This window comes from Providencia sp. PROV201 (assembly GCF_028479545.1).
GTDB lineage: Bacteria > Pseudomonadota > Gammaproteobacteria > Enterobacterales > Enterobacteriaceae > Providencia > Providencia huaxiensis.
In genome coordinates this window covers 1-57,671 of sequence record NZ_JAMPNW010000018.1, presented here as the reverse complement: position 1 = coordinate 57,671, position 57,671 = coordinate 1, and the positions used below count along the sequence as shown (strand labels likewise).

Below are 57,671 nucleotides of genomic sequence, written 5' to 3'. Positions count from 1 at the left end.
GTAAAATTGCAGAATCAGCATGGCAAGTGAATGAGTCAACCGAAAATATTGGTGCTCGTCGCTTGCACACGGTGCTTGAACGCTTAATGGAAGATATTTCTTTCGATGCCAGTGACCGTAACGGGCAAACTATCCAAATCGATGCAGACTATGTCAAACAGCACTTAGATGAGCTGGTGGCAGATGAAGACTTAAGTAGATTTATTTTATAATCTTATTAATTATCTGGTTTTCATGTATCCTTAATATACATCGACTAAAGTGCAGCTTTTATCGCTGCACTTTTTTCTATGAAATATTCTGCCCATTGCATTGAAAATACTAAGGTATTCATCTATATGATGGGTTATTAAACTATCAAGAACACGTCTCTAAAGAGTTTGAATTATAGGTAACTGCATGCAGTCGACATCCACAACAATAAGTCGTAAACAAGCTTGGATTGAAAGTCTCCGCCCTAAAACCCTACCATTAGGGGTGATTGCGATTGTGACAGGCTCTGCACTCGCTTATTTAACGAATAATTTTAAATGGCCCGTCGCTTTATTAGCACTTATCACCGCGGGGTTATTACAGATTTTATCAAACCTTGCGAATGACTATGGTGATGCGGTCAAAGGCTCTGATACGGCTGAACGTATTGGTCCATTACGCGGCATGCAAAAAGGCGTTATCACGCAAGCAGATATGAAAAAGGCGCTCAAGCTAAATATTACAGCAGCCTGCCTTTCTGGCTTACTCTTAATTATTGTCGCCTGTGAAAAACCAGAGGATGCCATTGGTTTCGTCGCATTAGGGCTTATTGCTATCTTAGCTGCCATTACCTATACCGTTGGCAAGAAACCATATGGATACCTAGGGCTAGGGGATATTTCTGTCTTGATCTTCTTTGGCTGGCTAAGTGTTATTGGGACTTATTATTTACAGGCTAATAGTTTTAATATCATCACTGTCCTGCCCGCAACGGCCTGTGGGTTGCTCTCTGTCGCGGTATTGAATATCAATAATATGCGTGATATCGAAAATGATATTAAAGCAGGCAAAAACACCTTAGCGGTGCGCTTAGGCCCCCAAGGCGCTCGCATTTACCACACTATTATTATAGTTACGGCTATTTTATGTTTGGCCTTTTTTAATCTAATTTATTTGCACGGATGGAGCGGTTGGTTATTTTTACTTGCTGTACCGATGTTAATGAATCATTTACGCCGTGTTCTGAGTGACCCTACGCCAGAAGGTATGCGTCCTTTACTGGAAAATATGGTAAAAGCCGCGCTCGTGACTAACGTTTTATTCTCTATCGGCGTTGTGATGAGCAAATAATAATCACTATTTGTCGTTTTTTTGACTTTTTCCGCCTATTTTTAGGTGGGTAGCTTTGCCAAGTACGGTTCAAAAGGGATATACTGGTTACCTCTTGCAGCAAAAAAGACCTAACTCCTATGAAATATGATACTTCCGAACTCTGCGATATATACCAAGAAAGCGTTAACGTGGTAGAACCCCTTTTCTCCAACTTTGGTGGACGTACTTCATTTGGCGGTCAAATCATTACGGTTAAGTGTTTTGAAGATAACGGCCTAGTGTATGATTTGCTGGAAGAGGATGGTTCTGGCCGTATTCTACTGATTGATGGCGGCGGCTCTGTCCGTAAGGCACTCATTGATGCTGAAATTGCAAGGCTAGCCGTTGAGAACCACTGGGAAGGTATTGTGGTTTATGGTGCAGTCCGTCAAGTTGATGCACTGATGGAGCTTGATCTCGGTATTCAAGCCATTGCTGCGATGCCTGCTGGTTGCCCTGATGAAGGTATTGGGGAAAGTGATATCCGAGTCAACTTTGGTGGAGTCACCTTCTTCTCTGGTGATTACCTCTATGCCGATAACACCGGTATTATCCTTTCTGAAGAGCCATTAACACCTTATGAGAACGACGGTTTCGTTGAAGATGACAATATCGACGCATAATCCGTTAAAAATTCTATAAATAAGGGCTGCAATGATTTGCGGCCCTTATTTTTATCTCAATCGGGCGAAAAGACGAAGCCAACCCTGTGACAACGTGAGGTATGACGAAAGTTTCTCTAAAGCCTACAGCGTAAGGTATAACAAAAATTTCTCTAAATAATTCGTGTTGTAGATAGGCGGCAAAGTCGATAAGACCCTAGGGGCATACATAAGTATGTGACTAGGGCGAAGAGACGAAGCCAACCCCCTACAATGTGAGGCATAACAAACATTTCTCTAAATAATTCGTGTTGTAGGTAGGCGGCAAAGTCGATAAGACCCTAGAGGCATATAACGTCTGTGACTAGGGCGAAGAGACGGAGCCAACACCCTACAATGTGAGGCATAACAAATATTTCTCTAAATAATTCGTGTTGTAGGTAGGCGGCAAAGTCGATAAGACCCTAGAGGCATATAACGTCTGTGACTAGGGCGAAAAGACGAAGCCAACACCCTACAATGTGAGGCATAACAAATATTTCTCTAAATAATTCGTGTTGTAGGTAGGCGGCAAAGTCGATAAGACCCTAGGAGCATACATAAGTATGTGACTAGGGCGAAGAGACGAAGCCAACACCCCTACAACGCGAAGTATGACGAGAAATTACACTTCTTCCATCTTACCGAGCAAAGTGCGCAGACGCTCTTGCCAAGCTTGCTGCTCTTGCTTTAACTGTTCATTTTCACGCACCAGTGAATCTGTGCCTGATTTTGCTGTTTCCAGTTCTTGGCTTAACGCACCATTTTTATCTTTTAATTCATCGATTTCCATTTGTAACAGTGTGATTGTATCAATCGCTTGTTGAACTTTGGATTCGAGTTTCTCAAATACTTCAAATGACATAATTCTGGTCTCCCTTATCAGCTTTTACACGATTGTAAGTAGCATGATCCTCTGTGTCCAGTTCCTTCCTTCTGAATCGTCATAACTTTCATTAAGAAACACTGGTCAGATCACATCACAAAGGTCGAATCCATCACTATTTTTGATTGTTTTGTTTCGCTTTAGTGATGTAACACACACTTTTCAATTTCGATATTTCTCGTTTATGTTCTTTAACGATAAATTTACAGTTAATGATTTTCGATTAGAAAATCTTAACTTAAAAAAACATTACAATATTTTTCATTTTCGTAGGATAGAAACATATGAGCCAAATGACGACTACATCACTCACGGGTCAGTGCATCTCAGAGTTTTTAGGGACTGCGTTACTGGTCTTTTTTGGTCTAGGTTGCGTTGCTGCCGTTAGGATAGCGGGCGCACAACTAGGCTTGTGGGAAATAAGTATTATATGGGGCTTTGGCGTTGCTTTAGCCGTTTACCTAACCGCTGGCACCTCAGGTGCCCACCTAAACCCAGCTGTCACCCTGGCACTATGGCTGTTTGCGTGTTTTGATAGACGCAAAGTCGTGCCTTATATCATCGCACAGATGCTAGGTGGCTTCTTTGCTGCCGCATTAGTCTACTCAATGTATTCCCCTGTATTTTTCGATTACGACCAAGTCCATCACATCATTAGAGGCTCACAAGAAAGCTTATTTACTGCGGGTGTTTTCTCTACCTACCCAGCCCCACAAATTAGTGTTCCTCATGCATTCTTTATTGAGGTCATTATTGCGGCCATTCTTGTTTGTTTAATACTCGCGTTAACTGATGATGGCAACGGTGTTCCTCGTGGCCCACTCGCGCCATTGTTAATCGGTATTTTAATTGCCGTCATCGGTGGGTCATTTGGCGCGCTCACAGGGTTCGCACTTAACCCTGCTCGTGACTTTGGTCCAAAGGTTGTGGCTTACCTCGCAGGTTGGGGTGATATTGCCCTGACTGGTGGCCGCGATATTCCGTATTTCCTTGTCCCATTGACAGCACCTATTGTTGGTGGTCTGCTAGGCGCATTCGCCTATCGCAAACTGATTGGTCGCCACTTACCTTGCATGGTATGTGAAGAAGAGGCCAAAACAGAAACATTATCCGTTAAAAACACCAAATCCTCGGAACAGGCTTAAATTATGACAACTGAAACCACTATTGCGAAAAAGTATATTGTTGCACTCGACCAAGGCACAACCAGCTCACGCGCTGTTGTACTCGACCATGATGCAAATATTGTCAGCATTTCACAACGTGAATTCACCCAAGTTTATCCTAAACCAGGTTGGGTGGAACATGACCCAATGGAAATTTGGGCATCACAAAGCTCAACACTTGTAGAAGTACTCGCTAAAGCGGATATTCGTACTGATGAAGTCGCTGGCATTGGGATCACTAACCAACGTGAAACCACCATCGTATGGGAAAAAGCCACAGGTAAGCCTGTTTATAATGCGATTGTATGGCAATGTCGCCGTACTGCTGATTTTTGTACGCATCTAAAACAAAATGACCGCGATTTAGAAGAGTATATTCGCCAAAATACGGGGCTGGTTGTTGACCCCTATTTCTCCGGTACAAAAGTAAAATGGATTTTAGATAATGTTGAAGGCGCACGTGAACGCGCAGAGAAAGGCGAATTACTGTTTGGGACAGTGGATACTTGGCTCGTTTGGAAAATGACACAAGGCCGTGTTCATGTCACCGACTACACCAATGCCTCTCGAACTATGTTATTCAATATCCGTAACCTTGAGTGGGATGACAAAATTCTCAAAGCGCTCAATATTCCACGTGCAATGCTCCCTGAAGTACGCCCCTCTTCCGAAGTCTACGGGCAAACCAATATTGGGGGGAAAGGTGGGACTCGTATCCCAATTTCAGGGATGGCGGGAGACCAACAAGCCGCTCTATACGGCCAACTGTGTGTAAAACCGGGTATGGCTAAAAACACTTATGGAACCGGCTGTTTTTTACTGCTAAATACAGGGGAAACCGCAGTACGTTCAAATCATGGCCTACTGACAACTATCGCGTGCGGTCCAAAAGGCGAAGTCAATTATGCCCTTGAAGGTGCCGTTTTCGTAGGCGGTGCATCTATTCAATGGCTACGCGATGAATTGAAATTGATTGATGAATCGACTGACTCTGAGTACTTTGCCACTAAAGTGAAGGACAGTAATGGCGTGTATGTTGTTCCCGCCTTTACAGGCTTAGGCGCACCATATTGGGACCCGTATGCGCGTGGCGCTATTTTTGGCCTAACGCGTGGCGCAAATCGCAACCATATCATTCGTGCAACCTTAGAGTCCATCGCTTATCAAACCCGTGATGTACTTGATGCAATGCAAGCAGACTCTGGTGAACGCTTAAAAGCACTGCGGGTTGATGGGGGCGCTGTCGCCAATAACTTTTTAATGCAATTCCAGTCAGATATTTTAGGTACTCCTGTTGAGCGTCCTGAAGTGCGGGAAAGCACCGCGTTGGGCGCCGCTTACCTTGCAGGCTTAGCAGTTGGTTTCTGGAGTAATCTTGATGAGTTACAGAGCAAAGCGACCATTGAGCGTGTATTCAAACCGGGTATCGAAACAACAGAACGTAATTTCAAATACGAAGGGTGGAAAAAAGCCGTAGCACGCGCCCAAGAGTGGGAAGACCGCGGCTAGTCTATTTTTAACCACATTTATTTTTAACCCCCCAAGGCCATATAATTTATATGGCCTTTCCTCTTTCCCCTGTCCACTTCCCCTATAAATATCACTTTTTCCTAATAACTAATTAGTTAATCAATGAAAGTGTAGTTATTAAAACAATAATAAATTAGACCGTTTTTTTGAGTTTATCTAGAATAACATTCCAATAAAATTCAAAATTAACCCTCAAAAAATGGATTATGGTAATGGATAACCTTAAAATATTTGCTGATGAGATACAGCAAGGTAACTTACAACTAGGATGGTATAAAAAAGGGAGAGTGGTAGTTATTCAGCAAGATACCACCTTGATAAATGCATTAAAGGATAACCCTGAACAATCAGCTGACGGCGAAAAAGCATTTAAGTTATTCAGTTGGTTAAGTGATAAGCCCCGTTTAGCGGGTGAAAATAAAAAAACCTATGTATTGAGTGCGCTCGGCACTAAATATTTCTCCGGCTTTAGTTTCCATACGAAGCAAAATCTGTTTGTTGAAAGTTTTAATTCACCCCATGAATGGATTGATGGAGAAACCAGAGCACAAGCTCAGCTCGCTGATTTATTACTACCAAGCGGGCAATGGCATCGTCATTATAGCATCGTAGTCTTACCCGAAAATGCCAATGACAAGCAAATCAATCTCGTTCGCCACTGGTTGGAACTCACAGGTGGGAGTTTATTGATAGTCAAAGATAAACACAAAAAACCCTCAGCTTCTACTCAACAACTCATTGATGAACTTCGCCCAGTAGAACACATTGCATTAACCAATAACACCTTAGAAAATCACAATTTCCAGCAAGCCATCCACCTACCACCCTACACAATAAACTCATTGAAGCTAACCGATGAGTTACGGGAGAACAGCCAGTTTTTTTCAATAACTATAAAAAATACAAATAATAACAGTGTATTATCTTTACATGACATCCCAATTACAGAAACGTCGTCTTGGCAACAGATTGCCCATTCCATCGAAACTGATGTTAATAAAATGATGGCAGTAAATCAGCTTCCTGCAGTTAAAATCAGCTATGAAAAGAATACCTTAAAACTTGTCGGTGAAAATATCATTTTTCGCCAGTTCCAATTGAAACAAACAAAACAGGCAATTTCTCGATATAATACGCAAGAAAGTGTTCCTCAAATTCTACCTATTTTAGTCGCAGAAAACCCAGATGAGCTTCCTAATCATTTAGTTGTGGGTGCCATAACAGGAAAACTGCCAAATAATCCTCACATTAAGGGTTACAAAATCCTTGAACAGCCTAAATTTGGCCGACTAACACTAAATAGCACCACCAATGAGTGGCAATATATTGCCAATAACGCAAAATTTGAAACCCACTCAGATCAATTTGATTTTATCGCCATGCTACCTAATGGCCAGCAATCACAGCCACTTTCCATTCAGTTACAAACTGAAAATGCACCGCAACTCCGCATTCCAGGGAAGCGTACGTTTTCTGTTCCAGACCCGATCTACCATGAACCTCAACGACGTTACAACCCCACACCAAGCGATATGAAAGTCCATAATATTCAACTTGCGCAGACTCACTTGCAGAATATGACGGATAAACATATGAGCTTAACGGCTAATCGCTGGGCACTATTGAATGTGGAGATCACCAGCGAAACGGCGGCAAACTCCCCCGATATTGAAGCTATTGTCAGTAGCAAAGAAAGAAAAATATTAGGTCGAGTGAGACTCACTGGCCCAAACCATCTGCCAAAAACATTAACCGCGTTTCCCCAACAAATGAATGTCTCTGCGCAAAATTGGCATCAGCAACGTTTTACAGCACCGCTAAAAGGTGAGTGGATACAACCGGATATCAACATTATAGTCACGGTTAATGGCAAACCCATTATCACCGAAGAAACCAACCAATATGGTTTGTTCTCCCCAAATGTTACCCTTGATAACCACTTAATTGTTCATGTTGATAGCCACAGTTTATATCAACAAGGTCATGGTGTTTATTCATCCTCCCCGCTCAGTTGGGGAAAAGAAGCCGCGACAATCTTACCTGTTGGACAACTCACATTGTATAGCGCTCCTGCTACAGTGAGTCACCCAAGCTTAACGCCATATTTTAGCTCTTCCAATAGTAAAGCTATCCCTCTTATTCATCCTCATTATGATAACCCTGAAGAAATTGGCTACCACCCCAGCGCACAAATTTATTGGGCTTACAATAATAGTAAGAAATACCAAACTGCTAACAATGCTAATTGTGACTATCAATATACCGCAGTTGAAATCTTGCCTTCGAGTGTTGGCACGGCGCTATTAGGACTAGCATCACCTAACCACGGTGGTGGAGTTCACGAACCCAACGTGATGTTTCATGAAGTTTTTGGTCACGGCCTTGACTTGCCTCATACCGATATGAAAGATCGCAATAATCAGCCAACATACCCTTACAGTTATTATAGTCACGGTAAAAACCCAGCCTATAACCAATCTAGGCAATATTATGTCACTTATCACGATCTCCACAGTCACTTACAACAAGCCATGCCAACCATGCTTTCCAGCTTTGTTCCTTTTCGAAGTGGTGCTTATGATGCCTTCTTGCCTCACGCAGATGCCTATAACCAAAAAATTCACCAATTTTTAAGTGGAAGAGTACGCTGGCAATATAATAAAACGAAAGGGGAAGATACCGAAGATGGCGGGTTTGCAGGTGACGGTTTTTATCAGCGCTGGGATCAAACCAATAAACAATGGGTCACACTAACTCAACAAAATTACGCTGAGTATTATAAACTAACGCAAATTGAACAATTTCCTCATCAGCGCGATGTACCGATTTATTGGATACAGCACCAATTTGCCAAAATGGCGGATAATACCCTTCATCCTTATAGCACTATCACCGTTGATCGTACCATAGGAAACCTCCCCGCTGACTACCATAATCTAAAAACGGGGGGTGGCCGCCCATATGATATTTATGGTGACTATGCATTAACTGTCACTTATGCGACTCCAAATGGGTTATTAACCGAGGTATTACAAATTCCACACGCAGTGAGCTTCAATATTGCAGATAAAGGCGAATTGGTTCGGTTTACTGTACATGAATTAAACTACAAAAATGAGATGGGTTCGTTGCTCTCCCACTATAGCAACCCAAATTCATTAGCGAATCGTCTATTTGCAGAGCATGATGGCCAAACAGTCCCTAACCAATTGTTACTCGATAATTATTGGCAAGGAACCCCTATTTACTGGGCTGCAACAGAAGAAGGCTTAATTGATTTTTCGACAGGTAAAGTCAACACCGACAAAATCACCTCAAACAGTGCGCTCTACGCTAAATGGGTTGAAAATGGCCGCCTACATCAACAATATTTTTCATTATCTGACCCATTTGGCCAAAAACGGCAAGTTGATACTTCTGTGAAGTTTATTGCGCTCAATCACCTTGATACTCACACAATGGATTACTCCACGAGACCTGATGTGCTCTACTGCACAGCGGAGCAACCTTTAGTTGCAGATGTAAATTTCGAACAAACGGTTGATATTACTCACTTAAACTTGCCTGATGGCCAGTACGCTTTTTGGGTCACACTATGGACAAGTGATGCTCAGAAACAAGTTCAAGAAAATGTGCCAGCAGAAGAGTGGTATTTTTCAGTACAACAAAATCAATTAACAATAAAAGGCACAATAGACAGTACCCCAGAACTAAAACTGGATGGAATACTCATTCATATCGACCAACACTTGCAGGACAATGCGATACCAAAATTGGTTTGGCTCCAACAAGACTATAAAAACCCAGTGGGACAATTAGCAGAGAATACAGAATTTCTAGATCACAACCGACCGGTAATATTTAATTCAGGAGCCATTTTGCCAGAGTTAATATCATCAATACCTGAAGAGGAACCTAGCTCTTTTTATTCATCAACACAATCAATTCCGCAACATAAGCAAGCTGATATACTACTCAGCGCGTAATCTAAAGGTCAGTCTGTCTTTTCACAGCCTGACCTTCTTCCCATTAGACAGTCCGTTCTGAATGCGCCATTCGTTTAGCGAGTGGTAGCCAGCACAGTAAAATGAGTACTGACATTAAAAACATCAACAACCCGAGGCTAAACTGTCCGTTCTGCGGTAACAACGCAGAAACCCAAGTTGCAACACCTGAACCGACATTTTGCAAGCCACCAACGAGTGCGCCCGCAGCCCCTGCCAAATAAGGGAAAGGCTCCATTGCCCCTGTCGTTGCTAACGGAAATAACATACCTGCACCAAAGAAAAACACCGCTGCGGGTACTAATAATGTCCAGGTATTCATAACGCCAAACCAACCAGGTACCCACATCATAAAACCAGCCAATAAACAAACAAGCACTGAATGCCACATCAAATTATAAAACGTTTTTCCCTCTCGCCCTGCATACCAAGCACCAAAGAAAGCGGCAGGAATAGGCAAGATAAATAAGATACTTACGGTGATGCTATTTAGCCCCAATACACCGCCCATCAATACACCGCTACTGGCCTCAAACACTGCTATTCCAGCTAATGCACCCACTAACATAGCAAGATAAGAGAGAAATGAGCCACTCGATAATAACTCTCTATATGATGCGATCATTTTATGCTTTTCAGGTGAAACGGGGCGTGTTTCTGGTAACCAACGATACATACTTAATAATACAGAAGCACCTAAGACAAATAGGAAAATATAACAAGCATGCCACCCCCAGAAATGCGCCAATATTCCGCCAAACATTGGAGCTAATAATGGGCTCACTAATATTCCCATATTTAATAAACTATTTGCATAACGCAACGCAGTGCCTTTATATAGGTCACGAGGCATGGTTCTTGCCATCACACCCGCAACACCCGTTCCTAGGCCCTGCAACCCACTCGCTATAGTGAGTACATTTAATGTTGGCGCAAAAATTGCCACAATCGTTGAAAATAAGAAAATAGTTAAACCCGTTAAAATAACAGGTCGGCGACCAATTCGGTCAGAGAGCGGCCCATAAACTAACTGCGAAAAACCATAAGAAAATAAATAAGCCGCCATCACTTGTTGAACAGCACCAGATGGCTCATTAAAATAAGCGGCAATTTCAGCAATGACAGGAACATAAATAGTTTGTGTCATTTGGCCGACCGCTGCCAATGCAATTAGCATCAATAGCAAATTAAAATGTTCCAGTTTTCTCATTTTTCTCTCAAATACATCCAATAATGCAAAAACACTCTATTTCGGACACAAAATAACGCTGCATTATTTCATTGTAATAACGCAAAATTATTTAGGTGCTTAATTATCAATATAAAAATACTGCTCTACGCTTTCATGTCATTTTAAATAAATAGCAAATAATGCGTTTTGCTTGAGTGTGACTAAGATAACAAAAGCTGCCATCTTTTCGTAGTAGTACGACATTTTATATTTTCCGCTAATGGCAGTAATATTCGCCAGCATTGTCAACATAACTGTACATTGAACTTTAAAACTTACCAATTCCAAGAATAAAACACTGAAACACATTATCGATAAGCATAAATAATGAACTGTTTTAGTATTAAATCCTAGTAAACCAGACTTTGGCTCATTTATATCAAAAATGAGTTATTTCTAAGATAGTCGATTTTAAAATATGAAGAGGTGGGATTTATGGCAAATTGGGTAACAGGAACAGTGATTGAAGCCAGATTTTGGACCGATTCATTATTCAGCCTTGTCATCAAGGCCCCGATTAAACCCTTTACCGCAGGGCAATATGCAAAACTTGGACTAGAGATCGAAGGGGTTCGTGTTCAGCGAGCTTACTCTTATGTCAACGCACCCAGTGATGACCGACTTGAATTTTATTTTGTCATCGTTCCCGAAGGAAAACTTAGCCCCAAACTAGCGCAATTAAAACCGGATGATACGTTGCAGATCACGGATGAAGCCACGGGTTTCTTCGTGCTAGACGAAATACCTGAATGTAAAAATTTGTGGATGTTATCAACAGGTACCGCAATTGGGCCTTTTTTGTCCATCTTACAGGAGGGTAAAGACCTTGAGCGTTTCGAGAAAATTGTTTTACTTCACGCTGTCCGTTATGAGAAAGATTTAAGTTATTTACCCTTAATGAAAAAGTTGGAACAACAATACCAAGGAAAATTAAAGATTGTCACCGTAGTGAGCCGGGAACAATGTGCGGGTTCATTATATGGTCGGGTTCCAGCTTTAATTGAGGATCATGAACTCGAAAACACTGTTGGCTTAACACTTTCGCCTGACACTTGTCACGTCATGTTGTGTGGCAACCCTGAAATGGTCAGAGATACTCGTGATACGCTGAAAAATAGCCATGGGATGGTTAAACACTTGCGCCGCAAGCCTGGCCATATATCTAGTGAACAATATTGGTAATGTCATACACTACCCTGATGCATCTTCAGGGTAGCATTTATGCTATATGGTATTCGCGCTATAGATAATCTACTGTTTCTGTTTCTTCACCATAGTGATTAACACCATCCATTCCCACAAAAGCCCCACAATCGAGTACCATTATCATAGTAATTAATAATGGTAAGAAACGCCCTATCCCCCATTGCCACACAGGTTCAAATTGGCTGACATCGATTGAAAAAAGTGCAAATGCCAATAAAATTAACGCAAACCATCCCCCCGATTTCCCACGGTCGTGTAAACGCTTCACAAAGATAGCCGCCAAAGGATAAAGTAGTAAAATAAATAACGAGATAGCAAGCGTTTCAGAAAATAGCAGTGCATTTTGTAACAGGGCAACGGCGGTCATTAAAATAAAAATGACTGCAATACCTACCCAAAATGGCCGGCGACCGATACGGCCTTTGAAGGAAAAAGCCCATTGTTGTAATGTCATTACCTATAATCCTGATACAATGTGGAAAACTAAAAATGAGTGGCTCAAAAATGACCCAAACTTTATTTCGCTCGGTATACGCCATCATAACCATTTTTGTGCTTAGTGCGCCACAACTGGCTTTCGCTCAGAAAGTCCCCACTTTGCCAGATACCGATTTCAAAGTCGCCTATTTAGCCCCTGACGCCCCCTCTTTTGAGTTGACTATTCCTGAGCTGCGCAATCAATTCAATCATGAATATAAAGATTTATATCTCCATGAATATAAAGTCATTACGAGTCAGGATATCTCCGCTCCTTACATTCGCGCGGCCTCTCGTATTAACCAACAGATATACTCCTCAGCAGTGTTAGAGCGTGGTAGTGAAAAAATTAAAAGTTTACAGATCACATTACTACCGTCTGATAACCCACAAGAAAACCAAAAAAACCGGCAATTAATGGAAAGTTATACCATGGCAATGGTCCGTATATTTTCCCCTGAAGTTTCACTGGATAAAGCCCCTGAGCTTACGGAAGCCTTAAATAAATTTATTGCCAATAATAGTACAACTCACGCGGAAGAAGCTCGATTAGGTACGTTAAGGTATATTTTAGTAAAAAGTGACAATAATGTGCTTACTTTTGCTGTTGAACCGATTAAGCTAGAACAACAAACACCCTAAACTGACTGTGATCACGCTCTAAGAACAAGCATGATAAAAAGCAAAGCTATTATTATCCATTGTTCTTATAATGCAGAAGGTGAATGGCGACAACATTGTCACATTGCGCGTGTAACATAAGCGTGTGATGAATAACTTATTGATTAATCATTCAAACTCTCTGGTTGGAGGAAACAACATGCGACATCCATTGGTAATGGGTAACTGGAAACTGAACGGCAGCACACAGATGGTCAATGACCTCATCGCTGGCTTGCGTAATGAACTCAGCAGCGTTGATGGCTGTGGTGTGGCTATTGCACCACCTGCACTTTATTTGACCCAAGCTAAACATGCGTTAGCAGGTAGCCGTATTGCATTAGGTGCACAAAACGTTGACGTTAACCTATCAGGTGCATTTACAGGTGAAACCTCTGCTGAAATGTTAAAAGATGTTGGCGCCAAATACATCATTATCGGCCACTCAGAACGTCGTACCTATCACAACGAAAGTGATGAATTTGTCGCTAAGAAATTTGCGGTATTAAAAGAGCAAGGCCTGATCCCAGTACTGTGTATTGGTGAAACTGAAGCTGAAAATGAAGCTGGTAAAACTGAAGAAGTATGCGCTCGCCAAATTGATGCCGTATTAAATTCTTTAGGTGCGGAAGCTTTCCAAGGTGCCGTTATCGCCTATGAGCCAATCTGGGCTATCGGTACAGGTAAATCAGCAACACCTGCACAAGCACAAGCAATCCATAAATTTATTCGTACCCATATTGCGAAAAAAGATGCAGCCATTGCTGAACAAGTGATCATCCAATACGGTGGTTCTGTTAATGCCAACAATGCAGCAGAGCTATTCACTCAACCAGATATCGATGGTGCCTTAGTGGGTGGAGCTTCTCTGAAAGCTGACGCTTTTGCTGTAATTGTTAAAGCTGCAGCTGAAGCAAAAAGAACAAAATAAGGTTATTTTAACACCTTGAGATTAACCGCCAATATTGGCGGTTTTTTGTTTTTATTAACTCTGTTATTCATAAAAATTTCATATCAATAACCTTACTCCCATAATAATTACCAGAAAATAATTACCACCAAACAATATAATTGAAATTTGATTTTTAAAAAAATAAATTGAAATTAATTAAATTCGAAATAAATTAATAAACGAATGATTAAAAACTCAGAAATAAATCATTAATAAAAATATTCATCAATTTGAAACAAAATAAAAACACCATAAATAACAGTAAATTGAAAGGGGCTTCAATTTCATTTTATCTATACCACTTATCCTCTATTAAATAATAACGGTAGACAACCTATAAAAGTTAATTCACATTTAATCTCGCTAATCGCTCAGCTAGATAATTAACATTAATAACTTTTACCTTGAAGGATAAATATGAAATATATAGTTGGTTTAATCTATAGCATCATAACTATATTCCCTGCAATTTGTTTTTCTGAATCAAACGATGACTCTTGGCGAGTTAATACTAATATTTATTTGGAAATAGAAGAATACCAAGGTCAGCGTGATTCATTCAAAAATAGAGTCTACGATAAAATCAGCACAGTTGGCCAATTAAAGCTATACAACCCTAAATCTGACTGGCGTTTTACCCTAGATCATCGTGAATCCTTAAGGAATCATGGTCGCAATTTCTCAACCTCACGGGATTCTTACATTCGGAACCGCACGCAAATTGATGCTATCAAGCAAATTATCAACACCTCAAAATCAGACTTAGAACTTGGTTTTCGTTACAGAAAAGAGTCAAACGATGTGGAGCCTAACAGCAAAGCACGTTCTTCGAATCGTTTATATGGCTTAACCCCTGCCGGTGAGTACCGTTTCAACGATGATTGGTCTTTTAACTTTTGGCTCTCTTATCTTTATTACAGCAATTATTTCAACGACAGTAGCCATGAAGCAGAAACCGAATATGGCGTGACTTATAAATATTCAGATGCATTAAAAGCAAAACTCACTGTTTATATTGATAACCAATGGGATAAACATTTCAGTACCCGCTTTTTACAATCACAAGTTCGCGCTTACTTACCCATTACCATTAAACCCAACTGGAAAATTACACCGTATGTACGCTATTTCTTACAAGAAAATACCTATGACAAAAATAATTATTTAACCCAGGAAATTAAAAATGGCTTCCGCATTGGCTCCCGCGTGGAATACAAAGCTACACCATCTCTAACTTTATGGAGTGAACTCGCCTATGAGCCTTCAACATGGAAATCGCCTAAAAAGAATGGGATCACGTCAGGGTATGATAACAAGCAAACCCTATATCTCGGTAAAATCGGCGTAAAATATCAGTGGTAATTTTTAGTTTGCAACTAACTTAGTTCACAGAGAAATACCCGAAAATACAATACTCAAAATAGTTCGTGCTGTAGCTAGGCGGCAAGAGAAGCTAATCCCTAGGAGCATACACCAGTATGTGACTAGGGTTAGCGAGCGTCGCCAACAACGCTACAGTACGAAATATGAAGAGTATTAGCGTCGAATGATTTCGTCGAACACCCCCCCATTCGCAAAATGCGTTGCTTGTGCTAATTGCCAACCACCGAAACTGGCGTCTACCGTCAGCAACTTAAGCTCAGGGAACTGCTGCTGATATTTTTTAGCCACTTCCACATTTCGTGGACGATAATAGTTTCTCGCTGCAATTTCCTGCCCTTCCGCAGAATAAAGATGCTCTAGGTAAGCTTCTGCAACAGCCCTGCGGTCACGTTTATCGACAGTTTTATCAACAACAGCGACGGTTGGCTCAGCAAGAATCGAAATACTTGGCGTCACTATTTCAAACTGCCCGCTTTCCCCCAACTCATTGATAGCTAACAACGCTTCATTTTCCCAAGCAATTAATACATCACCTATGCCGCGTTCAACAAAACTATTGGTCGCACCACGAGCCCCTGAATCGAGTACTTCCACATTTTGATAAAGTTGTTTAACAAATTGCTTTGCTTTTTCAGGATCTTGCTGGTTTTTATCTAACGCATATCCCCATGCCGCTAAATAATTCCAACGTGCTCCGCCTGAGGTTTTCGGATTCGGTGTCACCACAGAGACGTCTTTGCGGACTAAGTCATCCCAGTCCTTAATATTTTTCGGGTTATCTTTACGGACTAGAAAGACGATAGTCGATGTATAAGGTGCTGAGTTATCGGGGAGTTTTTCTATCCAGTTTTTATCTATACGGCCACTTTGTGCAATAGCATCAACATCATAGGCTAAAGCCAACGTCACAACATCAGCTTCTAACCCATTCACTACTGATATGGCTTGCTTACCAGACCCCCCATGAGATTGCCGAATAGTGACAGTATCCCCCGTTTTCTTTTTCCAATAATCACTAAATTCCTGATTATATTGTTGATAAAACTCACGAGTCGGATCATAAGACACATTCAGTAATTGAATATTTTTCGCCCATGCCCCTGTCGCTAACAGCAATAACAATGCTGTGGTGAATTGTGATTTTGTTACCTGCCATGAACTTGCCATCTGCCTTTCCTCATTAAATTTATGATAAGGAGAGGCTGACAGATAGCACCAATTACGGGAAATAATTAAAAAGAAAAACTTATGCTTACGGGGAATATGTGAACAGATAAGGGGGAGATTTAAGTTGTAGGTAGGCGGCAAGTAAAGCTAATCCCTAGGAGCATACATAAGTATGTGACTAGGGTTAGCGAGCGTCGCCAACAACGCTACAGTGCGAAATATGACAAATATCCATCTTCTAAAGAGTTCAAGTTGTAGGTAGGCGGCAAGCAAAGCTAATCCCTAGGAGCATACATAAGTATGTGACTAGGGCTAGTATGCGTAGCCAACACCCCTACAGCTTGAAATATGACGAAGATTTTAGTAGAGCTTCTTAGCCGTATCAAACCAATCCTTCTTAAAGACACGCTTCATATTCATAACCGCATCAATAATATCATGATGGACTAACTTCTCATTTTGAATACCTACGCAGCGCCCACCGTAACCTTCCAGTAGAAGTTGGATGGAATAAGCCCCCATGCGTGATGCTAAAATGCGGTCATAAGCAACTGGAGATCCGCCACGCTGGATATGGCCTAGAACCGTTGCACGTGTTTCGTGATGGGTTTCTTGCTCAATATATTTGGCTAACTCACCCACGTCACAAACGTGTTCAGTGATAGCAACGATTGCATGGCGTTTGCCTTTTTCAATACCGCGCTTGATTTCAGATAACAATTCTTCGCGATCGAACGCCATTTCTTGCTCAGGCAATACAAGGAATTCGCACCCACCCGCGATCGCCGCAGATAATGTTAAATCACCGCAGTAACGTCCCATCACTTCAACAATAGAGATACGTTTATGAGATGTAGAGGTATCACGCAAGCGGTCAATTGCTTCAACAACGGTTTCAAGTGCAGTAAAATAACCAATGGTGTAATCGGTTCCTGCAACGTCATTATCGATTGTACCTGGTAGACCAATGCACGGGAAGCCTGCTTCGGTCAGTGCTTTCGCACCCAAATAGGAACCATCACCACCAATAACGACTAGTGCATCAATATGATTTTTCTTCAGATTTTCAAAGGCTATTGCACGTACTTTTTCATCACGGAATTGTGGGAAGCGAGCTGAGCCTAAAAAGGTGCCACCGCGGTTGATCATATCCGATACGCTGTATCTATCTAATTGTTTCATGCGGTTTTCATATAGGCCAAGGTACCCGTCAAAAATACCCATGACTTCTAAACCTTCACCCAATGCCGCACGAACCACACCGCGGATCGCTGCATTCATGCCTGGCGCGTCACCACCACTCGTTAAAACCCCAATTCTTTTAATCTGCTTGACCATGATGACCTCTGATTAATGAACATAAAATTGCAAACCGATAAAACCGTTACGCTGTTAATCTTTTTAACGCTAATTACACTGACTTACCAGTGCTGAATTGATTCACCTAGCAGCATAATACGGCAAAGAGTGAATTATGCATCTGCTTTCCATCAAGCTTTTATGTTTTATTGTGATCCAGTTTACATAATTCTAGCCGATCACCCCAATAGGTAAATCTTTCAATGTAAAAAAAGCTCTAGAGTACAAACTGAAGCGAATTACCCTAGTTGAATCTTAGTTTGAAATAAAAATTAAGTATTGATGATAACACTTAAATTCCTTCGATGCTGTACCTATAAAACAAAAGAAAAGCACCATTTGGTGCTCTTTGGGTGAACGAACAAAAACGAAAATAAAATAGGGCTATGTATAGTAATAACGCGTTAAATGGAAAAAAATAGGCGCAGCAAAACACAATGAGTCAATGCGATCCAGCATCCCACCATGCCCTCCAATAATCGCCCCAAAATCTTTAATACCACTATCACGCTTAATTGCTGACATACATAATCCTCCCACAAACCCCATAATGGTAATCGCTAATGACATCAGCCCTGCAACCCACCAGCTAAACGGGGTTACCCAGTAGAGGCAAATACCAATTAATACTGAAGATAATATTCCGCCAATAAAACCTTCAATTGTCTTATTTGGGCTCAACTTAGGCACAATAGGCCGCTTACCCATTAACTTGCCAAAAACATACTGCAACACATCTGAAATTTGCGTCACAATAATCAAGAAAAGTAATAGTTTTACATTTTCGCCTTCATAGCCTTGAATATTCAGCATCAATAACGCAGGAACATGGCTTAAACAGAAAACAGCCACCAACATCCCCCACTGAATCTTTGCAGTGCGTTCAAGAAAATGAAAGGTATCTCCAGCTAAAGCAATACGGGTGGGCAAGAAAAGGAATACAAAAACAGGCACGAAAATTGAAAATAACCCATACCATTCAATACCTACCAAGACATATTGCAATGGAATAAAAACAAAAAAGCACCAAAATAAAGCTTCATGGTCACTTCGTCGTGTTGGCGTTAAGGTAATAAACTCTCTGAGTGCAAAGAACGATATCAGCGCAAATAAGATCACCACACCTATGTTGCCAAGTACCACAGCAAGCACACAAATAATGCACATGACCCACCATGCGCGGATACGAGCATTTAAATTATCAATGGTTGGGTTACTTTTTTCACCTGAATAACGGTATGCAAGGATACCACCAATAACACTGGCAAATACCAGTATCCCAAACACACCTGACAATAGTAATACTAACTCCCTGTCCCCAATACTCATGGCATTAGCTCCTCAAGTGCTTCTTTTGCTCGCTGCAAAAAGGCGATTTTATTTTCATTTTCCATGATAGGTACTAAAGGCTTACCAACGATAGCTGAACAAATCACAGGCACAACAAGCTTTGACCCCTTCGGTAATACACGATTTAAATTTTCCAAATACACTGGAACAACTTCAACATCAGGGTATTTTTTCGCGAGATAATAGAGCCCACTTTTAAATTGGCTTAAAGTTTCCCCATCACCGCGGGTGCCTTCAGGAAAAAAGATCAATGAATGCTTTGACTCTAATACTGATTCTAAGGGAGCTAATATATTATTCTCTGCAGGCTTATCACCTTTTCTGTCGACCAATACCGCCCGAAAAACCTTATTAACTAAGTAACGCCGAAATGGCGTCTTAATCCAATAATCCTTAGCGGCAACAGGGTGAACAAAATGGCGCATTAAAGGTGGTAACCCAGACCAAATAACCAAACCATCAAGATGGCTGGAATGATTGGCATAATAAATACGCGAGTTCATTGACGGTTGGCATCCCACCCAGCGTGTGCGAACACCGGTTAATAAACGGCAGGTTCCCGATAACAGCATGCCCATTCCCTTAGCTAAAAGAGAAATTCTCTGCACTTTTTCCATCTTTTTTCCTTGCTAACGTTTTATCAAACGAAAATTTGCAAAATTACGAAAAGACCTGAATATCGTTTAATTAACAAGATAGAGAGTCAGTTACAGGAGTACAACGGGATAAGTTCTGATTTGTAATATAAGAAAAGTAATATTGAGATAAACAGCAGGAAATAAATGATTGGTGTAGCAATATATCATCACATTACTACACCAGAACGACATCCAACTAACATCAATAATTAAATACTATTTTTTGTCAGCAGCAATACGGTCACGGATGTTTTGTGCACGCTCGCTTGATGGTGGGTGAGAATCAAACATACTTGTTTCACTGCTACCCATTTTTGCTAATTTTTCAAAACCAGTCACTAAACCGTCAGTTTTAACACCGCGTTTTTTCAGTAAATCGTAAGAGAAGTTATCTGCTTCACTTTCTTGGTGCTGAGAAAACTGTGAGTTAATCAGTTTTTCACCCAGAGCAGCAACTTGTGATGCGCTCAGTTGTTCTACTACGCCACCAGCTGATGATGCAGCAGTACGTGCAGCAACCGTTGCATAAGCAACTTGCATAGCTTTACGTGTATGACCTAATGCAACGTGGCCCATTTCATGGCCTAAAACACCTTCAACTTCATTGTCATTCATCACATCCATAAGGCCGCTGTATACGCGAACACAACCATTCGCCATCGCCCATGCGTTTACATCGCTAGTCATATAAACTTTATAGTTTACTGGGGTACCATCAACTTCGTTGCCCAATGCTTTTGCGATTTTATCTAAACGTTTTGCATATTTGCTAGACGCTGGTGCAATTTTGTTTTGCGCATCCATTTCTTTACATGATTCATCACTGAATTTCTTAACGTCTGCATCACTCAATGTTGCCGCTTGGAATAATTGCATGCCTGAGTTAGTCAACATCCCTTGGTCTAAATTTTTACAACCCGTTAAAATGACAGCAGAAACAGCAACTGCCACAAGCGCTTTCATCTTCATAGAACATTTTTCCTGTAGTATATAAGTATTATTTTTTAACAACGCTAAAGACTATGAATTTTGCGAAAAATAACAATAGGAATAAAGCCATAATTATATAATATATGAATTTGATAACGTTTTGGCTAAAATTGCAAAATGGGCAGAATATTATTCCAACAATAAGCGCCATATAAGTGTCATACAAATACCAATTAAAATTCAGAGTAAAAACGAACTTAACTATTTAATAAATAACTCAATAATGCAAAAATCATTTTCTATATTTTGCTCAATAGTAAATTGAAGAACTTCTCGATTTTCTTTGACTAGTAAAGTCTCAAATGGTTTTAAATAAAAGGAATCTGAATTAATTTTCATCCCTAGACTGGGAGCAATATTAAAAATTAAGATCTCGCTAGCTCCGCTCACCCAAGAGTTAATAAGCTCAGTATTCACCCATTGTAAGCGCGCTTGATATTTTTCAGGGTTATAGATGACATTAAAATCACGAATTGCACCTTGGATAAGTTCTGCATAAACTTCGCTGTCCCCATTAAAAGCAAAAAATTCTTTTTGCTGTAATGTCACCGCTGGGTTCTTATCCACATGTAAAATAAGCCCTTCTCCTTCCAATACGCCAATAATACGTTGCCGATTTTGGAAAAACGAAAATGCTCCCGCGGTTTTAACATCGGCAATCGACACTCGCCAATCAAAATCATCTAAACCTTCACCATGACTGCGAGCCAGTTCAAGCGTCGACCCTTGGCCATTTTTCCAAGGCATATTGCGATAATCTTGTGTCGTTAATATCTGAGTCATAAAGAGAGCCCTACTTTGGTGGATACATTGTTTTTATAGTAAGAATGAGAGATGAAAATAGCAGACTTTCAACAAAAAAACGTCTATTAAAAAATCAATTTTAAATCGTAGCCCGCATGTGCTACGATTTAATTGTTCATCATAAGAAGAGGATAACAGTAATGGCCAATACTCAACACAAAACAGATATTGTCAGAGCGAGAATTGAACCTAAAGTCAGGGAAAATGCTGAAGCAGTGCTATCTGAATTAGGGATTAGCATGTCTGATGCTATTCGTATTTTCGTCAAGCAAATATCATTGCGACAAGCTTTTCCGATTGAGTTAAAAACACCAAACTCAATTACATTAGAAGCTATTAATGCACCAACTACAGACGAAATATTTGACTCTGCTGATGACTTATTTAGCCAAGTGAGCAAGTCCGATGCTAAAAATTCGCGTTAAATCCCAATTCAAAAAAGACTTAAAAAAGTCGTTATCTGACAAAAAAAGAAATACTCAGCTATTAAAAGAGTTAATCGATAACCATCTGTGCATTACTGGCTCTGTTCCAGCAGAATATTTGCCTCATCCCTTAAAAGGAAACTGGAAACCTTGCTATGAATGCCACATACAACCCGATTTTTTATTAATTTGGGATATAGACTACCAAACCAATGAAATCATATTAGTTCGCTGTGGCTCGCATTCTGAATTATTTGGCTAATTCATCACATTTTCCAACCTAAAATAATTAAATTGAAGTGGGTAACCGTCCACTTTCCGTCCACCTCGGCTAACTTTGATGAACTTTCAGAGCCTTTTAATAAGTCATAACCCTATGTTTTTAAAAAATTTATTTATTTTTGAGATAAAAAAAAGCCCCTAACAGGGGCTATAAAAGACAGGGATGGTGTCTATGGCAAGGAAAAACTTCACTTATTGCTACTTCACTACTTACTATGGAACTCAGGATATGAAACTAACTAACTTGCATTACTACGGGTACTAACAACTAAACTTACTGAAACTGCATCGCTTGAAATTCCGACATTTTGTATTGCTGCATTTCTTGTTGGTGAATATGTTCAAGCTCTGTTTTCTGTTCTGGCGTTAATAACTGGTACAATTCATGGTGAATTCGAGCCATTTCAACACGTTGTTCCAGTTCTTTTTGCATTCGTTTTTCAAGCTCTTCACGAACCGCTTTGTCATCAAAGCTATCCGCTATAATTAATTTGTGCAGTGCTTCACGTTCTTTAACTAAAGCAGTGTTATCAACATGATAATGGCGCTGTGTTGCCATTAAATCGCGTAATTGCTGACGCTGTTTTTCATTTAACGTGATACCATTAAACATAAAGGTACTGGCACGTTCTTCACTGCTAGATAACTCATGATGTTGGAAAGGCACAACCGCATGGCCCGTTGGCGCTGTTGGCCCAGACTGCATCTGTAACATCAAAGGTGTTGAACTTTCATTTGCAGCACTTTTTGGTTCTTCTGCAAAAGCAACCGCTGGCCCGAACACAAACGCAGAAGCTAAAACTAACATTGCGGTTTTATGTACTGTATTATGTACTTTGCTATGCGTTGTTCTCAGCATTTGACACCTTGTCTCCGAACTGTGCTCGTGATTCAATGTGAACAAATATACACCTGTGGCTGCAAACTAGCGTCAGAGCATGTAAAAGAACGTAAAGTCATGGAATCGTACAGATTGTTATCGTATTTTGGCAGTTGGAGGACTTAAAAAATGCATAAAATCCTATTAGTTGATGACGACCGTGAACTCACGTCGCTATTAAAAGAACTGCTGGAAATGGAAGGTTTCAATGTTGTCATCGCCTATGATGGTGAACAGGCATTACAACAAATTGACTCATCCATTGACCTGTTACTGCTTGATGTCATGATGCCGAAAAAAAATGGTATTGAGACATTAAAAGAACTGCGCCAAATCCATCAGACCCCCGTTATCATGTTAACGGCTCGCGGTAGTGAGTTAGATAAGGTTCTGGGCCTAGAATTAGGTGCAGACGACTATCTACCTAAACCGTTCAATGACCGTGAACTGGTCGCGCGTATTCGCGCTTTACTACGCCGTTCTAACTGGAGCGAGCAAACTCAAGGCGACAATAGCAATACCCCTGTTTTACAAGTTGATAAACTGCAACTTAACCCAGGTCGCCAAGAAGCCAGCTTTGATGATGAAATTTTGGACTTAACAGGCACCGAATTTACGTTGTTATATCTGCTCGCACAGCACCTAGGCCAAGTGGTTTCTCGTGAACACCTTAGCCAAGAAGTACTTGGTAAGCGCTTAACACCGTTTGACCGTGCTATTGATATGCATATTTCAAACTTACGTCGCAAACTTCCAGAACGCACTGATGGCCAGCCGTGGTTTAAAACCTTACGTGGCCGCGGATACTTAATGGTTTCTGCCACATGATCAACAGCTTAACCGCAAGGATCTTTGCGATCTTCTGGTTTACCCTCGCACTAGTATTAATGCTAGTGCTGATGGTGCCCAAGCTCGACTCTCGGCAAATCACCGTCCTTATGGAAAGTGAACAACGCCAAGGGGAGATGCTTGAACAGCATATTGAAGCCGAACTCGCACAAGCTCCGATGAACGACCTACTTTGGTGGCGGCGTATTTCTAACGCCATCAAAAAATGGGCGCCTCCCGGCCAACGCTTGATTATCGTCACCAGTGAAGGCCGTGTGATTGGCGCAATGCCAAGTGAAATGCAGGTGATACGTAACTTTATTGGGCAGTCCGATAACGCGGATCACCCGAAAAAGAAAAAATATGGACGAGCCGAAATTCTCGGGCCATTCTCCATTCGTGATGGGGAAGACCACTACCAGCTGTATTTAGTTCGCCCAGCAAGCAGCCCACAATCTGACTTTATTAACTTATTGTTTGATAGGCCGTTCTTATTACTGATCGCCACAATGCTGATCAGTGCTCCGTTATTATTATGGTTATCTTGGAGCCTTGCCCGCCCCGCTCGTAAGTTAAAAATGGCGGCAGACGATGTAGCGAAAGGAAATTTACGACCACACCCAGAGCTAGAAGCCGGCCCACAAGAGTTCTTGTCTGCGGGAAATAGCTTTAACCAGATGATCAGTGCCCTTGATGGTATGGTTAGCGCCCAGCAACGCTTAATCTCTGATATTTCTCATGAATTACGGACTCCACTGACACGTTTGCAACTGGCAACAGCCTTATTACGCCGTCGCCATGGTGAAAGCAAAGAGCTAGAACGCATCGAAACCGAGACCCATCGCCTAGATAGTATGATTAACGATTTACTGGTGTTATCCCGTAGCCAGCACAAAAACGAGATCTTGCGTGAAAATATCAAAGCCGATGAACTTTGGGGCGATATCTTAGATGACGCTAGCTTTGAAGCCGAACAGATGAACAAAACCCTCGAGGTCACTTCTCACCCTGGGCCTTGGCCGTTATATTGCAACCCTTCCGCTGTCGGTAGTGCATTTGAAAATATTGTGCGTAACGCATTACGTTATTCACATACGCACATTGCTGTTGATTTCAAAGAAGAAAATAACGGTATTTTAATCACTGTCGATGATGATGGCCCGGGTGTTAGCCCTGCTGACCGCGAGCACATTTTCCGCCCGTTCTACCGCACAGATGAAGCTCGAGACCGAGAAACAGGTGGAACTGGTTTAGGCCTTGCAATTGTTGAAACCGCAATAACGCAACATAAAGGTTGGGTTAAAGCGGATGATAGCCCATTGGGTGGTTTAAGGTTACAAATCTGGTTACCTGAGCACGGACGTTAGCCCCCTAAACCTAGGCCTTCTTTTAAAAGAGAAGGCCTTTAATATTTACCCACAAAATAAATCTAGCGCCTAGAATGTTCTTATATTGCACCTAAAACCCATAATCCCTAAACAAAATACTAATATATAACTCCATTTATAGCGTATTTTTCATTCAATATGAAAATAATCAGCAAGATAAAAAAAAATTATTAATATATAACCCCAGACGTATACATATTGTTTTATATCTTAATATGTTACTAAATCCTATACCTTGCATGTTTATCTGATATTCTGTTTTACCTAGTTAAAGTGTGATGATTTCTATTTTCATAGAAGGCACAGAAGCCCAACCTAATAGCTATTTTGATACTTATAATAATAGGCTGCTAATAATCATATTTTAATTTTATTTATAGGTTTTATTTACCTATTCAGTATTAGGCGAACTCAACTTCAAATGGATTTATCAATGAAAAATTTCAAGCTCACCAAGCTAGCAATACTTGCTGTCCTCAGTGCTATAAGTGCACAAAGCGTTGCAGGGGGATTAGTTCTACCAGATAACAACTTACGTAGTGACCTTGCTTGGCTTTCTGAACGCAACGTTATCCAAATTAGCTTATCCACTTGGCCGCTGTCCCAAGAAGAGATCACCCGCTCTTTAAATAATGCCAATATTACGAATAGCGAGCAAGAAGCTATTATTCAGCGCATTAAAAAGAACCTCGACCGTAAGAAAAACGGCGTTCAACTAGAAACTCACTTTGCATCTAGCCATAGCTCCATGCCACAAGGCTTTGCCCAAAGTGAATATAGTGACATTCGCTATACCGTTTCAGGCAACTACAGCACTGACGATGTAGACTTAAATCTGACGGCTAATGGCGAACGGGCTTTACGCGTTGAAAATGGTTCTGACTACAACCTCAACGGCTCATATGGTGGTGTAAAAATTTGGAACCAATGGGTAACTTTTGGTGAGATCCCACAATGGTGGGGCCCCGGCCACGACGGCAGCTTAATTCGTACCGATGCCGCACGCCCTATGACCGGTTTCTTAATTCAGCGTGCTGACCAAAGCCCTTTTGAAACTCCATGGCTTTCTTGGATTGGTTCGTGGCAATATCAGTTAACAGCGGCACAATTCAAACAGTATGACCCCAAAAATACTAAACTGATTGGTCTACGCATGACTATGAACCCAACTGATTTCTTCGAACTTGGTGGTTCACGTGTGGTCATGTGGGGAGGCGATGGCCGCCCTAACAACTGGGATTCTTTCTGGGATGCAATGGGTGGAAAGGATAACACCGGAGATAAGAATAAAGACCCAGGTAACCAGTTGGCAGGCTTAGACTTCAAACTAAAACTTTATCCATTAATTGACATACCCGTCAGTTTCTACGGCCAAATGGTGGGTGAAGATGAAGCCAACCTTTTCCCATCGAAAAACGCCTTCATGGGCGGTATCGAAGGCTACCACACCTTATGGGGCCAACCACTAAATTGGTATATTGAAGGCGCGAATACCCATACTGAGTGGGACAAAGACGGCGTAATGTATCAACACTTTATTTATGGTAATGGTTATTACCAACAAGGTGCACCGCTAGGCCACGCCATGGGCGGTGATGGGCGCATGCTCACAACCAAAGTGGAATACACTCTCGATGATGACAACCGTGTTAGCACCCGCCTAATGTATGCGAAGGTGAATAAATCTAACTTTGATGGCAACAAGTTATTCCCTAAATCAGAAACCATCAAAGGCGTTGATTTCGGTTGGTGGCACAACTTTGACTATGACATCAGCACTGATGCGAAGGTTTGGGTGTCTAAAACTGATTACGAAACACGCAATGATTTAGGCGCAGCCGTTACAGTAAACGTGCCGTTTAAGTGGTAGTTGGCACCAATTAAGCATATTTAAACAAAAATGGGTTATGTTCTTAGCATAATCCATTTTTTTATCCCCTTAGCATTATTATTTTAGTTAAAAATATATTATCCATATAATCCCAATCAATACCCAAGTGAATTAATATAATCAATTAAGTATTTTATTAATCTATTGTTACTCTCAATTGGGATAAATTTGGATATATAAGCATCTTACTTTTATTAAACCCACACTAAAGGCAATGATATATAAAGAATAACTTAACTTAAATATATAATCACGTACAAAGCGTAACAATAGGATTATAACCTGATAATTTAAAATAATTTATTTCATTGCTACTCCTACTAGGACTATTCCCTAACACTATCACAGTGATAGTCAGTAACTAGCTTTAATGGTATTATTAAGCGCTTTTTACTTGACCAAATAAATGCTGAAGCATACCCTTGGTCGGCTAAAAAACAATAAGCTTTGCTTATCAATTGAACAAGTTAGCAAAAAATGCAATGTTTTCAATTGATAAGTATGCTTTTACAATTTCAATGGTGCTCTGGGACCCGACAACCCAGTGCGGTAGCTATGGGTGTTATTAAATATTAATAATAGATTGAATAATCCATAGTTCAAATTTAATTAAATTGGTCTCTGAATTATGAATCAAATACTCCCTCTTATCGGTCGTTCTAATGCTTTATTTAATCAAGACATTAAGGCTCATGAAAACGAACTAATTAAAATAGTTAGTCAATCACGTTTTTTAGTTCTAGGTGGAGCTGGTTCAATTGGTCAGGCAGTAACGAAAGAGATATTTAAACGTAACCCTAAAAAACTTCATGTTGTTGATATTAGCGAAAACAACATGGTTGAACTAGTGAGAGATATTCGCAGCTCATTTGGTTATATCAATGGCGATTTCCAAACCTTTGCTTTAGATATTGGATCCATCGAATATGATGCTTTTATTAAAGCTGATGGTCAGTATGACTATGTGCTTAATTTATCCGCACTAAAGCATGTTCGCAGTGAGAAGGACCCATTTACCCTAATGCGCATGATTGACGTCAATATTTTTAATACCGATAAAACAATCCAACAATCAATTAATTCTGGTGTTAAAAAATACTTTTGCGTATCCACAGATAAAGCCGCTAACCCAGTCAATATGATGGGCGCGTCAAAACGTATTATGGAAATGTTTTTGATGCGTAAAAGTGAGAAAATTGAAATTTCAACAGCTCGTTTTGCCAACGTCGCCTTTTCTGACGGCTCACTCCTCCACGGGTTTGATCAACGACTTCGAAAACAGCAACCTATCGTTGCTCCTAATGATATTAAACGCTACTTCGTCACCCCTCAAGAGTCAGGTGAGTTATGTTTAATGTCTTGTATTTTTGGAGAAAACAGGGATATCTTCTTCCCAAAACTCAGTGAAGCTCTTCACCTTATAACCTTTGCTGATATTGCTGTTAAATACCTTAAACAGCGCGGTTATGAACCACATTTATGTAAAGATGAAGACGAGGCCCGTGAGTTAGCGAAAGTATTGCCAGCTAAAGGTAAATGGCCTTGCCTCTTCACAGCAAGTGACACTACAGGCGAAAAAGATTTTGAAGAGTTTTTCACTGATAAAGAAGAACTTGATATGATCCGTTTTGAAAACCTTGGCATCATTAAAAATGAAGCCAACTACCAACCTGATCTCCTAGACTTCTTTGAAAAAAACATCGAACAGATGAAAGTGAACAAAGAATGGAAGAAAGAACAAATCGTTGAGCTATTTTTCAAAATGATCCCTGATTTTGGTCATCAAGAAACAGGTAAATATCTCGACAGTAAAATGTAAGGTCACAACATAATGAAACCACAAGCACTGATAGAGTTTATTCGAGACACATACAAAACTAATGATTTTATTCCACTGCATGCCCCAACATTCACGGGTAATGAAAAAAATTATGTAGTAGAAACAATCGATAGCACTTTCGTCTCCAGTGTTGGGAAATTCGTTGACGAATTTGAACGAAAAATGGAAGCGTTCACTGGTAGCGCTCGCGCAGTTGCTACCGTTAATGGAACCGCAGCATTACACACCGCGCTATATATGGCAGGTGTTCGTGCCAATGATTTAGTTATAACACAAGCATTAACCTTTGTTGCTACTTGCAATGCCCTCTATCATATGGGGGCTCAGCCTATTTTCGTCGATGTATCCCCTATTAGTTTAAGCCTATGCCCTAAAGCTGTAGAACAATACCTCGAAGAACACGCTGAACTCACAGAAAATGGCTGCTTCCATAAACAAACAAAACAAGCAATTAAAGCCGTCGTTCCAATGCATACATTCGGGCACCCCGCAGAGCTTGATGAGTTACTTGTTGTATGCCAAAAATGGCATTTATCTTTAGTTGAAGATGCTGCAGAAAGTTTAGGGTCTTTTTATAAGGGCAAGCACACTGGGACTATTGGGGAATTTTCAGCCCTAAGCTTTAATGGTAATAAGATCATTACCACTGGCGGTGGTGGAATGGTTCTTTGCGCCACAGAAGAAGCTGGAAAACATACAAAACACATCACCACAACAGCAAAAATTCCTCACCCATATGAGTTTTTCCACGATGAGCCGGGCTTTAATTACCGCTTACCTAATTTAAATGCAGCGCTAGGCTGTGCTCAAATGGAGCATTTATCCTTATTTTTAGAGCAAAAACGCAGACTCGCGAATCAATACCAAAGTTTCTTCACTGGTAGCGATTATCAATTTGTTGTTGAACCATCTTATGCGAAATCTAATTATTGGCTAAATGCCGTCATCTGCTCCGATGCAAGATCACGAGATGATCTGTTAAAACAGACGAATGAAGCAGGTGTAATGACTCGCCCTATTTGGAAACTGATGCACCGTTTACCAATGTTCAAAGACGCTTTATGTGGTGAACTTAATCAATCCGAGTTTATTGAAACGCATCTAATTAATTTACCAAGCACACCGCTGGATATAGTATGAAAGTTGCAATCATCACTAGTACTCGAGCAGATTTTGGACTCTTATTCCCTCTCATAAAAGAGTTAGAGAATGATATTGAGTTTGATGTGACTGTTATTGCTACAGGAAGTCATTTAGATCATAAGCGTGGCTATACAGTAGACGAAATTTACCATTCGGGTATCAATAATATAATTGCTGTAGAAACAGATGTCACTGATACAAGTGACTTAGGTATTTCAATAACAGCCAGCGATACCTTACATAAAATGTCATTGACACTTGATAAACTAGATCCAGACCTAGTTATTATACTTGGTGACAGATATGAAATACTATCAACTGCATTTTCTGCCTTTTTACTCAAAAAACCAATAGCTCACATTTCTGGTGGTGATGTTACTAGTGGAGCATTGGATGATTCAATTCGACATAGCATAACTAAATTAGCAAGCATTCATTTCACAACAACAGAAGCCTATAAAAAACGTGTAATACAATTGGGTGAACAACCTAATAAAGTATTCAATGTAGGTAATTTATGCATTGATAACTTTAAAAAAATAAATAAAGCTTCTAAAGAAGAGCTAGAAAACTTCCTTGGATTTAATTTATCAAATCATTCTCAAAATATATTAGTAACCCTACATCCAGAAACGACTTCTAGTTCACAGACTGAATTAAATACTATTTTTTTCACCGCATTAACAAAATTAAAAGATACAGGTATAATTATTACGTATCCAAATCATGATGCTGGTAGCGATGAAATAATAAAGCATATACAAAGTCTACAAAGATGCCTCCCTGAGCATGTTTGCGTAAAAGAATCATTAGGAATGCGGTACTATCATTCACTCTTACAGTATGTTAATGCTGTTATAGGTAATTCCTCAAGTGGCATCACCGAAGTTCCTTCTTATGGGATTCCAACTATTGACGTAGGAAACCGACAAGAAGGAAGAATTAGAGCAAACTCAGTATTCAATTGTTCATATAACGAACAAGAAATAACGGCATTATTAAAATATGTATTAGAACCCTATATACAGTCTCAAATAAAAAATACAGTTAATCCCTACGGTGATGGAAATACCTCTGAAAAGATAGTTAGTATTTTAAAAAAAATATCACCGCCCAATCTTATTAAGAAAAAATTCTATGACATTTAATAAAAAAATAAATCACGTATATATTATTGCGGAAGCAGGTGTTAATCATAATGCTGATATTAATCTAGCCAAAAAAATGATTGATGTGGCAAAAGAAAGTGGTGCCGATGCAGTGAAATTTCAAATTGCATTACCTGAATTGGTAATGACAAAATGGGCAGGAAAAGCAGAGTACCAAGAGGTGAATACCGGTACTACTGAAACACAACTAGAAATGTGTAAAAAATTGCATTTGAAGTTAGACGACTACGAATTCTTAAAAAAATATTGTGATGAACTTGGAATTACATTTTTAGCTACCGCTTTTGATAAACCATCTCTAGAAGTCTTAAAAAGACTTGGTGTTGATACATATAAAATCCCCTCTGGTGAAGTAAACAATTTACCTTACCTAAGAATGCACTGTGAAAAAGATATGAAAATTATCCTATCTACAGGAATGGCTAATCTAGAGGAAGTAAAAATAGCTACCCAAGTGTTACTTGATGGTGGAATTAAAAATGAAAACCTAACTGTTTTACACTGTAACACTGAATACCCAACTCCAATGGAAGATGTAAATCTATTAGCTATGGAAACTATCCAGAAAAGCTTAAATGTCAAAATTGGATATTCCGACCATACAAAAGGAATTGAAGTTCCTATTGCTGCCGTTGCTTTAGGTGCTACTTGTATTGAAAAACATTTCACTTTAGATAGAAGCCTACCAGGACCTGACCATATTGCGAGCATCGAACCAAATGAACTAAAATTAATGGTTCAATCAATACGTAATATTGAAAAAGCGATATCAGGCAATGGAGAAAAAATACCATCTGAAAGTGAGAAAAAAAATATAGCGATCGCTCGACGCTCTATTGTTGCAAATAAGCCTATTGCAAAAGGTGAACGTTTAACAGAAGAAAATATAACAACGAAAAGACCTGCTACAGGGCTTAGCCCAATGCTTTGGGATAGTGTTATCAATACAATTGCAAAAAAAGATTATGTAGAGGATGAGTTAATAGAGCTATGAAAATGCAAAGAACGCTCCTTTTTCCTAATGTTGGACGTAGAGTTGAATTAGTCAGTCGTTTTAAAGAATATGCTAAAAATAATGATATCCAATTAAATATTATTGGAACGGATCTTAATAATGATGCACCTGCATTATATTTTTGCGATAAAATTTATCAGTTGCCTAAACAGAGAGACGAAAAACTTGTTGAATTATTTAATGATATAATACGGACTCACAATGTTGATACTGTTATATGTACCATAGATCCAGACTTGGAGTTTTTCTCTGAAAATAGGCACATCTTTAACAAAAATGAAAAGTTAGATCTGATGTTATCTCACCAAGACATCATTAGGGCATCATCAGACAAAAATTTAACTGAACAGCTTTTTCGGGATGCTAAGATAAATACTCCACAAGTTCTAGCTACATCTGATACGTTTCCTTTATTTGCAAAACCAGCTAAGGGTAGCGGCTCATTTGGGGCAAAATTAATTCAAAATAAAGAAGAGTTAGAAACATATCAGCAAGAATACAGTTTATATAACCCTATATTTCAACAGTATATTTCCGGTAAAGAATATACTATAGACTGTTTTGTCACAAAAAATAATGAAATATATATATCTCCTAGGGAAAGAGTAAAGGTGAGAGGAGGTGAAGTAACTGTTAGTAAAACGGTAAAACACCATCTACTCATCCAAGAATCTAAAAAATTACTTAATAATAGTAAATTTTATGGGCCAATTACCTTACAAGCTATAGTATCAGATGAAGATAATAAGGCATACTTTATAGAGGTAAACCCACGTTTTGGTGGTGGTTCAATCTTATCTATTGAGGCTGGATTGAATAGTATTTCTTATATTTTAGATGATGCAAATTCAGTATCAAATATTAAAGAAAATATAAAAATGTTAAGATATGATATGTCTGTATTTATAGATGAAAATGAATAAAGAATTACTTATATTTGATCTAGATGACACAATATATCCAGAATACACATATAATTTAGCTTGCTATAAAGCTGCATCTGAACAATTAAAACAGGATTATGGTGTAGACAGTTACGCCATGATTGAAAGTTTATTTTCAAAACGTATATATACTGGGCTTTTCGAAAAAGTATCAGAATATTTTAATTTAAATCTATCTGAAGACTATATATTTAATTCATTAGTAAAGACATATAGAGGTCATATTCCTACACTAAAACCATATCACGGTTTTATAAAAAATATAGATTTATTGAGAGAAAAATATTCTCTGTCTATTATTACAGATGGAAATAAAGAAATACAAAGAAAAAAAATTAAAGCTCTAGGGATAGAACCTTATTTTGATTATATTGTCTGTAGTTCTGAGCTAGGTAAGGAGGTATCTAAACCGATGTCTTTACCATACGACACTGTCTTAAATTACTTTGATATCCCTCCAGAAAAAAGCGTCTATATTGGTGATAATCAGGCAAAAGACTTTATTTATCCAAAATCAATAGGTATGCATTCAATTCACTTAATGAATATAGAAGAAAACAACAATTTAATTTATCAAAATAAAAAAGGTACTTCTGCAGATTATACTTATTATTCTTACTCTGAACTAATTCAGAACTTACCTAAAGTATTTAAAGAGAAATAAAATGAATAATTGGGAAAAAGTTATTGTAAGTCCTCAATCTACTATACGTAATACTCTTTCTATATTAAATGAAACAGGCTTACAGATAGCTATGGTAATAGATGATAATAATAATTTGATTGGTGTTATTACTGATGGTGATATCCGAAGAGGCTTACTTAGAAATATCTGCTTGACTGATTCAGTTTCTACAATCATGAATACAACCCCCATAACTGCAGATATCAAAGCCCATAATAATGAGCTGAAAGAAATAATGGAATCAAATGGAATATTATCTATACCGTTATTAAAAGATGGTAAAGTAGTGGGTCTTGAGTCATTACACCATATAAATAAAAAAAATAAATATCAAAATCCTGTTTTTATAATGGCTGGGGGATTTGGTACTCGTTTAAGACCTTTAACAGATAATTGTCCTAAACCTATGTTAACAGTTGGCACAAAACCAATATTAGAAATAATAATAGATAACTTTGTTAAGGCTGGTTTTAATAACTTTTATAGTTCAACACATTACATGCCAGAGCAAATAAAAAATTATTTCGGTAATGGTGAAAATAAAAAAATTAATGTTACTTATGTGCATGAAGAAAACCCACTCGGCACTGGTGGAGCTTTAGGCTTACTACCCAAAGATATTCCTGATGATCTCCCTATTATTGTAATGAATGGCGATGTCTTAACAAAAATAGACTTACAAAAATTATTAGATTTTCATATTAGCAATAACGCCGATGCAACAATGTGTGTTAGAGAATATGATTATCAAATACCCTATGGCGTTATCAACAGTGAGGGTAATAAAATAACTAGTATGGTCGAGAAACCTATTCAACGTTTCTTTATAAATACTGGAATTTATGTTATTTCACAAAATATAATTAAATCAGTCCCACAAAATCATCGTATTGATATGCCTACTTTGCTTGAACAACATATTGCTATAGATAAAAATGTTCTCATGTTTCCTATTCATGAATATTGGCTAGACATAGGCCGTATGGACGATTTTAATAGAGCACAAAAAGATATTTATTCTCTGGGAATATTATAATGATTAATAATAAAAAAATAATAGCTATTATTCCGGCAAGAGGCGGCAGTAAGAGGCTCCCTAGAAAAAATATACTACCATTAGCAGGTAAACCACTAATAAACTGGACGATAGAAGCTGCTCTAGCTAGTAAATATATAGATAAAGTAATTGTTAGTACTGATGACATGGAGATACAAAAAGTTGCACAAAAAGCGGGAGCATATGTCCCCGAATTAAGACCAGAAAATCTATCAACAGATACAGCAACAACACAAGATGTTGTATTTTATATACTAGATAAATTTGGTGACAATGAAGATATCGTTGTTATACTGCAACCTACATCTCCTTTACGAAATCATACCCACATTGATGATGCTTTAGAATTCTTTGAAAAGAAAGGTGCTTTTTCTGTTGTTTCTGTGACACCTTGTGAGCATTCCCCTTTATGGTGCAATACGCTTCCAATAGATAAATCTATGGCTAACTTTTTAACAAAAGAAGCAATGAACCGGTCACAGGACTTAGAGCAATATTATCGTATAAATGGGGCAATATATATATTTAATATGGCTAAACTAGCTAAATACAATGAAATATGCTATACCTCTAAATCTTTTTCATATATTATGGAAAATAAGTATTCTATTGACATTGATAATTATTTAGATTTAAAAATTGCAGAAACAATAGCTCAGGATAAGGATAGCAGCGCTTAAATTTATTTTGTTTGCAATCAACTCTAAAAATTTATTTTAAATATATCCTTTAATAAAGGAATGACTAAAAACTTTAAGGTTACGTATTTAAATGTTCAGAAAAATAAAGCAAGTTTTAAAATATCTGAGGTCTTATAAATTATCCAATAGTGAAAACGAGTTTATAAAATTAAATAGTGAAATATGGAAGAGTTCCTCATCTCCTAATAAAACAAATAAAATATGCCTCATTGAGGGTCATATAGACTGTCCAGCTAGTATTATTGATAAGGCAAGGATGGCTAAAGCCATTGAAGAATCTACAGGAGCTAAGCCTGTTGTGTATATCAGGGGGTTTAGTTTAAAAGGGAGTAATGTTGCCCATATTTATAAATCATTTAATATACAAGAATTTTATTTATGGTGGAACTCCTATTTAAACCCATTCATAGTAATCCCCTCTATATTTAAAACTATGAATATTTATTTATTCACAAGATCAGGTGAGAATCTGCTTAAAATAAAATATAAAGGTGTTTATATTGGTGATTTGATTTATGATACTTTAATAAGATTTAAACCCAATAGCTACACTCTAAACAATATAAAAATTGAGCATGTTCGCTTAATTTTAAGAGCATTTATAACTTTTAATATAAATAACAAATTAATAAAGAAATACAACCCAACGTATTTAGTTACGAGCCATAATGTATATGCTGAGTTCGGCATGCTCCCAAGACAAATTCGCCATAATAATAATGGTATAGTTTTTTTAAAAGATATCTACGCCTACAAATGTTATGATATTAAAACTCCTATTAATGAGCATTTTCTAAAAGTACGCCGCTCTGATTTTCAAGAAAAACTAATTTGTGATGATTATTATTCAAGTGCACGGAAATATTTTAAAGAGCGGATGCAAGGAAATATAAATCAAATAGATGTAAAAAATGCATTCACAAATAAAAAACCATATAAAATAAGTGAATTAAAAATTACACACCCCAAAATTGATATTAATAAAAAAAATGTAATTGTAATGTCCCATGCCTTTTCTGACTCACCACATGTAGGTGAAGGCCTATTGTTTAAAGATTATTATGATTTCCTAGAACAAACATTAATACGTTTAAATGATAACAACGAAATTAACTGTTTTGTTAAAACACATCCAAGCTCCTATATGTGGAATGAAAAAGGTGGTGTTGAGCACTTAATCGAAAAAAACAAACTTTCAAACATTTACATATTACCAAATGATTTAAATACTAACTCTATATGTGAATTAGCCAATTATATTGTCACAGCAAAAGGAACTGCAGGTTTAGAGTTCAGCTGTTTAGGAATCCCGGCAATTACTGCTGGAAAAGGATTCTACTATGGTTTTGATATTACCAAAGAACCCAATAGCATTAGCGAATATTATAATTATTTAGATACCATATGTTATATACCTAAGCTAACAGAGGAAACTAAAAGAAAAGCTCTAGTCCTCCTATACATGGTATCACAAAATAAACATCATTCTAAAATTCTACCTTATCAACATATAATGCCTGGTGAAAATTACCATGAAATTTATCAAGAGAAATTTCATGAAATTGTAAATAATATGAAAAAAGGTGAAGTAATGAAGGATGACTATTACCAGATGGTTTTAAATGATGCGGCAAAGTGTAATGATTAAAAAAGGTATTCTTTATATAATCTTTAATTATATAATTCAACTTTTAAATATTATTTTAAGTTTAGTTTTTATGCGTTACTTGTCCCCATCAATGCTTGGAGATCTATCACTAGCTCGAACCTGGCAACAACTAGTTGATTACTCACACTTTGGTACACGATTTTCATTAGATAGATATGTCCCCACCGCTGAGGATGAAGAAAAAAAAGAGTTATTAACAACAGTAATGTTAACAACACTATTTGGTGGCTTTTTAATACTAATTTTTTCTATAGTATTTAATGATATCAATAAAGTAGTTACACTATTAAGCGCTACTGGCCTTTTCATGGCAATTTCTAACATCCTTAAAACTTATCTCCGAGCTTCAAATCAAATATCAGAAATGTTAAAAATTGTATTATTTGCACAGCTATTTCCAATACTGATATCATTATCCGTGTATCTTTTTACGAAAAGCTTTTCATATTACCTATATAGTACACTCATAATTCATGCTCTCACTGTTAGCTATATAATTGTTATAAATAAACATTCGTTTATAAGAGAAAGTCTGAAAAAAACAATTGAAGTATATAAGAGAATTTCATATCCATCCCTTCTGTTATTTATTAACTCTATTTGTGTTTTTTTATATTTAGTCATGGATCGTTTCTTTATAGACTATTCTTCAGGCCGTGATGCATTAGGAAACTATAGTGTAATTACCTTTGCATTTAGCGCATTAATGATAGTTCCAGCAACTGTTACTGAGTTACTTTATGTAAAAATAATAAAACAAAGTTCATTAGATAAAAAATTCTTTTCATTAAAGAGCCATTAATAGTTTTAAGTATAACAATATTAAGTGTGATAATAGCAAACCCAATAATGTTTTTTTTCATAACTAAATTTACAAGTTATTCTGATTTACTATATAATATGCATTATGCTACATTAGCCGTAATCCCTTTTTCATTAACTTCTGTATATTTCCATGTCTTAAATGGTCTAGACTTAAGAAAGCAAATGGTTATCGTTAATATATTTACATGTATAACATTATTAGTTTTATATCTTATACCTATCATCTATGCTATACCCCAGCCCCTCAGTTTTTATATAAACATAAAAATAATAACGGGCTGTTTAGTTTTTGCTGGATACATTTCTGTACTTCTTATGTATAGAAAGAAATATTCAAAAATTACTCGCTGACATAATAAATCATGATATCTACAATATACCTAATTTTAGCCATAACTTTTTATTTTTTAATTTATGTAAAAAGTAAAGATAAACTTCACCCTCTAGGAATTGGTGTGCTTTTATGGTTTTTAGCTTGTTCTTTATCAAGTTATGATGATTTTTTTGATTCTAACTTACAAGTCCACCTATCAACTGAAACTCATATTTGCATGCTTTTGGCTGGTTTTTTTTATTCTATTCCTTTTATTTTTTCGAAAAAGAAAAATAAAGAAGTTTTCATAACACAACGAATATACTTTTCTTCTACTTATATATTAGTCTTTAATTTATTATTATGCCTTACTATAATTGCGTTCTTTATCAGATTCCGAACTGAAATTTCAAGTCCTGCTTTATTTACAAAAGAAGTAATGAGTGATTTAAAAAGCACAATTCCTGATGCTTTACCAGGCCTGCACTATATCGAACTCCTGACTCCATATCTAGCAATACTAGCTTATTTAGAAATGAGGCTGTCATTACATATAAGAAGAAAAAGATATATATTACTTGTTGCTTATATTTTTTATTCCATTATAACCGCAATACTGTATAAAGTTTCTCGAGGTGAGCTTTTAATATTTGTATTGGGCTATTTATATATTTTTTTCTCTTGTAGCTTAAAACAAAAAAATTTCAATAAAATTATTATATTATCTATTTTCATTGCCATATTCATTTTTGTTGGTATAACACGAATTTCAGATGAAAGTCGTGTTTCCACACAATTTGGTAGTGGTACTTTAAATACCATATTCAGTCAATTTTATACCTACATAGCAATGAACTTTCAAAACCTAAACTCCATAGTAAGTTCCACTATAGAACCAACCTACATTTGGGGAAGTTTGAAATTTTTTCTTAGACCATTCTTTTCAAATGAATATGATATGAATGAACTAGGGCTATTAGATGATTCAGTACTTTTTTTCAATGCTAAAACTTTTTTATATTACTTTTATAATGACTTAGGTATAGCTGGTGTCATATTATACCCATTAATTATTGGTTTAATTTTACAAGTATTTTATAACGCATATTGTAAAGATATTAAATACTTAGCAATGCTAGCACCTTTAATGAAAGCTATCGTGTTTATGTTTTTTGGTAACTATTTCTTCGGCGAATTAGTCCTTTTAACTCCTTATTTTGTTGTATTCTTGTTCATCAGTATGATGCAAACTAAAAATGAAAGCACTTCAAAAAACACTAATTAAAATGTTATCTACATAATGGAATCAATATAAGAAAATTTTACTTATAATTTTTAATATTCTATTAAAACCTTCACTTATCCTTAATTATGCTAAAATAATCGTACAATAAGCATAGAAAAATTATAAATCATATATTTAATTCATATATAAGTTGGTATCATATGACGCTCAAAGTAAAATATATTGCCTTTACTGCAACTAGAGGTGGTGCTGCAAAGGCAATGTTTAGACAAGCTCTGATAGTTAATAAAAATAATTTATGTGTTGAAATTATAAACATGGAATCCCCTCTTAGTGTAAATAATATCGATGATATAAACATCACATCTCCAAATAGATTTTTATTTGCAATTAACTTCATTAAACGCTGCTTATCTTTTTTTCTTTTAAAGTTAATGAAAACCAAAAACAACTCCAAACACTCTCTAAATTTATTTAGCAATAGATTTATAAAAAACAAAATTTCAGATGGAGATATAGTACATATCCACTGGATTAACAATGAAACTTTGTCGATAAAAGACATTTATGACATTTCAGTAAGAAGTAAATGCTTTATGACACTACATGATGAGTGGACATATCTAGGCTGCCAACACTATCGTGAAAATAATAAAGAAGAAAAAATGTTTTTTTCTAAAAAAAATAACATTGAGTATAAATTTAAAAGTATAATCGATTTGAACTGGTTTAATTTCAAAAGAAAGAAAAAATATTTAACCTGTGCTAACCTCACGTATATTGTTCCTTCCCAATGGATGGCGGAGCAAGCTAAAAATAGTATTTTACTGCGTAACGCACGGATTGAAGTAATACCAAATGTTATTAATTTTGATGTCTTTCGAAGAACTGTAAAAAAAGAAACTGATAAGTTTAAAATTTGTTTTGGAGCCATCAATGGAAATAAAAGCCCTATTAAAGGATTTGATTTACTGGTCAAAGCTCTAAACATTATTTCAAAAGAAAATACAAATCATAATATAGAACTATTTATTTTCGGAAGCAATTATACATACATAAAAGAACTGGAAAAATTTAATTGTACTTGGCTTAACCATATTACCGATGAAAATGAACTGGCAAAAATTTACTCATCATGTCACATTACAGTTGTTCCCTCACGAATAGAGTCATTTGGTCAAGTTGCAGCTGAAAGCATTGCTTGTGGAACACCAGTAGTGTGTTTTGATACCTCGGGATTAAAAGATATTGTTATTCATAAAGAAAATGGCTATTTAGCCGAACCTTTTAACATTAGAAGCCTTTCAAATGGCATATTATATTTTTATAACCTTAATACCACTAATTATGAAGAAATTAGCTTAGCTTGCCCGCAAACTATTTACTCTAAATTCAATTCAGATATTGTTGGCAATAAGTTAATTACGTTATATAGGGAGAACTCCAATGATTAAAAAAGTATTAATCACCGGCATTACTGGCCAAGATGGCTCTTATCTCGCAGAATTTCTATTAGAAAAAGGCTATGAAGTTCATGGTTTAATTCGTAGAGCCTCGTCTTTCAATACGGAAAGAATTGACTCTGTCGTTAATAATAGCGATAAAATTAAATTACATTATGGTGATTTAACTGACACTTCAAACTTAATCCGTTTAGTAAACGAAATCCAACCAGATGAGATTTATAATTTAGGTGCAATGTCCCATGTGGCTGTATCTTTTGAATCTCCTGAATATACCGCTGATGTTGATGCTATCGGGACATTACGTTTGCTAGAAGCTATCCGTATTAATGGACTGGAAAAGAAAACCCGTTTCTATCAAGCATCAACATCAGAACTTTACGGGGAAGTTCAAGAAATACCACAAAAAGAAACCACACCTTTCCATCCCCGCTCACCATACGCTGTAGCGAAAATGTATGCTTACTGGATCACCGTAAATTACCGTGAGTCATATGGCATGTATGCATGTAATGGCACTTTATTTAACCACGAGTCCCCTCGTCGTGGCGAAACTTTTGTCACTCGCAAAATAACCCGTACTATAGCTAATATTTCACAAGGCTTAGAACAGTGTTTATATCTAGGTAATATGGATGCGTTACGTGACTGGGGTCATGCAAAAGATTACGTTCGTATGCAATGGATGATGTTACAACAAGAGCACGCTGAAGATTTTGTTATTGCAACAGGTAAACAAATTTCTGTACGTGAATTTGTACGTATGTCAGCACAAGAGGCAGGAATCAAGCTCTCATTTAGCGGTGCCGGTGTTAATGAAATAGCAACAGTAACTGATGTAAATAAAACACTCGCACCGAATGTAAATATCGGTGATATTATAGTCCGCGTTAGCCCTAAATTCTTCCGTCCTGCTGAAGTTGAAACCCTTCTTGGTGATCCTTCAAAAGCAAAAGAAAAATTAGGCTGGGTACCAGAAATCACAGTGGAAGAAATGTGCTCTGAAATGGTTGCTTCCGATATAGAAAAAGCAAAACAACATGCTTTACTTAAAGCAAACGGCTTTAATGTTGCTATTTCTTTAGAGAATTAAGGATCACTACGTGAAGAAAAGAGTATTTGTTGCTGGCCATAATGGCATGGTTGGCTCAGCAATAATTAGACAATTACAAAACCGTAACGATATTGAGCTAATCACAAAATCACGTCACGAGTTAGATCTCACAAACCAAGTAGCTGTTGATGATTTCTTTGCCCAAAATAAAATTGATGAAGTCTATTTAGCCGCTGCTAAAGTGGGCGGTATTCATGCAAATAATACTTATCCTGCCGATTTTATTTATGAGAATTTAATTATGGAATGTAATATTATACATTCAGCTCATAAATATAATGTTCAACACTTACTATTTTTAGGCTCATCTTGTATTTATCCAAAGTTAGCTACACAACCGATGTCTGAAAGTGCATTGTTAACTGGTGTTCTTGAGTCAACAAATGAACCTTATGCAGTTGCAAAAATTGCTGGTATCAAACTTTGCGAATCGTATAACCGACAATATGGGAGAGATTATCGTAGTGTTATGCCAACCAATTTATATGGCGAAAACGATAATTTCCATCCAGAAAATTCACATGTAATTCCAGCCTTAATGCGCCGTTTTCATGAAGCTAAACTAAATAATGATGAACAAGTCGTTGTTTGGGGAACAGGAACACCCATGCGTGAATTTCTTTATGTCGATGATATGGCTGCCGCGTCAGTCTACGTTATGGAATTAAATAAGGAAACATACCAAGCAAACACTCAACCAATGTTATCCCATATAAATGTTGGTACAGGAATTGACTGTACTATTCGTGAAATGGCTGAAACTATGGCTCGAGTTGTTGGTTTCAAGGGAAGCGTTGTTTTTGATAGTAGTAAGCCTGATGGCACGCCAAGAAAATTAATGGATGTATCTCGTCTGAAAAGACTAGGTTGGGTATATTCGGTCGCTCTTGAAAGTGGATTAAATAAAACCTATCAATGGTTCCTGCAAAATCAACATAATTTTCGCAAATAGTGGATTGAATAAATATGACGCAACGACTAGCACTAAATACATTTAAAACTATCGTTGCATCTACCCCTTTAGTTTCTATTGATCTGGTCATTTGTAACTCACAAAACCAAGCATTGTTAGGGCTACGAAATAATCGACCCGCTCAAGGTTATTGGTTTGTACCAGGAGGGCGTATTTGCAAGGATGAAACTTTTGATATCGCTTTTCAGCGTTTAACGTTTGAAGAGCTTGGCTTCGACTATAATATAAATAATGCTACATTTATTGGTCATTACCAACATCTTTATCAAGATAATTTTTCAGAGGATAATTTCTCTACTCATTATGTTGTCTTGGGATATTTAATAGAAGAAGATATCGACCTCAATAAGTTACCGTTAGAACAACATAGAAACTATCAGTGGTGGAATATTGATGAACTTCTCAACTCTCCAAAAGTTCACGATAATACAAAAGCCTATTTTATCAATAACCATTTAAATTTACGGTAAATATTATGTTATTGCCTGTTATTATGGCGGGAGGTTCTGATAGCCGTTTATGGCCTCTTTCTCGTAGCCTATACCCAAAACAATTTATTAGCTTAACTAGTAAGAAAACTATGTTACAAGAAACGGTTGCGAGGTTAGATACTTTAAAACACAAGCCACCTATGTTTATTTGTAATGAAGAGCATCGCTTTATTGTTGCAGAACAATTAAGACAAGAAAATTTTAAGCATAGTGGAATAATTTTAGAACCCATAGGCCGTAATACAGCACCAGCTATAGCTTTAGCTGCTATTCGAGCCACACAGGCAGGCGATGACCCATTACTTCTCGTTCTCGCTGCGGACCATGTAATTCAAAATCATGAATCATTTACTATAGCAATAGAACAAGCAGTAGATGCAGCAGAACAAGGAAATCTTATTACATTTGGAATTGTACCAACAAGTCCTGAGACCGGCTATGGATATATCAAGAAAGGTGATTACGTAAACAATCACACTTTTACTGTTGAACGATTTGTCGAAAAGCCTGATTTAACTACAGCCGAAAGTTACTTTACAAGTAAAGAATATCTTTGGAATAGCGGTATGTTTTTATTCAAAGCATCTTGTTATCTTAATGAACTGAAAAAATTTTGTCCCGATATATTGAGATCGTGCGAATTAGCAATGCAAAATGCATATCACGACTTAGATTTTATCCGTATAAGTTACGATATTTTTAATTCATGCCCGAATAACTCTATTGATTATGCCGTCATGGAGCATGCTGAAAACGTACTGGTTATTCCTATGAATGCGGGTTGGAGTGACGTTGGCTCTTTTAGTTCACTTTGGGAAGTATCCCCAAAAGATCAACAGTTTAATGTAATTATTGGTGATGTTCTTACAGAAAATACAACTAATAGTTATATTTATTCCCAAAATAAACTTGTATCCACTGTAGGCATTGACAATTTAGTTATTGTGGAAACAAAAGATGCTGTTTTAGTTGCCGACAAGAATAATGTGCAAGATGTGAAAAGCATTGTTAACCAACTTAAAAATACTGGTCGCCCTGAATGTGAGCAACATCGAGAAGCCTATCGTCCATGGGGGACACATGATGATATTGCAGAAGGTCAACGCTTTCATGTCAAACATTTAAAAGTAACACCAGGTGAAAAAACTGCATTACAGATGCATTATCATCGAGCCGAACATTGGGTCGTAGTACAAGGTACAGCAAAAGTAACCAATGGTGATAAAATTTATATACTCAGTGAAAATGAATCAACCTATATTCCTATAGGTTCTCCTCATAGAATCGAAAATCCTGGCAAAATTGATTTACATCTGATAGAAGTTCGCTCTGGTAACTATTTACAAGAGGACGATATTATTAGACTAGAAGAATATGGTACAAAAGAAAAATGAAAATATCAATTATTACAGCCACCTATAATAGTAGTAAAACCATTATAGATACTATTTTATCTCTAGAAAAACAAACCTATTCCAATATCGAGTATATTATTGTTGATGGTGCCTCCTCGGATAATACCCTTGACATCATCAAAAAATATAGTACTAAAATCTCCACTATCATATCTGAGCCAGATAAAGGAATATATGATGCATTAAATAAAGGTATAATGGCTTCTACAGGTGATATTGTTGGCTTTCTTCATTCGGATGATGTATTTGCATACCCAAATGCCATTGAAGATCTCGTGAGTACTTTAGTTAATGATAAATCTCAAGCTATATATGCAGATCTAGAGTATGTATCAAAAGAAAATACAGAAAATGTCGTTAGACGTTGGGTCTCCGGTAGTTATAAGCATGAAAATTTAAAAAAAGGCTGGATGCCTCCTCACCCAACTTTCTTTATGAAAAAAGAGCTTTATAAAGAACATGGGGTATTTGATCTTAACTTTAAAATATCTGCTGATTATGACTCGTTATTACGCTATTTATGGTTACATAATATTTCCGTCTCTTATTTACCAAAAGTAGTGACTAAAATGCGAGTTGGTGGTGAAAGTAACCGAAGCTTTTTAAACATTCTAAGAAAAACAAAAGAAGACATTTTAGCACTCAGAAAAAATAATATTTTTTGGGTATATCCCTTACTTATGAAAAATATTTCTAAGTTACCTCAATTCATTAAGAAATAGTAAATATGTTATCCACCCTTAATACAATTAAAAACTCTGGAATACAATTTGGCACTAGTGGAGCCCGTGGTTTAGTCACTCAATTTACTAATGAATCTTGCGCTGCATTTACCCATGCATTTATTAATAGTATCAAAGGTAAATTCGATTTTAGCCAAATGGCCATTGCAATAGATAATCGCCCAAGTAGTGAATTTATTGCGATTGCTTGTATCGAAGCAATAAAACAGCAAGGAATAAAACCTCTATATTATGGTGTGATTCCAACACCTGCCATTGCATATACTGCAATGAAAAATAATATTCCTTGTATTATGGTAACAGGGAGCCATATCCCATTTGATAGAAATGGGCTAAAGTTTTATCGGCCAGATGGTGAAATCACTAAAATTGATGAAATCGCGATTTTAAATAATAACTCGCAATTTGAAATACCAGATGTTACTCCACAGACCTTATCAATAGATACACTAGCTGTAGATGAATATCTAAATCGCTATTTATCTATTTTTAATCAAGATTTATTAGCTGGTAAACGTATTGGTATTTATGAACATTCTAGTGCTGGACGTGATATATACCCAGTTTTATTCAAAAAGCTTGGGGCTGAAGTTATTTCTCTAGAACGTAGTGACCAATTTGTTCCAATTGATACTGAAGCTGTATCTGAAGAGGACAAGATAAAAGCAAGGAATTGGTCAAAATTACACAAACTTGATGCTATTTTTTCTACTGATGGGGATGGCGATCGTCCGCTTGTTGCAGATGAAAACGGCGAATGGCTACGCGGGGATATATTAGGTTTATTATGTGCATTAGAGATGAATATTGAAGCGCTAGCAATCCCTGTTAGTTGCAATACTATCATTTCATCACATAAAGATTTTAAGTGTGTAAAACAAACTAAAATTGGTTCTCCTTATGTTATTGAAGCATTTTCTGATTTAGCTAAAAATTATAAGAAAATAGCGGGTTTTGAAGCTAATGGTGGTTTTCTTTTAGGTTCTAATATTGAAATTAATGGTAAGAAATTATCTGCACTACCAACCAGAGATGCGGTGTTACCCTTTTTGATGTTGCTATCTGCCGCAAAAGAAAAAGGAATTGCTGAATTAGTTAATTCATTACCACAGCGTATTACCTATAGCGATAGAATACAAAACTTCGCAACAGAAAAAAGTAAAGCTATCATTGAGAAAGCGCAAGAAAACCCAACACTCTTATTGCAGCATCTAGGCTTTGGTGATGAGCAACTATTAGATTTGAATACAATTGATGGACTAAGAATGACATTATCAAATGGTAATATTATTCATCTAAGACCATCCGGTAATGCACCGGAATTAAGGTGCTATGCCGAAGTGAATGATCACCAAACCGCACAGTCCATTGTGCAACAATCACTAAAAAATATTCAAACTTTCTCTGAAAGTTAACTTTTTGGCTTTGTCATACTGATCACTTTAGTAATTATTATTTCGATAGACAGTATGATAATTATCACAACTTTGCCAAATTACGAGCATCAATATAAACTGCTCCCATTTGTAATTATATGTATAAGTGGGAATGATGATTAACATCATCACTTATACCTTATCTAATCATTTTTTATCATAGGATGGTACCGTGTTTAGGAAGCCTTTCCCACTTACACTATTAGCAATCAGCATATTACTCACAGGCTGCACCGTCACCCCCGGCGCCTATGTATCAACCTCAGGCAAAAATGTGGTTGATACGGGTGACCGTGACATTACTAAATTGGTTGATATCTACCCAATTTCGCCAAAATTGTTGGATGATATGTACACTGCACCTACCATTGCTAAACCCAATGCACAGTTAGAAAAGCAACTGACTCACTATGAATATCGCGTGGGTGCAGGCGATGTATTAACCATTACAGTTTGGGATCACCCTGAACTGACTATCCCTGCGGGTTCTTATCGTAGTGCGCAAGACTCCGGTAACTGGGTTCACTCTGACGGCACCATCTACTACCCGTATATTGGTAAAGTCAAAGTGATCGGTAAAACCGTTACTGAAATCCGTACCCTGATCAGCAACCGCTTAGCCACCTATATCGAATCCCCACAAGTGGATGTCAGTATCGCAGCCTTCCGCTCGCAAAAAATGTATGTCTCTGGCGAAGTTGCCAAACCGGGTACGCTGCCTATCACTAACGTCCCACTGACTATCTTAGAAGCCTTTAATAATGCCGGCGGCTTAACCGAAAAAGCCGATTGGGATAATGTGGTGCTTACCCGTAATGGCAAAGAAATCAAAGTCTCATTACAAGATTTAGTACAGTACGGCGATTTAACCCAAAACTACCTGATGCTGCCGGGTGATGTGCTGTATGTACCACGTAATGATAGTCAGAAAGTGTTTGTAATGGGTGAAGTCGGTCAACCAACGACCTTAACTATTGACCGCGCAGGTATGAGTATTACTGAAGCTCTGAGCAAAGCGAGCGGGATAGACCAAACAACCGCTAATGCAACAGGCGTATTTGTTATTCGTCCAATTAAAAACCAACCAGCGGAAGACAGAGAACTTGAAGCCCTATTACCGAAAAAAATGGCCGCGGTATATCAGCTAGACCTATCAGATGCGACATCGCTTGTAATGGGTACTGAATTTAAACTACAGCCTTATGACTTAGTGTATGTTACCGCTGCGCCTGTAGTGCGTTGGAACCGCTTGATTACCCAACTGTTACCAACTATCGCAACTTACAATCAGTTAACCGAAGGTACCAAGCGTATTCACGACTGGTAATCGATATGTTTAATAATATTCTCGTTGTTTGTATGGGAAATATCTGCCGCTCTCCTACGGGGGAGCGTTTATTGCAACACTCTTTTCCCGAAAAAACGGTTCATTCGGCGGGTATTATCGCCAAAAATGATATGCCTGCTTATGACAGTGCCATTCGGATTGCCGAGCAACATAGCCTTTCCCTTAAAAACCATCAATCACGTCGGTTAACTAGCGAATTATGTAATAAAGCAGACTTAATCCTAGTGATGGAAAACGAACATATTGCTAAAATCCACCAACAATTTCCTGAAACTCGCGGCAAAGTGATGTTATTTGGGCAATGGGTCAATAAAACCGAAATCCCTGACCCGCACAAACGCAGCGATGAAATGTTTGAACATGTTTACCAGTTGATGGAAAAAGCCGCGATTGCTTGGCAAGGCAAAATTTAATTTTATTTATTGGATGACTTCACATTTAACCTACTATGAACACAACAAAAAATAGCTCCCCTGCCTCAGATGAAATCGATCTGCTCGCTCTGTTTAAAGTTTTGAAATCCAACACCATTAAAATTGGGTTTTTTACCGTGTTTTTTGCGGCTATCGCCATCGCATACAGTTTATTGGCAACCCCTATTTACCAAGCCAATGCGACCTTACAGTATGACAAATTAGGCCAAGTCTCATTACTTGACCAAATGAGTGATGTCATGCCATTTGGTAACAGCAATAACCAAGTAGACTCTGAAATTGAAGTCATCAAGTCCCGTATGGTGTTGGGTAAAACCGTTGCAGACCTGAACTTAGACACGCAAACAGCCCCTGAAGGCTTTGTCAGTAAATTACTGGGTGAAGTGGCTCCCGTTCATGTTGACCTATTTCAAGTACCTGAAAACTTAATTGGCCAACCATTTACCCTGACTTATTTAGGGGATAACAATTATTCCCTAAATGTGGATGGCCAAGTTTTGCAAGGTAAAGTCGGTGAAGTCCTTAAACAAGGTGAAATTAACTTGTTGATTTCCAGTTTCACGGCTGAAACTGGCGAAGAATTTGCATTAATCAAAAATGCCCGTTACTCCACCATTGAAGACTTACGCAACACCCTAACTATCGCTGAAGTCGGTAAAGGCACCGGTATTATCAGCTTAGCCATTAAAGGTGCGGATAAAGTTGAGAATGTTAAAATTCTCAACAGTGTTATCCAAAACTATGTAGACCAAAATACCGAACGTAAGAAAGAGGTTACTAACAATACGCTCGTATTCTTAGATGACTATTTACCTACAATTAAAAAGAAATTAGATAACTACGAAAATCAGTTAAATGCCTTTCGTAAAAAGAATGAATCGATTGACCTTTCTTTAGAAGCCAAAGCCGCTCTTGACAGTGCATTGCAGGTAGAAGAAAAACTTAATGAATTGACCTTTAAAGAGGTGGAGATTCAGCAGTTATATACCCGTAACCACCCCGCTTATCAGTCCCTGTTAGATAAACGCCAACAGTTGTTACGTGAAAAAGAAAAAATCAGTAAAAGTATTCAAAAGTTACCCAATACCCAACAAGAAATTGTGCGTTTAACCCGTGATGTTGAAGCAGAGCAGGCCATCTACACCCAATTAGTGGCTAAGCAACAAGAGCTGAGTGTATTAAACTCCGGTATTACGGCGGATGTGCGTATTATTGACTCCGCGGAATCACAACCAAACGCGGTGGCGCCAAAGAAATCGCTGATTGTTGTTCTTGCCACTATCCTTGGCTTTATTATCGGCTGTGCGTATGTAATTGCCCGCGAGTTCTTTAATAATAAAATTAAAAGCACGGAAGATATCGATGCATTGGGTGTCAATGTGTATGCCACTATCCCTTTCTCTAATTATGAGAAAAAACTCATTGAAGCCGGCAATAAGAGCCCATTAGCGATAGAAAACCCAGCGGATACCGCTGTGGAAGCCATCCGCTCTCTGCGTACCAGTGTGTACTTCTCGGTGATGAACCAAGGTAACAACCTCGTTATGGTCACCAGTGCGTCTCCAGGAGTGGGAAAAAGTTTTGTTACCTCCAACATGGCAGTGGTACTGGCTAACGCGGGTAAGAAAGTATTATTAATCGATACCGACTTACGTAAAGGCCGTTTACACAAAGCTTTTGGGTTAAACAATAAAGCAGGCTTATCTGACTACTTATCACAGCAAAGTTTAGAATCACCCACTATTCATGCTAACGTGATTGAAAATCTTGATGTGATTTGTCGTGGTAAAAACGTCACTCACTCTTCTGAGTTATTAATGGGTGAGCGCTTTAAGCAGTTATTAGATAAAGTCAAAAACCAATACGATATTGTGGTGATAGATACCGCGCCAATTTTAGCCATTACGGACTCCGCGATTATTGGTAAATATGTCGGTACTTCATTGTTAATTGCTTTCTATGGTGTGAATACCGTGAAAGATGTTGATTTATCGCTAAAACGCTTTAAGCAAAATGATATCGAAATTACGGGTGTGATCCTAAATGGTATCGATGCAAGGTCTGACGACTATAACTACCATTACGAATATTAAGGCTCAGGAATATTGCGATGCATAATCAACAAGTTCTTGTCACTGGTGGCCTTGGCTACATTGGTAGCCACACCTGTGTGCAGATGATCCAGCAAGGGATGCAGCCGGTTATTCTGGATAACTTGCATAATGCCAACCTTGAAGTACTTAACCGTATTGAAGCTATTACAGGTGTTAAACCCACCTTTTACCAAGGTGATGTCCGTGATGGGCAAGTTCTAGCGTCTATTTTTGCTAATCATCAAATCCAGTCAGTGATCCACTTTGCTGGGTTAAAAGCCGTTGGTGAGTCGGTTGAAAAACCGATTGAATACTATGATGTTAATATCAATGGCACGTTGGTATTAGTCGAAAGCATGAAAAAAGCAGGTATTAAAAGCCTGATTTTTAGTTCTTCTGCAACGGTATACGGTGAGCCTGAGCATATCCCATTAACGGAAGAAGCATCGGTAGGTAATACCAATAGCCCATATGGCACCAGTAAATATATGGTTGAGCGTATTTTGACTGACTTAAATATCGCAGATAGCGAATGGTCTATCTCATTACTGCGCTATTTTAATCCTGTTGGTGCTCACAATTCAGGCTTGATGGGGGAAGACCCTAATGATATTCCAAATAACCTGACACCATTTATCGCACAAGTCGCTGTAGGCCGTCGCAAAGAGTTAGCTGTATTTGGCGGTGACTACCCGACAAAAGATGGTACCGGTGTGCGTGACTATATCCATGTGATGGATTTAGCTGATGGGCATATTGCTGCACTGAATAAAGTCAGCCAGCAAGCAGGGTTGCATATCTATAACCTTGGCACAGGTGTAGGAACAAGCGTTCTGGAAGTCGTTGCTGCATTTGAAAAAGCGGTCGGTAAGCCAATCCCTTATACTATTTCAGCCCGTCGCCCTGGTGATATTGCAGAATATTGGTCAACTCCGGCAAAGGCTAAACGTGACTTAGGTTGGACGGCAAAATATTCTATCCAAGATATGGCGGATGATGTTTGGCGTTGGCAGTCCATGAACCCTAATGGTTATAACAGCTAACCTCAACGAGTTATTTCACAAACGAGCCTCTATGGCTCGTTTTTTATTTTCAGGGTGCAAATAAATTTTATGACACATATAAAAGTTCCACATGAAAACAAAGCCATTTGCGCGTAAACTCTTCCCATCATTTATTATCACAAATATCAGCTTAACGTTATGCCACACATTGTTTTATTCGAACCAGAAATACCGCCAAATACTGGCAATATCATTCGCCTCTGTGCCAATACTGGCTTTGATTTACATCTTATTCACCCGCTTGGGTTTACATGGGATGATAAACGCTTACGCCGCGCAGGGTTGGACTATAGCGAATTTGCCGATATCAAACACCATCATGATTATTTTGCTTTTTTAAAAAGTGAAGGGCTGAACCCTGATAATAACCAATCTGAAAGTGGGGCTCGCGTGTTTGCTTTAACCACTAAAGGTAAGCCAAGTCACAGCAATGTCAGCTACCAAGAAAATGACTATTTGATGTTTGGTCCTGAAACCCGTGGGCTACCACCTTATGTGCTGGATAATATGCCAATGGAGCAAAAAATTCGTATTCCTATGTTGGCAGATAGCCGCAGTATGAATTTATCCAACTCTGTGGCAGTTGTGGTGTTTGAGGCATGGAGGCAGTTGGGATATGCAGGGGCGTTATTGAAAGATTAATGCCATATTCGAGCTGTATAGTATGGACTCCGATTCTTTGAATCCTATTACAGCTCGATTTATGAAAATAAGCTTTTATTTTCTCATTAAATAATGAAGGAGGAGATTAGGTGAAAATTAGTCTTAAAAAGCAAATTAAAAATACGACTACTGAAACTGTAAATAGTGATAGTAAACTGACAGAAACCGCCTACTTATTATATTCTCCAGCCAATGCTGAATACCTAAAAAAATCTATTGCTCAGTTTAAAGCAGGTAACATATTCAAAAGAAACATCTTTGAAAAATAGGCATAACGAGTTTCAGAAATAATTAACTCTCTCAAATCCCATCCCCATTTTCAAACCCCCAAATAGTGCCATTAAAGTTTTGGTCCATTTCTAAGGACGGTTTATCACTGGTTGGTTTGCCAACAATACGTGCTGGAACGCCTGCCACTGTGGTATGCGGTGGAACGGGGTGAAGTACAACAGAACCTGCGCCAATTTTTGCACCGCGGCCAATTTCAATATTACCTAAAATTTTTGCCCCTGCACCAATCATCACCCCCTCTCTTACTTTAGGATGGCGATCGCCACAGGTTTTGCCTGTACCGCCTAGTGTGACGGATTGCAAAATTGAGACATCATTTTCGACAATTGCGGTTTCCCCAATCACAATACCAGTTGCGTGGTCAAGCATGATGCCACAACCAATACGGGCAGCTGGGTGGATATCGACACCAAAGGAAACGGAAATTTGATTTTGTAAATAAACCGCTAACGCTTGGCGGCCTTCTTTCCACAACCAATTACCGATGCGATAGGCTTGCAAGGCGTGAAAACCTTTTAAGTACAATAGTGGCGTGGAATATTTATCAACGGCAGGGTCACGTAAGCGAACGGCTGCTAAGTCCATTGCCGCAGAGAAAATCATACTTTCGTCATTGCGATAAGCGGCTTCCACAATTTCGCGGACTTCAAGCGCAGGCATGATAGGAGAGCTCAGTTTATTCGCTAACATATAGCTGAGCGCACTACCTAAATTGTCATGCTTTAACAATGTCGCGTTAAAAAAACTGGCGAGGAGTGGTTCGCAGTCCGCAAGAGACTTCGCTTCATCTTTAATGAAACCCCAAATTCTATCCAGTTCTTCACGCGACATAATCACTCACCTATCTATTTTTATTAATCATGCAGCTTTGGCATATCGGCAATTTCATCTTTCGTCGCACGCCCCAATAGTGCTTGCGCTGCCTCTAACACATTTTTATGACGATAGAGAATTTGATAAATTTGCTCAGTAATTGGCATTTCAACACCAGCCCGCTCAGCCAGTGCGCGGACTTCCTTAGTATTACGATAGCCTTCAACCACTTGGCCAATCTCTTTTTCTGCGTCTTCAACGCTAACGCCATCGCCTAGCATCATGCCAAAACGGCGGTTACGGGATTGGTTATCGGTACACGTTAACACAAGGTCACCTAAACCCGCCATCCCCATAAAAGTTGCAGGGTCTGCTCCTAAAGCTGCACCTAAACGGCTCATTTCTGCTAAACCACGGGTAATCAATGCAGTACGCGCATTTGCACCAAACCCCATACCATCGGAGATCCCTGCGCCAATTGCGATGACATTTTTTACTGCTCCGCCCAGCTGCACCCCTACCATATCGGGGTTTTTATAGACACGGAAACTTTTGCCACAATGGAATAATTTTTGTAAATCATCACCAAATTGGCTATCGCTTGCCGCTACAGAAATTGCTGTCGGTAAACCCGCAGCTAACTCTTTTGCAAACGTTGGGCCAGACAACACAGCCAGAGGAATTTCATTGCCTAATACCTCACGTGCCACTTCTTGCAACAAACGACCTGTATCCCGTTCTAAACCTTTAGTCGCCCAAATAATGCGGGAGTCTGCGCGTAAGTAAGGTTGGATTTGTTTTAGTACATCACCAAAAACATGGCTAGGTACGACAATCAAGATATTGGGGCTCGCTTCAACGGCACGTTTTAAGTCCGTTTCAAGAGATAAACTATCAGGGAAAGAAACGCCAGGCAAAAACGCCTGATTGCTGCGATCTTGTTCTAATTGATGAATGTGTTTTGGGTCATGGCCCCATAACACAACCTGATGTGCATTACGTGCAAGCGTAATGGCTAAAGCGGTGCCGTACGAGCCGGCACCGATCACTGTCATTGAAGCAGTATTCATTAAGCGTCCTGTTGAGCTTCTGAGTTCTGCGCTTGTTCACCTTGTTGCTGCTGTAAATAGTTCATGAACAGTGCATCAAAGTTAACTGGCGCTAAGTTCAATTGTGGGAATGTACCACGACCCACTAAGCTTGTGATCGCTTCACGTGCATATGGGAACAGGATGTTCGGGCAGTATGCACCTAAGCAATGTGCCATTTGAGTACCTTCAATGCCTTCGATAGAGAAAACACCCGCCTGCTGCACTTCACACAAGAAAGCCGTTTCTTCACCTAAAGTTGCTGTCGTGGTGACGCGTAAAACAACTTCATAAACACCTTCAGATAGCTGAGTTGAAGAAGTATCTAAATCCAATTTAATTTCTGGCTGCCACTCGTGTTGAAAGATGTGTGGTGCGTTAGGTGCTTCAAATGAAACGTCTTTTGCATAAATGCGTTGAATTTGAAAGACCATTTCTGAGTTGTTTTGTTCTGACATAGTTTATGTACCTTTAACTTCCATATGAATTTTCCCTGTTATTCTTTGAGCTACAGGGGTGTTCGCTGCGTTGCGCTACCCAAGTCACATACTGATGTATGCTCCTTGGATATCTTCACTTGCTGCCTACCTGTAGCCCAAATAATTTAAGGGAAACCCTGTTATTCTGAGCTACTGGAATGTTCGCTGCATTGCGCTACCCAAATTACTTGCTACATATATAACTTGGGAGCAACTAGATACCAGATAATTACTTCTTACCACGAGCTAAAGGGAGGTTTTCACCTGCCCAGCCAGAGATCCCTTCTTTTAGGACAAAGACTTTTTCAAAACCGTGTTGTGCCAGCTGTTCAGCTGGTTTACCTGATTCCATACCACTTGCAGAAACGATAATCACTGGTTTCTGTTTGTGTTTTTCTAATTCACCTAAATTATTCTCTTTAATTTCAGACGGTGTTAAGTTAATAGAATCAATAATGTGCCCTTTACGGAAATCGTCACGAGAACGTAAATCGACAACAACCGCCTCTTCTTTATTAATCAGTGTAATCGCTTGTGAACGAGCAATCACTTTCGTTTTAGAGAAAAGGCCTTTAAAGGTCATAACAACCACAGCCACTAATAGCGCTATCCAAACCAGACTCAATAACATGTTCCGGCTTACAAATTGCATGATTTCTTGGATCATGGGGGGCAATCACTCCCGTTAGTTAAAATCAAATATCAAAGGGTTCTGAGTATACCTTTGTGTTGAGCTAATTACAGCCAATTCCCGCAAACTCGCTTGTTTTTTTTGCGCTAAGGCACGCAAAATTAACACTGTTCACTGAAAAACCACGTTTCTGTTTCGAGGCGGCACGCAAATATTTTAACATAAACGTGCTAAACAGGTCTAAGCTGTGCTTCAAATAGGCAATGAATAAGAAAAAAGTATTGAAAACTGGCTATACAAAATAAATCAGTGATAATAAAACTGTGTTATTTGACTTAGTATAGTTCTGATTCAGGGCAAAAATCCGAATTTATAAATGTTTTCAATACTATTTGTTAGACAGTGCTGGAAACCATCACTTGCAGATGAAATAATCAGATATTGCATTTAATTGAGGTGATTTATCACGATGGCCAATACACATCATCGAATGAAAATTTCATTTATTCGTCAGGCTATTAGCGCTCTCTTTGGGTTAGGGCTGCTTGTTCTCGCCCCAACACAAACTGTGTTTGCCAACCAGATCACTGAAAATAAAGGCCAGTTACATGATTTACTCAAAAGTATTGCTGAAAAAGAGAAAAGCGTAAAAGAGCAACAAGCCAAGCGCTCAGCACTACTTGAGCAACTCAAACAACAAGAACAAAGTATTTCTGCAGCGGGTCGTAGCCTGCATGAAACGCAAAACCAATTAAAACAATTAGACAAAGAAATTGTTTCCTTAAATAGCAATATCAAGCAGCTACAAACCAAAAAACAACAACAGGAAAAATTATTAGCTGACCAACTAGACGCAGCTTTCCGGTTAGGTAAACACCAAGGACTCACCCTGATGTTCAAAGGTGAAGAAGGCCAACGAGAAGAGCGTATTTTGGCCTATTACAGCTATTTAAATCAGGCGCGTGAAAAAAATATTGTCGCTTTAGAAGAAACCACTAAAGAGCTGCAAGAACAAAAACAACTCGAACAAAAAAAACAAGCCG

Annotated in this window: 53 protein-coding genes and 1 pseudogene (1 of these 54 running past the window's edge); 40 read left to right on the top strand and 14 right to left on the bottom strand. The window is 38.2% G+C overall.

The window, feature by feature from the left end; translation table 11 throughout:
• The 3 genes from hslU to rraA all read left to right on the top strand — a co-directional run.
• Window positions 1–212 carry the 3' portion of an HslU--HslV peptidase ATPase subunit gene (gene hslU / locus PR809_RS14705; protein ID WP_206276399.1) on the top strand. Its footprint begins 1,123 nt before the window's first position, so 212 of the gene's 1,335 nt are visible here — the last part of the coding sequence; the start codon falls outside the window, past its left edge; it ends in the stop codon at window positions 210–212.
• Window positions 213–399: 187 nt separating this feature from the next.
• On the top strand, window positions 400–1,323 hold the full coding sequence (locus tag PR809_RS14700) for a 1,4-dihydroxy-2-naphthoate polyprenyltransferase (RefSeq protein ID WP_166267030.1): 924 nt from the start codon (window positions 400–402) through the stop codon (window positions 1,321–1,323).
• Between the two features lie 119 nt (window positions 1,324–1,442).
• Window positions 1,443–1,967: a ribonuclease E activity regulator RraA gene (gene rraA, locus PR809_RS14695; RefSeq protein WP_206276400.1), complete on the top strand. Its 525-nt coding sequence runs from the start codon at window positions 1,443–1,445 to the stop codon at window positions 1,965–1,967.
• Between the two features lie 643 nt (window positions 1,968–2,610).
• Here rraA and zapB read toward each other — a convergent pair.
• Window positions 2,611–2,850, bottom strand: coding sequence for a cell division protein ZapB (gene zapB, locus PR809_RS14690; RefSeq protein WP_004265299.1), 240 nt, complete (start codon window positions 2,848–2,850; stop codon window positions 2,611–2,613).
• Between the two features lie 305 nt (window positions 2,851–3,155).
• Here zapB and PR809_RS14685 point away from each other — a divergent pair, with 305 nt between their 5' ends.
• From PR809_RS14685 to PR809_RS14675, 3 genes are all read left to right on the top strand, one after another.
• Window positions 3,156–4,016, top strand: coding sequence for an MIP/aquaporin family protein (locus PR809_RS14685; RefSeq protein ID WP_206276401.1), 861 nt, complete (start codon window positions 3,156–3,158; stop codon window positions 4,014–4,016).
• Window positions 4,017–4,019: 3 nt separating this feature from the next.
• The gene (glpK, locus tag PR809_RS14680) at window positions 4,020–5,546 is read left to right on the top strand and encodes a glycerol kinase GlpK (protein ID WP_125893492.1); all 1,527 of its coding nucleotides are present in this window, start codon (window positions 4,020–4,022) and stop codon (window positions 5,544–5,546) included.
• Between the two features lie 233 nt (window positions 5,547–5,779).
• A complete protein-coding gene (locus PR809_RS14675) occupies window positions 5,780–9,553 on the top strand; it encodes a hypothetical protein (RefSeq protein ID WP_206277040.1) in 3,774 nt (1,257 codons plus the stop codon).
• A gap of 43 nt (window positions 9,554–9,596) precedes the next feature.
• Here PR809_RS14675 and emrD read toward each other — a convergent pair whose 3' ends face one another.
• A complete protein-coding gene (gene emrD / locus PR809_RS14670; protein WP_166267040.1) occupies window positions 9,597–10,781 on the bottom strand; it encodes a multidrug efflux MFS transporter EmrD in 1,185 nt (394 codons plus the stop codon).
• A 456-nt stretch (window positions 10,782–11,237) separates the two neighbouring features.
• On the opposite strand from emrD, the gene fpr reads away from it, so the two are divergent.
• Window positions 11,238–11,984, top strand: coding sequence for a ferredoxin--NADP(+) reductase (gene fpr, locus PR809_RS14665; RefSeq protein WP_166267042.1), 747 nt, complete (start codon window positions 11,238–11,240; stop codon window positions 11,982–11,984).
• Between the two features lie 58 nt (window positions 11,985–12,042).
• Here the strand turns inward: fpr and PR809_RS14660 are convergent, their stop codons facing one another.
• On the bottom strand, window positions 12,043–12,462 hold the full coding sequence (locus PR809_RS14660) for a DUF805 domain-containing protein (RefSeq protein ID WP_166267044.1): 420 nt from the start codon (window positions 12,460–12,462) through the stop codon (window positions 12,043–12,045).
• 35 nt (window positions 12,463–12,497) lie between these two features.
• Between PR809_RS14660 and PR809_RS14655 the strand changes: the two genes are divergently transcribed.
• The 3 genes from PR809_RS14655 to PR809_RS14645 all read left to right on the top strand — a co-directional run bounded on the left by PR809_RS14655 (window position 12,498) and on the right by PR809_RS14645 (window position 15,459).
• Window positions 12,498–13,127 carry a DUF1454 family protein gene (locus PR809_RS14655; protein WP_181489947.1) on the top strand — a complete coding sequence of 210 codons (630 nt, stop codon included), beginning with the start codon at window positions 12,498–12,500 and terminating at the stop codon, window positions 13,125–13,127.
• A gap of 178 nt (window positions 13,128–13,305) precedes the next feature.
• Window positions 13,306–14,076 carry a triose-phosphate isomerase gene (tpiA, locus tag PR809_RS14650; protein ID WP_206277041.1) on the top strand — a complete coding sequence of 257 codons (771 nt, stop codon included), beginning with the start codon at window positions 13,306–13,308 and terminating at the stop codon, window positions 14,074–14,076.
• A 438-nt stretch (window positions 14,077–14,514) separates the two neighbouring features.
• On the top strand, window positions 14,515–15,459 hold the full coding sequence (locus PR809_RS14645; RefSeq protein ID WP_166267048.1) for an OmpG family monomeric porin: 945 nt from the start codon (window positions 14,515–14,517) through the stop codon (window positions 15,457–15,459).
• A gap of 174 nt (window positions 15,460–15,633) precedes the next feature.
• On the opposite strand, the gene PR809_RS14640 is transcribed toward PR809_RS14645, so the two are convergent.
• The 6 genes from PR809_RS14640 to PR809_RS14615 form a co-directional block, all read right to left on the bottom strand.
• A complete protein-coding gene (locus PR809_RS14640) occupies window positions 15,634–16,647 on the bottom strand; it encodes a sulfate ABC transporter substrate-binding protein (protein ID WP_206276850.1) in 1,014 nt (337 codons plus the stop codon).
• Between the two features lie 360 nt (window positions 16,648–17,007).
• Entirely contained in the window at window positions 17,008–17,985 is a 978-nt protein-coding gene (pfkA, locus tag PR809_RS14635) for a 6-phosphofructokinase (RefSeq protein ID WP_047756829.1), read from the bottom strand.
• Window positions 17,986–18,390: 405 nt separating this feature from the next.
• Window positions 18,391–19,335, bottom strand: coding sequence for a phosphatidate cytidylyltransferase (locus PR809_RS14630; protein ID WP_206276849.1), 945 nt, complete (start codon window positions 19,333–19,335; stop codon window positions 18,391–18,393).
• Window positions 19,332–19,973, bottom strand: a complete 642-nt coding sequence (locus PR809_RS14625) for a lysophospholipid acyltransferase family protein (protein ID WP_181489951.1) — start codon at window positions 19,971–19,973, stop codon at window positions 19,332–19,334. Before PR809_RS14625 ends, PR809_RS14630 begins: the two co-directional genes overlap by 4 nt.
• 237 nt (window positions 19,974–20,210) lie before the next feature.
• The gene (locus PR809_RS14620; RefSeq protein WP_166267056.1) at window positions 20,211–20,963 is read right to left on the bottom strand and encodes a M48 family metallopeptidase; all 753 of its coding nucleotides are present in this window, start codon (window positions 20,961–20,963) and stop codon (window positions 20,211–20,213) included.
• A gap of 222 nt (window positions 20,964–21,185) precedes the next feature.
• Window positions 21,186–21,767 carry a HutD/Ves family protein gene (locus PR809_RS14615; RefSeq protein WP_166267058.1) on the bottom strand — a complete coding sequence of 194 codons (582 nt, stop codon included), beginning with the start codon at window positions 21,765–21,767 and terminating at the stop codon, window positions 21,186–21,188.
• Between the two features lie 161 nt (window positions 21,768–21,928).
• Here PR809_RS14615 and PR809_RS14610 point away from each other — a divergent pair, with 161 nt between their 5' ends.
• Both PR809_RS14610 and PR809_RS14605 read left to right on the top strand, forming a co-directional pair.
• Window positions 21,929–22,213, top strand: a complete 285-nt coding sequence (locus PR809_RS14610) for a type II toxin-antitoxin system RelB/DinJ family antitoxin (RefSeq protein WP_166267060.1) — start codon at window positions 21,929–21,931, stop codon at window positions 22,211–22,213.
• A complete protein-coding gene (locus tag PR809_RS14605; protein WP_166267062.1) occupies window positions 22,194–22,475 on the top strand; it encodes a type II toxin-antitoxin system YafQ family toxin in 282 nt (93 codons plus the stop codon). Before PR809_RS14610 ends, PR809_RS14605 begins: the two co-directional genes overlap by 20 nt.
• A gap of 294 nt (window positions 22,476–22,769) precedes the next feature.
• On the opposite strand, the gene PR809_RS14600 is transcribed toward PR809_RS14605, so the two are convergent.
• A complete protein-coding gene (locus PR809_RS14600) occupies window positions 22,770–23,354 on the bottom strand; it encodes a Spy/CpxP family protein refolding chaperone (RefSeq protein ID WP_195697907.1) in 585 nt (194 codons plus the stop codon).
• 150 nt (window positions 23,355–23,504) lie between these two features.
• On the opposite strand from PR809_RS14600, the gene cpxR reads away from it, so the two are divergent.
• From cpxR to PR809_RS14465, 27 genes are all read left to right on the top strand, one after another.
• Window positions 23,505–24,203, top strand: coding sequence for an envelope stress response regulator transcription factor CpxR (cpxR, locus tag PR809_RS14595; protein WP_004265224.1), 699 nt, complete (start codon window positions 23,505–23,507; stop codon window positions 24,201–24,203).
• Window positions 24,200–25,570 (top strand): envelope stress sensor histidine kinase CpxA, encoded by a 1,371-nt coding sequence (gene cpxA / locus PR809_RS14590; protein ID WP_004906999.1) that lies wholly within the window; start codon window positions 24,200–24,202, stop codon window positions 25,568–25,570. Before cpxR ends, cpxA begins: the two co-directional genes overlap by 4 nt.
• 454 nt (window positions 25,571–26,024) lie before the next feature.
• Window positions 26,025–27,461 (top strand): capsule assembly Wzi family protein, encoded by a 1,437-nt coding sequence (locus PR809_RS14585; protein WP_206276848.1) that lies wholly within the window; start codon window positions 26,025–26,027, stop codon window positions 27,459–27,461.
• A 649-nt stretch (window positions 27,462–28,110) separates the two neighbouring features.
• On the top strand, window positions 28,111–29,301 hold the full coding sequence (locus PR809_RS14580) for a UDP-N-acetylglucosamine 4,6-dehydratase (RefSeq protein ID WP_206276847.1): 1,191 nt from the start codon (window positions 28,111–28,113) through the stop codon (window positions 29,299–29,301).
• 12 nt (window positions 29,302–29,313) lie between these two features.
• Complete coding sequence (locus tag PR809_RS14575) at window positions 29,314–30,462, top strand: LegC family aminotransferase (RefSeq protein ID WP_206276846.1); 1,149 nt, start codon at window positions 29,314–29,316, stop codon at window positions 30,460–30,462.
• Entirely contained in the window at window positions 30,459–31,613 is a 1,155-nt protein-coding gene (gene neuC / locus PR809_RS14570; protein ID WP_206276845.1) for a UDP-N-acetylglucosamine 2-epimerase, read from the top strand. Before PR809_RS14575 ends, neuC begins: the two co-directional genes overlap by 4 nt.
• A complete protein-coding gene (gene neuB / locus PR809_RS14565; protein ID WP_206276844.1) occupies window positions 31,603–32,628 on the top strand; it encodes an N-acetylneuraminate synthase in 1,026 nt (341 codons plus the stop codon). Before neuC ends, neuB begins: the two co-directional genes overlap by 11 nt.
• Entirely contained in the window at window positions 32,625–33,572 is a 948-nt protein-coding gene (locus PR809_RS14560; protein ID WP_272524562.1) for an ATP-grasp domain-containing protein, read from the top strand. Before neuB ends, PR809_RS14560 begins: the two co-directional genes overlap by 4 nt.
• Window positions 33,565–34,257, top strand: coding sequence for an HAD family hydrolase (locus tag PR809_RS14555; RefSeq protein WP_272524561.1), 693 nt, complete (start codon window positions 33,565–33,567; stop codon window positions 34,255–34,257). The genes PR809_RS14560 and PR809_RS14555 overlap by 8 nt, the downstream gene beginning before the upstream one ends.
• A 1-nt stretch (window position 34,258) precedes the next feature.
• On the top strand, window positions 34,259–35,314 hold the full coding sequence (locus PR809_RS14550) for a nucleotidyltransferase family protein (protein ID WP_272524560.1): 1,056 nt from the start codon (window positions 34,259–34,261) through the stop codon (window positions 35,312–35,314).
• Entirely contained in the window at window positions 35,314–36,015 is a 702-nt protein-coding gene (locus tag PR809_RS14545) for an acylneuraminate cytidylyltransferase family protein (protein WP_272524559.1), read from the top strand. Before PR809_RS14550 ends, PR809_RS14545 begins: the two co-directional genes overlap by 1 nt.
• Before the next feature lie 91 nt (window positions 36,016–36,106).
• Complete coding sequence (locus PR809_RS14540) at window positions 36,107–37,684, top strand: capsular polysaccharide export protein, LipB/KpsS family (RefSeq protein WP_272524558.1); 1,578 nt, start codon at window positions 36,107–36,109, stop codon at window positions 37,682–37,684.
• Window positions 37,677–38,507 (top strand): hypothetical protein, encoded by an 831-nt coding sequence (locus tag PR809_RS14535; RefSeq protein ID WP_272524557.1) that lies wholly within the window; start codon window positions 37,677–37,679, stop codon window positions 38,505–38,507. The genes PR809_RS14540 and PR809_RS14535 overlap by 8 nt, the downstream gene beginning before the upstream one ends.
• 385 nt (window positions 38,508–38,892) lie before the next feature.
• A complete protein-coding gene (locus tag PR809_RS14530; protein WP_272524556.1) occupies window positions 38,893–40,128 on the top strand; it encodes an O-antigen polymerase in 1,236 nt (411 codons plus the stop codon).
• A gap of 161 nt (window positions 40,129–40,289) precedes the next feature.
• On the top strand, window positions 40,290–41,543 hold the full coding sequence (locus tag PR809_RS14525) for a glycosyltransferase (protein ID WP_272524555.1): 1,254 nt from the start codon (window positions 40,290–40,292) through the stop codon (window positions 41,541–41,543).
• Complete coding sequence (gene gmd / locus PR809_RS14520) at window positions 41,539–42,645, top strand: GDP-mannose 4,6-dehydratase (protein ID WP_206276345.1); 1,107 nt, start codon at window positions 41,539–41,541, stop codon at window positions 42,643–42,645. The genes PR809_RS14525 and gmd overlap by 5 nt, the downstream gene beginning before the upstream one ends.
• A 10-nt stretch (window positions 42,646–42,655) precedes the next feature.
• Window positions 42,656–43,618, top strand: coding sequence for a GDP-L-fucose synthase (gene fcl / locus PR809_RS14515; RefSeq protein WP_181489963.1), 963 nt, complete (start codon window positions 42,656–42,658; stop codon window positions 43,616–43,618).
• Window positions 43,619–43,632: 14 nt separating this feature from the next.
• Window positions 43,633–44,109, top strand: coding sequence for a GDP-mannose mannosyl hydrolase (locus tag PR809_RS14510; RefSeq protein ID WP_206276338.1), 477 nt, complete (start codon window positions 43,633–43,635; stop codon window positions 44,107–44,109).
• Between the two features lie 5 nt (window positions 44,110–44,114).
• Window positions 44,115–45,524 carry a mannose-1-phosphate guanylyltransferase/mannose-6-phosphate isomerase gene (locus PR809_RS14505; RefSeq protein ID WP_206276337.1) on the top strand — a complete coding sequence of 470 codons (1,410 nt, stop codon included), beginning with the start codon at window positions 44,115–44,117 and terminating at the stop codon, window positions 45,522–45,524.
• Window positions 45,521–46,267 (top strand): glycosyltransferase family 2 protein, encoded by a 747-nt coding sequence (locus PR809_RS14500; RefSeq protein ID WP_206276336.1) that lies wholly within the window; start codon window positions 45,521–45,523, stop codon window positions 46,265–46,267. Before PR809_RS14505 ends, PR809_RS14500 begins: the two co-directional genes overlap by 4 nt.
• 5 nt (window positions 46,268–46,272) lie before the next feature.
• Window positions 46,273–47,703 carry a phosphomannomutase gene (locus PR809_RS14495; RefSeq protein WP_206276335.1) on the top strand — a complete coding sequence of 477 codons (1,431 nt, stop codon included), beginning with the start codon at window positions 46,273–46,275 and terminating at the stop codon, window positions 47,701–47,703.
• A 193-nt stretch (window positions 47,704–47,896) separates the two neighbouring features.
• Window positions 47,897–49,051 carry a polysaccharide export protein gene (locus tag PR809_RS14490; RefSeq protein WP_206276334.1) on the top strand — a complete coding sequence of 385 codons (1,155 nt, stop codon included), beginning with the start codon at window positions 47,897–47,899 and terminating at the stop codon, window positions 49,049–49,051.
• 5 nt (window positions 49,052–49,056) lie between these two features.
• Window positions 49,057–49,485 carry an arsenate reductase/protein-tyrosine-phosphatase family protein gene (locus PR809_RS14485; RefSeq protein ID WP_206276333.1) on the top strand — a complete coding sequence of 143 codons (429 nt, stop codon included), beginning with the start codon at window positions 49,057–49,059 and terminating at the stop codon, window positions 49,483–49,485.
• Between the two features lie 35 nt (window positions 49,486–49,520).
• Window positions 49,521–51,599 (top strand): polysaccharide biosynthesis tyrosine autokinase, encoded by a 2,079-nt coding sequence (locus tag PR809_RS14480; RefSeq protein ID WP_206276332.1) that lies wholly within the window; start codon window positions 49,521–49,523, stop codon window positions 51,597–51,599.
• Window positions 51,600–51,616: 17 nt separating this feature from the next.
• A complete protein-coding gene (gene galE / locus PR809_RS14475; protein ID WP_206276331.1) occupies window positions 51,617–52,642 on the top strand; it encodes a UDP-glucose 4-epimerase GalE in 1,026 nt (341 codons plus the stop codon).
• Window positions 52,643–52,801: 159 nt separating this feature from the next.
• Window positions 52,802–53,305 (top strand): tRNA (uridine(34)/cytosine(34)/5-carboxymethylaminomethyluridine(34)-2'-O)-methyltransferase TrmL, encoded by a 504-nt coding sequence (gene trmL, locus PR809_RS14470; RefSeq protein ID WP_096863620.1) that lies wholly within the window; start codon window positions 52,802–52,804, stop codon window positions 53,303–53,305.
• 110 nt (window positions 53,306–53,415) lie between these two features.
• Complete coding sequence (locus PR809_RS14465; protein ID WP_206276330.1) at window positions 53,416–53,595, top strand: hypothetical protein; 180 nt, start codon at window positions 53,416–53,418, stop codon at window positions 53,593–53,595.
• Window positions 53,596–53,626: 31 nt separating this feature from the next.
• On the opposite strand, the gene cysE is transcribed toward PR809_RS14465, so the two are convergent.
• The 4 genes from cysE to PR809_RS14445 all read right to left on the bottom strand — a co-directional run bounded on the left by cysE (window position 53,627) and on the right by PR809_RS14445 (window position 56,664).
• The gene (gene cysE, locus PR809_RS14460) at window positions 53,627–54,448 is read right to left on the bottom strand and encodes a serine O-acetyltransferase (protein WP_094962928.1); all 822 of its coding nucleotides are present in this window, start codon (window positions 54,446–54,448) and stop codon (window positions 53,627–53,629) included.
• Window positions 54,449–54,471: 23 nt separating this feature from the next.
• Complete coding sequence (gene gpsA / locus PR809_RS14455) at window positions 54,472–55,500, bottom strand: NAD(P)H-dependent glycerol-3-phosphate dehydrogenase (protein ID WP_004265161.1); 1,029 nt, start codon at window positions 55,498–55,500, stop codon at window positions 54,472–54,474.
• Window positions 55,500–55,976, bottom strand: coding sequence for a protein-export chaperone SecB (gene secB / locus PR809_RS14450; RefSeq protein WP_004906947.1), 477 nt, complete (start codon window positions 55,974–55,976; stop codon window positions 55,500–55,502). The genes gpsA and secB overlap by 1 nt, the downstream gene beginning before the upstream one ends.
• 250 nt (window positions 55,977–56,226) lie before the next feature.
• The gene (locus PR809_RS14445) at window positions 56,227–56,664 is read right to left on the bottom strand and encodes a rhodanese-like domain-containing protein (protein WP_004265159.1); all 438 of its coding nucleotides are present in this window, start codon (window positions 56,662–56,664) and stop codon (window positions 56,227–56,229) included.
• Window positions 56,665–57,097: 433 nt separating this feature from the next.
• Here PR809_RS14445 and PR809_RS14440 point away from each other — a divergent pair.
• Window positions 57,098–57,671: pseudogene (locus PR809_RS14440) on the top strand (murein hydrolase activator EnvC); the annotation flags it as partial.

Bases quoted from the DNA above. Each gene is read 5' to 3' on its own strand.
- PR809_RS14585 (WP_206276848.1), top strand. From the start codon at position 26,025: ATGAAAAATTTCAAGCTCACCAAGCTAGCAATACTTGCTGTCCTCAGT.
- PR809_RS14560 (WP_272524562.1), top strand. From the start codon at position 32,625: ATGAAAATGCAAAGAACGCTCCTTTTTCCTAATGTTGGACGTAGAGTT.
- PR809_RS14625 (WP_181489951.1), bottom strand. From the start codon at position 19,973: ATGGAAAAAGTGCAGAGAATTTCTCTTTTAGCTAAGGGAATGGGCATG.
- PR809_RS14525 (WP_272524555.1), top strand. From the start codon at position 40,290: ATGACGCTCAAAGTAAAATATATTGCCTTTACTGCAACTAGAGGTGGT.
- PR809_RS14580 (WP_206276847.1), top strand. From the start codon at position 28,111: ATGAATCAAATACTCCCTCTTATCGGTCGTTCTAATGCTTTATTTAAT.
- PR809_RS14530 (WP_272524556.1), top strand. From the start codon at position 38,893: ATGATATCTACAATATACCTAATTTTAGCCATAACTTTTTATTTTTTA.
- PR809_RS14640 (WP_206276850.1), bottom strand. From the start codon at position 16,647: ATGGCAAGTTCATGGCAGGTAACAAAATCACAATTCACCACAGCATTG.
- rraA (WP_206276400.1), top strand. From the start codon at position 1,443: ATGAAATATGATACTTCCGAACTCTGCGATATATACCAAGAAAGCGTT.
- PR809_RS14675 (WP_206277040.1), top strand. From the start codon at position 5,780: ATGGATAACCTTAAAATATTTGCTGATGAGATACAGCAAGGTAACTTA.
- glpK (WP_125893492.1), top strand. From the start codon at position 4,020: ATGACAACTGAAACCACTATTGCGAAAAAGTATATTGTTGCACTCGAC.
- cpxR (WP_004265224.1), top strand. From the start codon at position 23,505: ATGCATAAAATCCTATTAGTTGATGACGACCGTGAACTCACGTCGCTA.
- PR809_RS14615 (WP_166267058.1), bottom strand. From the start codon at position 21,767: ATGACTCAGATATTAACGACACAAGATTATCGCAATATGCCTTGGAAA.
- emrD (WP_166267040.1), bottom strand. From the start codon at position 10,781: ATGAGAAAACTGGAACATTTTAATTTGCTATTGATGCTAATTGCATTG.
- PR809_RS14555 (WP_272524561.1), top strand. From the start codon at position 33,565: ATGAATAAAGAATTACTTATATTTGATCTAGATGACACAATATATCCA.
- PR809_RS14610 (WP_166267060.1), top strand. From the start codon at position 21,929: ATGGCCAATACTCAACACAAAACAGATATTGTCAGAGCGAGAATTGAA.
- PR809_RS14700 (WP_166267030.1), top strand. From the start codon at position 400: ATGCAGTCGACATCCACAACAATAAGTCGTAAACAAGCTTGGATTGAA.
- PR809_RS14535 (WP_272524557.1), top strand. From the start codon at position 37,677: ATGATTAAAAAAGGTATTCTTTATATAATCTTTAATTATATAATTCAA.
- tpiA (WP_206277041.1), top strand. From the start codon at position 13,306: ATGCGACATCCATTGGTAATGGGTAACTGGAAACTGAACGGCAGCACA.
- PR809_RS14495 (WP_206276335.1), top strand. From the start codon at position 46,273: ATGTTATCCACCCTTAATACAATTAAAAACTCTGGAATACAATTTGGC.
- neuB (WP_206276844.1), top strand. From the start codon at position 31,603: ATGACATTTAATAAAAAAATAAATCACGTATATATTATTGCGGAAGCA.
- secB (WP_004906947.1), bottom strand. From the start codon at position 55,976: ATGTCAGAACAAAACAACTCAGAAATGGTCTTTCAAATTCAACGCATT.
- PR809_RS14510 (WP_206276338.1), top strand. From the start codon at position 43,633: ATGACGCAACGACTAGCACTAAATACATTTAAAACTATCGTTGCATCT.
- trmL (WP_096863620.1), top strand. From the start codon at position 52,802: ATGCCACACATTGTTTTATTCGAACCAGAAATACCGCCAAATACTGGC.
- PR809_RS14630 (WP_206276849.1), bottom strand. From the start codon at position 19,335: ATGAGTATTGGGGACAGGGAGTTAGTATTACTATTGTCAGGTGTGTTT.
- PR809_RS14620 (WP_166267056.1), bottom strand. From the start codon at position 20,963: ATGAAGATGAAAGCGCTTGTGGCAGTTGCTGTTTCTGCTGTCATTTTA.
- PR809_RS14600 (WP_195697907.1), bottom strand. From the start codon at position 23,354: ATGCTGAGAACAACGCATAGCAAAGTACATAATACAGTACATAAAACC.
- PR809_RS14575 (WP_206276846.1), top strand. From the start codon at position 29,314: ATGAAACCACAAGCACTGATAGAGTTTATTCGAGACACATACAAAACT.
- PR809_RS14660 (WP_166267044.1), bottom strand. From the start codon at position 12,462: ATGACATTACAACAATGGGCTTTTTCCTTCAAAGGCCGTATCGGTCGC.
- PR809_RS14445 (WP_004265159.1), bottom strand. From the start codon at position 56,664: ATGATCCAAGAAATCATGCAATTTGTAAGCCGGAACATGTTATTGAGT.
- PR809_RS14540 (WP_272524558.1), top strand. From the start codon at position 36,107: ATGTTCAGAAAAATAAAGCAAGTTTTAAAATATCTGAGGTCTTATAAA.
- PR809_RS14550 (WP_272524560.1), top strand. From the start codon at position 34,259: ATGAATAATTGGGAAAAAGTTATTGTAAGTCCTCAATCTACTATACGT.
- PR809_RS14645 (WP_166267048.1), top strand. From the start codon at position 14,515: ATGAAATATATAGTTGGTTTAATCTATAGCATCATAACTATATTCCCT.
- PR809_RS14500 (WP_206276336.1), top strand. From the start codon at position 45,521: ATGAAAATATCAATTATTACAGCCACCTATAATAGTAGTAAAACCATT.
- cysE (WP_094962928.1), bottom strand. From the start codon at position 54,448: ATGTCGCGTGAAGAACTGGATAGAATTTGGGGTTTCATTAAAGATGAA.
- fpr (WP_166267042.1), top strand. From the start codon at position 11,238: ATGGCAAATTGGGTAACAGGAACAGTGATTGAAGCCAGATTTTGGACC.
- PR809_RS14655 (WP_181489947.1), top strand. From the start codon at position 12,498: ATGAGTGGCTCAAAAATGACCCAAACTTTATTTCGCTCGGTATACGCC.
- PR809_RS14480 (WP_206276332.1), top strand. From the start codon at position 49,521: ATGAACACAACAAAAAATAGCTCCCCTGCCTCAGATGAAATCGATCTG.
- galE (WP_206276331.1), top strand. From the start codon at position 51,617: ATGCATAATCAACAAGTTCTTGTCACTGGTGGCCTTGGCTACATTGGT.
- PR809_RS14685 (WP_206276401.1), top strand. From the start codon at position 3,156: ATGAGCCAAATGACGACTACATCACTCACGGGTCAGTGCATCTCAGAG.
- pfkA (WP_047756829.1), bottom strand. From the start codon at position 17,985: ATGGTCAAGCAGATTAAAAGAATTGGGGTTTTAACGAGTGGTGGTGAC.
- zapB (WP_004265299.1), bottom strand. From the start codon at position 2,850: ATGTCATTTGAAGTATTTGAGAAACTCGAATCCAAAGTTCAACAAGCG.
- PR809_RS14505 (WP_206276337.1), top strand. From the start codon at position 44,115: ATGTTATTGCCTGTTATTATGGCGGGAGGTTCTGATAGCCGTTTATGG.
- PR809_RS14485 (WP_206276333.1), top strand. From the start codon at position 49,057: ATGTTTAATAATATTCTCGTTGTTTGTATGGGAAATATCTGCCGCTCT.
- gpsA (WP_004265161.1), bottom strand. From the start codon at position 55,500: ATGAATACTGCTTCAATGACAGTGATCGGTGCCGGCTCGTACGGCACC.
- cpxA (WP_004906999.1), top strand. From the start codon at position 24,200: ATGATCAACAGCTTAACCGCAAGGATCTTTGCGATCTTCTGGTTTACC.
- neuC (WP_206276845.1), top strand. From the start codon at position 30,459: ATGAAAGTTGCAATCATCACTAGTACTCGAGCAGATTTTGGACTCTTA.
- PR809_RS14605 (WP_166267062.1), top strand. From the start codon at position 22,194: ATGCTAAAAATTCGCGTTAAATCCCAATTCAAAAAAGACTTAAAAAAG.
- PR809_RS14545 (WP_272524559.1), top strand. From the start codon at position 35,314: ATGATTAATAATAAAAAAATAATAGCTATTATTCCGGCAAGAGGCGGC.